Annotated in this window: 48 protein-coding genes, 1 tRNA gene and 8 pseudogenes (2 of these 57 running past the window's edge); 33 read left to right on the top strand and 24 right to left on the bottom strand. The window is 37.6% G+C overall.

The annotated features are described in order from the left end of the window. Positions 1-456: the 3' portion of a HalD/BesD family halogenase gene (locus ACLKL2_RS04170; protein WP_413693485.1), read on the top strand. It extends 330 nt beyond the left edge of the window; the window shows 456 of its 786 coding nt (coding positions 331-786); the start codon falls outside the window, past its left edge; its stop codon occupies positions 454-456. A 20-nt stretch (positions 457-476) separates the two neighbouring features. Here ACLKL2_RS04170 and ACLKL2_RS04165 read toward each other — a convergent pair whose 3' ends face one another. From ACLKL2_RS04165 to ACLKL2_RS04155, 3 genes are all read right to left on the bottom strand, one after another. Then, positions 477-1427, bottom strand: coding sequence for an AEC family transporter (locus tag ACLKL2_RS04165; RefSeq protein WP_413693484.1), 951 nt, complete (start codon positions 1425-1427; stop codon positions 477-479). Positions 1428-1525: 98 nt separating this feature from the next. Further along, positions 1526-1834 carry an HlyU family transcriptional regulator gene (locus tag ACLKL2_RS04160; protein ID WP_413693483.1) on the bottom strand — a complete coding sequence of 103 codons (309 nt, stop codon included), beginning with the start codon at positions 1832-1834 and terminating at the stop codon, positions 1526-1528. A gap of 157 nt (positions 1835-1991) precedes the next feature. Further along, the gene (locus ACLKL2_RS04155; RefSeq protein WP_113818805.1) at positions 1992-3374 is read right to left on the bottom strand and encodes a sodium-dependent transporter; all 1383 of its coding nucleotides are present in this window, start codon (positions 3372-3374) and stop codon (positions 1992-1994) included. Positions 3375-3684: 310 nt separating this feature from the next. Here ACLKL2_RS04155 and ACLKL2_RS04150 point away from each other — a divergent pair, with 310 nt between their 5' ends. The 3 genes from ACLKL2_RS04150 to pncB are packed head-to-tail and all read left to right on the top strand — an operon-like array spanning position 3685 to position 5548. Further along, positions 3685-4023: a hypothetical protein gene (locus tag ACLKL2_RS04150; protein WP_413693482.1), complete on the top strand. Its 339-nt coding sequence runs from the start codon at positions 3685-3687 to the stop codon at positions 4021-4023. Further along, complete coding sequence (locus ACLKL2_RS04145; protein WP_413693481.1) at positions 4017-4328, top strand: isochorismatase family protein; 312 nt, start codon at positions 4017-4019, stop codon at positions 4326-4328. The genes ACLKL2_RS04150 and ACLKL2_RS04145 overlap by 7 nt, the downstream gene beginning before the upstream one ends. Beyond that, positions 4328-5548, top strand: coding sequence for a nicotinate phosphoribosyltransferase (gene pncB, locus ACLKL2_RS04140; RefSeq protein ID WP_413693480.1), 1221 nt, complete (start codon positions 4328-4330; stop codon positions 5546-5548). Before ACLKL2_RS04145 ends, pncB begins: the two co-directional genes overlap by 1 nt. 120 nt (positions 5549-5668) lie before the next feature. Here the strand turns inward: pncB and ACLKL2_RS04135 are convergent, their stop codons facing one another. The 3 genes and pseudogenes from ACLKL2_RS04135 to ACLKL2_RS04125 all read right to left on the bottom strand — a co-directional run bounded on the left by ACLKL2_RS04135 (position 5669) and on the right by ACLKL2_RS04125 (position 7708). After that, positions 5669-6637 (bottom strand): sulfatase-like hydrolase/transferase, encoded by a 969-nt coding sequence (locus ACLKL2_RS04135; RefSeq protein ID WP_413693479.1) that lies wholly within the window; start codon positions 6635-6637, stop codon positions 5669-5671. A gap of 143 nt (positions 6638-6780) precedes the next feature. Next, positions 6781-7479, bottom strand: a complete 699-nt coding sequence (locus ACLKL2_RS04130; RefSeq protein ID WP_413693478.1) for a DUF3413 domain-containing protein — start codon at positions 7477-7479, stop codon at positions 6781-6783. Positions 7480-7484: 5 nt separating this feature from the next. Next, positions 7485-7708 (bottom strand): annotated as a pseudogene (locus tag ACLKL2_RS04125) (DUF1414 domain-containing protein). A gap of 190 nt (positions 7709-7898) precedes the next feature. On the opposite strand from ACLKL2_RS04125, the gene yejK reads away from it, so the two are divergent. From yejK to ACLKL2_RS04095, 6 genes are all read left to right on the top strand, one after another. Then, complete coding sequence (gene yejK / locus ACLKL2_RS04120; protein WP_413693477.1) at positions 7899-8981, top strand: nucleoid-associated protein YejK; 1083 nt, start codon at positions 7899-7901, stop codon at positions 8979-8981. Positions 8982-9040: 59 nt separating this feature from the next. Then, positions 9041-9907 (top strand): 6-carboxytetrahydropterin synthase, encoded by an 867-nt coding sequence (locus ACLKL2_RS04115; RefSeq protein ID WP_413693476.1) that lies wholly within the window; start codon positions 9041-9043, stop codon positions 9905-9907. 62 nt (positions 9908-9969) lie between these two features. After that, a complete protein-coding gene (locus ACLKL2_RS04110) occupies positions 9970-10317 on the top strand; it encodes an HIT domain-containing protein (protein ID WP_113818799.1) in 348 nt (115 codons plus the stop codon). Positions 10318-10381: 64 nt separating this feature from the next. Continuing rightward, on the top strand, positions 10382-10981 hold the full coding sequence (locus ACLKL2_RS04105; RefSeq protein WP_413693475.1) for a penicillin-binding protein activator LpoB: 600 nt from the start codon (positions 10382-10384) through the stop codon (positions 10979-10981). Positions 10982-11040: 59 nt separating this feature from the next. Next, the gene (locus ACLKL2_RS04100; protein ID WP_413693474.1) at positions 11041-12198 is read left to right on the top strand and encodes a COG3014 family protein; all 1158 of its coding nucleotides are present in this window, start codon (positions 11041-11043) and stop codon (positions 12196-12198) included. A 98-nt stretch (positions 12199-12296) separates the two neighbouring features. Then, a complete protein-coding gene (locus tag ACLKL2_RS04095) occupies positions 12297-13301 on the top strand; it encodes an LPP20 family lipoprotein (protein WP_413693473.1) in 1005 nt (334 codons plus the stop codon). On the opposite strand, the gene ACLKL2_RS04090 is transcribed toward ACLKL2_RS04095, so the two are convergent. Beyond that, positions 13279-14205 carry a ketopantoate reductase family protein gene (locus ACLKL2_RS04090; RefSeq protein WP_413693472.1) on the bottom strand — a complete coding sequence of 309 codons (927 nt, stop codon included), beginning with the start codon at positions 14203-14205 and terminating at the stop codon, positions 13279-13281. The two genes, ACLKL2_RS04095 and ACLKL2_RS04090, sit on opposite strands and share 23 nt — an antisense overlap. Positions 14206-14383: 178 nt before the next feature. Between ACLKL2_RS04090 and ACLKL2_RS04085 the strand changes: the two genes are divergently transcribed. Next, positions 14384-14866, top strand: a complete 483-nt coding sequence (locus tag ACLKL2_RS04085; protein WP_113818794.1) for a YajQ family cyclic di-GMP-binding protein — start codon at positions 14384-14386, stop codon at positions 14864-14866. A gap of 66 nt (positions 14867-14932) precedes the next feature. On the opposite strand, the gene ACLKL2_RS04080 is transcribed toward ACLKL2_RS04085, so the two are convergent. The 10 genes and pseudogenes from ACLKL2_RS04080 to ACLKL2_RS04035 form a co-directional block, all read right to left on the bottom strand. Further along, positions 14933-15604 carry a M15 family metallopeptidase gene (locus ACLKL2_RS04080; protein WP_413693471.1) on the bottom strand — a complete coding sequence of 224 codons (672 nt, stop codon included), beginning with the start codon at positions 15602-15604 and terminating at the stop codon, positions 14933-14935. After that, positions 15601-16734, bottom strand: a pseudogene (gene dapE, locus ACLKL2_RS04075) (succinyl-diaminopimelate desuccinylase). The gene ACLKL2_RS04080 and the pseudogene dapE overlap by 4 nt, the downstream one beginning before the upstream one ends. Before the next feature lie 9 nt (positions 16735-16743). After that, positions 16744-17094, bottom strand: a complete 351-nt coding sequence (locus ACLKL2_RS04070) for an ArsC family reductase (protein WP_413693470.1) — start codon at positions 17092-17094, stop codon at positions 16744-16746. Between the two features lie 124 nt (positions 17095-17218). After that, entirely contained in the window at positions 17219-17728 is a 510-nt protein-coding gene (crr, locus tag ACLKL2_RS04065) for a PTS glucose transporter subunit IIA (protein ID WP_113818790.1), read from the bottom strand. A 68-nt stretch (positions 17729-17796) separates the two neighbouring features. After that, positions 17797-19518, bottom strand: a complete 1722-nt coding sequence (ptsI, locus tag ACLKL2_RS04060; RefSeq protein WP_113818789.1) for a phosphoenolpyruvate-protein phosphotransferase PtsI — start codon at positions 19516-19518, stop codon at positions 17797-17799. 50 nt (positions 19519-19568) lie between these two features. Then, on the bottom strand, positions 19569-19826 hold the full coding sequence (locus ACLKL2_RS04055) for an HPr family phosphocarrier protein (RefSeq protein ID WP_113818788.1): 258 nt from the start codon (positions 19824-19826) through the stop codon (positions 19569-19571). A 397-nt stretch (positions 19827-20223) separates the two neighbouring features. Continuing rightward, a complete protein-coding gene (gene cysK / locus ACLKL2_RS04050; RefSeq protein ID WP_113818787.1) occupies positions 20224-21189 on the bottom strand; it encodes a cysteine synthase A in 966 nt (321 codons plus the stop codon). 266 nt (positions 21190-21455) lie between these two features. Then, positions 21456-22883, bottom strand: coding sequence for an exodeoxyribonuclease I (sbcB, locus tag ACLKL2_RS04045; protein WP_413693468.1), 1428 nt, complete (start codon positions 22881-22883; stop codon positions 21456-21458). Between the two features lie 773 nt (positions 22884-23656). Beyond that, entirely contained in the window at positions 23657-24649 is a 993-nt protein-coding gene (gene gap / locus ACLKL2_RS04040; protein WP_413693467.1) for a type I glyceraldehyde-3-phosphate dehydrogenase, read from the bottom strand. 364 nt (positions 24650-25013) lie between these two features. Beyond that, a complete protein-coding gene (locus ACLKL2_RS04035) occupies positions 25014-25907 on the bottom strand; it encodes a D-hexose-6-phosphate mutarotase (RefSeq protein WP_413693466.1) in 894 nt (297 codons plus the stop codon). A 275-nt stretch (positions 25908-26182) separates the two neighbouring features. On the opposite strand from ACLKL2_RS04035, the gene ACLKL2_RS04030 reads away from it, so the two are divergent. From ACLKL2_RS04030 to ACLKL2_RS03980, 10 genes and pseudogenes are all read left to right on the top strand, one after another. Next, on the top strand, positions 26183-26848 hold the full coding sequence (locus ACLKL2_RS04030) for a hypothetical protein (RefSeq protein ID WP_413693465.1): 666 nt from the start codon (positions 26183-26185) through the stop codon (positions 26846-26848). Further along, positions 26800-28365 carry a 4-alpha-glucanotransferase gene (gene malQ, locus ACLKL2_RS04025; protein WP_413694244.1) on the top strand — a complete coding sequence of 522 codons (1566 nt, stop codon included), beginning with the start codon at positions 26800-26802 and terminating at the stop codon, positions 28363-28365. The genes ACLKL2_RS04030 and malQ overlap by 49 nt, the downstream gene beginning before the upstream one ends. Before the next feature lie 127 nt (positions 28366-28492). Further along, entirely contained in the window at positions 28493-30715 is a 2223-nt protein-coding gene (glgB, locus tag ACLKL2_RS04020) for a 1,4-alpha-glucan branching protein GlgB (RefSeq protein WP_413694243.1), read from the top strand. A gap of 15 nt (positions 30716-30730) precedes the next feature. After that, a pseudogene (gene glgX / locus ACLKL2_RS04015) lies at positions 30731-32817 on the top strand (glycogen debranching protein GlgX). A 93-nt stretch (positions 32818-32910) separates the two neighbouring features. After that, positions 32911-33225, top strand: a complete 315-nt coding sequence (locus ACLKL2_RS04005) for a YeaC family protein (RefSeq protein ID WP_413693462.1) — start codon at positions 32911-32913, stop codon at positions 33223-33225. A 211-nt stretch (positions 33226-33436) separates the two neighbouring features. Beyond that, positions 33437-34012, top strand: coding sequence for a D-sedoheptulose 7-phosphate isomerase (lpcA, locus tag ACLKL2_RS04000; protein WP_413693461.1), 576 nt, complete (start codon positions 33437-33439; stop codon positions 34010-34012). Positions 34013-34023: 11 nt separating this feature from the next. After that, complete coding sequence (locus tag ACLKL2_RS03995; RefSeq protein WP_113819505.1) at positions 34024-34791, top strand: class II glutamine amidotransferase; 768 nt, start codon at positions 34024-34026, stop codon at positions 34789-34791. Positions 34792-34898: 107 nt separating this feature from the next. Next, positions 34899-35432 carry a hypothetical protein gene (locus tag ACLKL2_RS03990; RefSeq protein ID WP_413693460.1) on the top strand — a complete coding sequence of 178 codons (534 nt, stop codon included), beginning with the start codon at positions 34899-34901 and terminating at the stop codon, positions 35430-35432. A gap of 29 nt (positions 35433-35461) precedes the next feature. Beyond that, positions 35462-35863 (top strand): hypothetical protein, encoded by a 402-nt coding sequence (locus ACLKL2_RS03985; RefSeq protein ID WP_413693459.1) that lies wholly within the window; start codon positions 35462-35464, stop codon positions 35861-35863. A 319-nt stretch (positions 35864-36182) separates the two neighbouring features. Next, a pseudogene (locus ACLKL2_RS03980) lies at positions 36183-37500 on the top strand (dicarboxylate/amino acid:cation symporter). A gap of 54 nt (positions 37501-37554) precedes the next feature. Here the strand turns inward: ACLKL2_RS03980 and cueR are convergent. Together cueR and ACLKL2_RS03970 are read right to left on the bottom strand one after the other, a co-directional pair. After that, a complete protein-coding gene (gene cueR, locus ACLKL2_RS03975; RefSeq protein ID WP_413693458.1) occupies positions 37555-37941 on the bottom strand; it encodes a Cu(I)-responsive transcriptional regulator in 387 nt (128 codons plus the stop codon). 60 nt (positions 37942-38001) lie between these two features. Next, positions 38002-40383 carry a heavy metal translocating P-type ATPase gene (locus tag ACLKL2_RS03970; protein ID WP_413693457.1) on the bottom strand — a complete coding sequence of 794 codons (2382 nt, stop codon included), beginning with the start codon at positions 40381-40383 and terminating at the stop codon, positions 38002-38004. A 210-nt stretch (positions 40384-40593) separates the two neighbouring features. On the opposite strand from ACLKL2_RS03970, the pseudogene dinB reads away from it, so the two are divergent. Continuing rightward, a pseudogene (gene dinB / locus ACLKL2_RS03965) lies at positions 40594-41678 on the top strand (DNA polymerase IV). Between the two features lie 15 nt (positions 41679-41693). Here the strand turns inward: dinB and ACLKL2_RS03960 are convergent. Together ACLKL2_RS03960 and ACLKL2_RS03955 are read right to left on the bottom strand one after the other, a co-directional pair. Continuing rightward, positions 41694-42293, bottom strand: coding sequence for a MarC family protein (locus ACLKL2_RS03960; RefSeq protein WP_413693456.1), 600 nt, complete (start codon positions 42291-42293; stop codon positions 41694-41696). Between the two features lie 111 nt (positions 42294-42404). Further along, positions 42405-43681 (bottom strand): annotated as a pseudogene (locus ACLKL2_RS03955) (YjiH family protein). Between the two features lie 431 nt (positions 43682-44112). Between ACLKL2_RS03955 and ACLKL2_RS03950 the strand changes: the two are divergent. From ACLKL2_RS03950 to ACLKL2_RS03940, 3 genes are all read left to right on the top strand, one after another. Continuing rightward, positions 44113-44379 carry a hypothetical protein gene (locus tag ACLKL2_RS03950; protein WP_413693455.1) on the top strand — a complete coding sequence of 89 codons (267 nt, stop codon included), beginning with the start codon at positions 44113-44115 and terminating at the stop codon, positions 44377-44379. Next, positions 44348-45133 (top strand): GGDEF domain-containing protein, encoded by a 786-nt coding sequence (locus ACLKL2_RS03945; RefSeq protein ID WP_413693454.1) that lies wholly within the window; start codon positions 44348-44350, stop codon positions 45131-45133. Before ACLKL2_RS03950 ends, ACLKL2_RS03945 begins: the two co-directional genes overlap by 32 nt. A gap of 181 nt (positions 45134-45314) precedes the next feature. Further along, a complete protein-coding gene (locus ACLKL2_RS03940; RefSeq protein ID WP_113819497.1) occupies positions 45315-45875 on the top strand; it encodes a glutathione S-transferase family protein in 561 nt (186 codons plus the stop codon). Positions 45876-45972: 97 nt separating this feature from the next. On the opposite strand, the gene pyk is transcribed toward ACLKL2_RS03940, so the two are convergent. Together pyk and ACLKL2_RS03930 are read right to left on the bottom strand one after the other, a co-directional pair. Continuing rightward, positions 45973-47403: a pyruvate kinase gene (pyk, locus tag ACLKL2_RS03935; protein ID WP_113819496.1), complete on the bottom strand. Its 1431-nt coding sequence runs from the start codon at positions 47401-47403 to the stop codon at positions 45973-45975. 72 nt (positions 47404-47475) lie between these two features. Beyond that, positions 47476-48335 (bottom strand): annotated as a pseudogene (locus ACLKL2_RS03930) (MurR/RpiR family transcriptional regulator). A 243-nt stretch (positions 48336-48578) separates the two neighbouring features. Between ACLKL2_RS03930 and ACLKL2_RS03925 the strand changes: the two are divergent. Continuing rightward, positions 48579-49529 carry a glucokinase gene (locus ACLKL2_RS03925; RefSeq protein WP_413693453.1) on the top strand — a complete coding sequence of 317 codons (951 nt, stop codon included), beginning with the start codon at positions 48579-48581 and terminating at the stop codon, positions 49527-49529. Between the two features lie 109 nt (positions 49530-49638). Beyond that, a tRNA-Ser gene (locus tag ACLKL2_RS03920) sits at positions 49639-49726 on the top strand. A 393-nt stretch (positions 49727-50119) separates the two neighbouring features. On the opposite strand, the gene ACLKL2_RS03915 is transcribed toward ACLKL2_RS03920, so the two are convergent. After that, positions 50120-50407, bottom strand: coding sequence for a hypothetical protein (locus ACLKL2_RS03915; RefSeq protein WP_413693452.1), 288 nt, complete (start codon positions 50405-50407; stop codon positions 50120-50122). Between the two features lie 252 nt (positions 50408-50659). On the opposite strand from ACLKL2_RS03915, the gene ACLKL2_RS03910 reads away from it, so the two are divergent. The 6 genes and pseudogenes from ACLKL2_RS03910 to ACLKL2_RS03870 all read left to right on the top strand — a co-directional run. Beyond that, positions 50660-51592 (top strand): NACHT domain-containing protein, encoded by a 933-nt coding sequence (locus ACLKL2_RS03910; protein WP_413693451.1) that lies wholly within the window; start codon positions 50660-50662, stop codon positions 51590-51592. A 62-nt stretch (positions 51593-51654) separates the two neighbouring features. Then, on the top strand, positions 51655-52641 hold the full coding sequence (locus tag ACLKL2_RS03905; RefSeq protein WP_413693450.1) for a hypothetical protein: 987 nt from the start codon (positions 51655-51657) through the stop codon (positions 52639-52641). Between the two features lie 234 nt (positions 52642-52875). Then, positions 52876-53849, top strand: a pseudogene (locus tag ACLKL2_RS20250) (transposase); the annotation flags it as partial. An 863-nt stretch (positions 53850-54712) separates the two neighbouring features. After that, positions 54713-54982, top strand: coding sequence for a hypothetical protein (locus ACLKL2_RS03880; RefSeq protein WP_413693445.1), 270 nt, complete (start codon positions 54713-54715; stop codon positions 54980-54982). Positions 54983-55233: 251 nt separating this feature from the next. Next, positions 55234-56493 (top strand): TolC family protein, encoded by a 1260-nt coding sequence (locus ACLKL2_RS03875; RefSeq protein WP_413693444.1) that lies wholly within the window; start codon positions 55234-55236, stop codon positions 56491-56493. A gap of 10 nt (positions 56494-56503) precedes the next feature. Then, positions 56504-57671, top strand: the 5' portion of a protein-coding gene (locus ACLKL2_RS03870; RefSeq protein ID WP_413693443.1) for an efflux RND transporter periplasmic adaptor subunit. Its footprint extends 173 nt past the window's final position; 1168 of the gene's 1341 nt are visible here — the first part of the coding sequence; it begins with the start codon at positions 56504-56506; the stop codon falls past the right edge of the window.

Below are 57671 nucleotides of genomic sequence, written 5' to 3'. Positions count from 1 at the left end.
CAAGCACCTAAATTTCGTGACTTTTTATGTGAAGTATTAGGTGAGCAAGCCTTGTATGAATATGCTGATCCACTCTCTTCCATTAATTTACACTATGCAGGTGAAGGGCAGGAGCTAGGTTGGCATTATGATAACTCTTCTTTTGCTATTACCTTAATGGTGCAAAGCCCTCAACAAGGGGGCGTTTTTGAATATGTAAAAGATGTACGTGATGCGGATAATGGTGATATGAACTATGTCATGTCTGGGGACATTTTAGATGGCAATGTGAACACTGAAAACCTGTCAATGGATCCTGGGGCGTTGGTATTGTTTAGAGGTAGGAATTCAATGCATAGAGTAACACCAACTATCGGTGAGCAAACCCGTATGCTGGTGGTACTTGCTTATAATACCCAACCCAACATTAGTTTATCTGAGTCTGCTCGTATGACGTTCTTTGGCCGTTTAGGCTAATATCAAACTGCTTATATTGGCTACATTAATTGTAACCAATATAATAACGAGACACCCAGACTACAGGTTATCAGTGAGCCTATGGTAGTCATGGCAATAATATTAGCTGCCAATTCTGCACTGTGTCCCATTGCTCTTGCCATAACATAACTTGCGGCGGCTGTTGGTGCGGCAGACATAAAGAACACTAAGCCTAATAACTCTCCTTGATAACCTAAGCAATAAGCTCCAGCCGTGATTAAAACAGGGCCAACGACAATTTTTAGCATAGTTGAAAATCGACAATTAAAGCTATTATTTTTTAACGCTTCTACACTTAAACTGGCTCCGGTGCAAAGCAGTGCAACGGGTAATGTCATATCCGCAAAATATTCCCCGGTATCGACAATCAGATTAGGTACTGGGATGTTAGTTAAGAAGAAAACCAAGCCTAACAAGATACTGATGATTAAAGGATTCTTTAGGATCGACTTAATCATGCTAAACACCATTGTGAAGTTAAATCCTTCTTTTTTCGGTGATAATATAATAACCGATAGGATATTATAAAGTATGGTATGAGAGGCTACATATACAGCAGCTAAACCTAATGTTGCTTCGCCATAAACATTGCTAACGTAAGCTAAACCGATGATCGCCGTATTGCTTCGAAAAGCACCTTGAATAATGGCGCCATGGTGTTCTTTTTCAGTTACCCAGTATTTAGTCGCGATAATACACAATAAAAAGAAGATAAAATTAGCCGATATTCCATACGCTACTAGGTTAAAATTAATTTGGGCTTGATGGTCCATTTTAACAATACTAAGAAACAGTAAGGTCGGTAAAGTGACTTTAAACACTAACTTAGAGCCTACTTCAATAAAGCTGTCATTAATGGTGCCTGTATTATTTAAAAACCAGCCTAAAAACAGTAATAAACAAATGGGGCCAACAATAGAAAATGAAAATTGTAAGGATTCGAAGAACATAGTCTAGCACTCACAGAAACAGAAAATGAACGGTTAATGGAGAGCAAGTGTTGTTATGCCTAACATGCAATCCATTGCCTTTAAGGTGTATTAGGTTATTAACTAAAGATACTATCGCCCATTTGATCAATGGCAATTTTGGCTTTTCTAATGGTCATCTCAATACAGTCATCTCTGCTAGCAACAACATCTGAACGAATAAAAGTATGTGTTTGTAACTGGTTATCAAGCTGTTTCGTAATTGCGGCTGACAAACGATATTGTCCACCTTCACTGATTGGCGCTGGGGTAATAGTAAAACCTTTATATTCAGTGCTTTCTTCAACGGGTGCTGCTTCTGGAGTATTATTATTATTATTATTATTATTGCCAGAAAAGAGCGACGTTAAACTTGATAGCAATCCCATTACTTTTATTCCTTAAAAATTAAATTGTTAAAGCATTGTAAATCAAACTGCTTTTAATGTGTGATTTATATTTCAGCAAATATTGTGAAGATAAAAAAAGCAACTCAGTGAGTTGCTTTTTTGTGATCAACCTAATTAGGCTAATTAATATAAAGGTTTAGAATAAGCCGATAGCATTGGCAAATACTAATAGAATACCGATTGGTGCTACAAAACGTAATAACACTAAAATAATGGCAAATGGTGTACCCGTTAGGTTTAACTCTTCTTGTAAGATGTGTGGTTTAATTACCCAACCAGCAAAGATAGAGATAAAGATACCGCCTAATGGTAGTAAGATATTTGCAGTTAAGTAATCTAAGAACTCAAAGATATCTCCACCCATACCAAATGACAATTTAGTCCAATCAGCGCCTGCAAATGAGAATATAGTACATAGGCTTAATAACCAAATACCAATGCCCGCAACAGTCGCTGCTTTAGTACGACTCATGTTTTGACGTTCAACTAGGTAGGCTGTTGGAGACTCTAATAGTGCAATTACCGAGGTAAATGCTGCAAATACAATCATGATAAAGAATAATGTACCAACAAAATCACCAAATGGCATTGAACCAAACGCTAGTGGAATTGATTGGAATAATAAACCAGGACCTGCACTTGGCTCTAAACCATTAGCAAATACGATAGGGTAAATCGCTAAACCAGCAATTAACGCAACAACCGTATCAGCAATAGCGATAGTAATAGATGTTTTAACGATAGACACACCTTTAGGTAGGTATGCACCGTAAGTCATCATAATACCCATTGCTAAGCTCAGAGTGAAAAAGGCGTGACCTAATGCTACTAATGCACCTTCAATGGTAAGTTGTGAGAAATCAACATGGAACATGAAATCAAAGGCCGCTGCAAAATCACCTACAACAGCAGAATAGAACATGATGCCCACCAATAAAATAAGTAACGCTGGCATTAGGTAAGTAATAGCCGTTTCAAGCCCTTTTTTAACTCCTTTAGAGATAACATAGATAGCTGCAATCAGGGTTAATGTAGACCACACCATCAATTGAGACACACTAGTAATTAACTCAGTGAATAAAGCGCCAATCACATCAGCGTTAGTCGCGGGGTTTGCCGCCGCTGCACTGAATTCACCTGAACCAGAGAAGAATACGTAAGCTGCAGCCCAACCAGCAATAACTGCGTAAAAGCTTAGAATAAGGAAACCAGCAATAACGCCGATTGTACCAATTAATGACCAATGCGTTGAGCGACCAGATTCGGCTGCAACATGTGCAATTGCATTAGCTGGCGTAGAGCGACCACGTTTACCAATGATAACTTCTGCCATCATCACTGGAATACCAATTAATAGGATGCATGCTAAGTAAACAAGTACAAAAGCACCGCCACCATTTTCACCCATTATGTATGGGAACTTCCAAATATTACCTAAACCTACGGCTGCACCTGTTGCAGCTAAAACATATGCGTATCGACTAGACCATCGATTAGACACTTGTGTATCAGTACTCATTTAAATCCTTGAATGTAATTAAATAGCTATATTTATGCCTTAAGCGCCATAAAAATATCCATTATGTAAATAATTGCCTAAGAATAATAAAAGTTCGGCAAAGAGGCTACTGAAACCCGCATAAAAATTAATTTAAGTCATAAAAGAGTGGTGTTTTGACAAGTGGTGCTTGTTTTATGACCGTATAGACATAAAAACAGACCTTCTTGCGTTCCTGTAGTTGACAGTACAGGTGTGTATAGGGTTATCTAGAGGTATCTCGTTCCATACCCATATTCGCTGTTAACATCATTTTAAATTGGAGAAGAAAATGGTCAAAGTTGAGAAATCTATTACAGCAAGTTTTGATGTTGATCCACAATGTGGTTTCACACCACTTTGTCCTGATGAGTTGCCTGTAGCAGAAGGGCACTTTATTACTGATCAATTAAATGCACAGGCGAAGTTCGCACAATATCGAGTAGTGAGCAAAGATTGTCATCCCGCAGAGGCTCCTTGGATTGCCACATCCCCAGACCAAATAATGACACCAGTAGAGGGGGATTATCCCAATTTAGATATTAAATGGCCTGCTCACTGTGTTGTAGGAACCAAAGGTAATTCACTGATCCAGGGTTACCCAATGAAGCGGAATATGATTTTGTGGTAGAAAAAGGTATTGAACCAGAGATGCACCCCTATGGCGCTTGTTATCACGACCTAAGTGAGCAACAGGGAACAGGTGTCATTGAATGGTTAAAGGAAAATAAAGTGACTGACGTGATTGTTGGTGGACTAGCAACGGATTACTGCGTGAAAACAACGGTTTTACAATTAGTTAAAGCCGGCTTTAAAGTGATTTTAAATAAAGCGGCTTGCCGTGGAATTGCAGATGATTCTATTCAGTCTGCCTATCAAGAGATGCAAGATATCGGCGTAATATTTATCGCCAGTAGTCAGGAGTTAGCGCGTTAATGCAAAATACAAATATAGATCGTTGGTTGATTGAAAGTTTAACAGATATCGATTTTTATAAGATAAGTATGTTACAAGCTTTTTATCATGCCGCAGAATTCCGTCTGGTCAATGTGCAATGGAAATTTGCATGCCGCAATCAAGAGGGACTCGATTTAACGATTTTAATCCCTGAAATACAAAGACAACTTGAACACCTTTGCACCTTATCTTTTACTGATGAAGAGCTTGATTACTTAAGCAAAATGCATTTCATTAAGCCGGACTTTATTGAATTTCTGCGCATCTTTAAATTGAACATGAAATTTATCCATCTTCATTCCGACGGTAAAAATATTAACCTGCGTTTTGATGGCCCTTTGTTGCATGTTAGCTTACTTGAAATCTATGCACTTTCTATTATTAGTGAATTACATACTTTTATAAATTGTGGCGGGTTTGATCTCTTTGTGGCGAGAGAAAAGCTCGCAGACAAAATCGCTTTATTAAAAGCAGAAAAAGATTTAACGGGCTTAACCTTTATTGATTTTGGGACACGTCGTCGAGCGAGTAAAGCGTGGCAAGAGGAAGTATTAAGCACATTAAAAACAGAGTTCCCTAGTGAGTTCCTTGGAACAAGTTGTGTGCATTTTGCTAGAAAATTAGATTTACCTGCCATGGGCACCATGGCGCATGAATGGTTCCAAAGCTGGCAAGCTGTTACGCGGCTAGCTGACGCACAAAAAGCCGCCTTAGAAGGCTGGGTAAGAGAGTATCGTGGTCGTTTAGGTATTGCCTTAACAGACTGTTACTCTATGGATTCTTTTATGCGTGATTTCGATGACCCTTATTTTGGTAAACTTTACGATGGTTTACGACATGACAGTGGTTGCCCATTTGAGTGGGGCGAAAAGGCAATTAACTTATATCATAAGATGGAAATTGACCCTTTAAGCAAAACCTTGGTATTCAGCGATTCATTGGATTTCCCGAGAATGATAGAGATCTGGAAGCGTTTTAGAGGACGAATTAAAGTGTCTTTTGGAATTGGTACTAACTTGATGAATGATGTTGGTAATAAACCGCTTAGCATTGTCATTAAAATGGTGACGGTTAATGGTAAACCTGTTGCTAAAATTTCCGATGAGCCTGGTAAAAGTATGTGCGAGGATTTAGGTTACTTACAATATCTAGCCAGCCAATACGGAATAGACCCAAGTACAGTAAAAGTGGCTAAATAACCACTCTTTAAAGCACTCATAAAACAGAAAAAGCCGATAAAGTTGAGCGTTAATTCTCCGGCTTTATCGGCTTTTTATTAAGTTATTTTAACAAGTAAAATAGCTCAGTTGTCTAAACACTTATTTTTGATTAAAGCGTCTTGAGCGTGAAAGTACATCAATTAACAGGGTAATGTTCAAAGCATCACTTTCCGCATTTTGTTCAAGGTAATTACCTTGCCAGTCAATACTATCAATGTCGCCATTTCCCGAAAATTTAGTAATTCTACGGTTTTCATAAATAATGTAGTTCTTACTATCGCCTGACAATATAAAGTCACGATCTTGTTTAGTAAACAGGTCATGGCCACTACTAAATTGATTGCTAGGGTTGTCTACAGCAAAGACCTCTTGCATTAAGGTTGGCACTAAATCGACATGACTGGTCATATGGTAAACAGCACGAGGCGGTTTATTTGGCCATACAACCACCATTGGCACACTTGCACCACTGATTAATGTGTCGTTACTATTTTGCTCTTTAAAAGATTGACCATTGGTTCCAGTCAATATAATAATAGTATTCTGATAAGCCTGTTGTGCTTTCAAACTATCTACTATGGTTTGTATCTTTTCATCTATGGCTAATACTTGAGATTGATACAATGTTAATTGCTCTGTTTGCTCAGGTATTGTTTTGATAGAAGGCTGCGTAAACAGATGATCATTCTGCTGCTCTAAATAAACATAAGCGAACCAAGGTGTACTTTGCTGCTGTGTTTTAATCCATTCATCCCACTGTTGCATCACTTGGTTATTATTAGTGGCATCAGAGTAGTAAACGTCAGCTTGCTGTTTAAGGTGGCTAAAGCTACTTTGTAAAAACTCAGGGTGAACAAAACCAATACTAGAGAACAAGCCGATAGAACGGTTACTTTCAACCACTTTGTCCATCAATACAGGGGCAATATGATTATCAGTGATTGGGTCCCAGTAACTGTTAGGTAAACCATAGAACAAACTAAAGACACCTTGAGCACTATTATTAGCGCCACTGAAGTGATTTTTGAAATTAATTGCTTGTTCACTGATCGCCTGTAAATTTGGCATATTATGATCATTAAGCATATCAGCACGTAACGATTCAACATTAACAATCAAAATATTGTAATCGGCGTTAACGCTAGGAGTAGAGGCATAAGTTAGTGGTTTTAAAGGATAGTTAAGTACTTTAGGGTTAGTACCTAAAGCGTTTAGTTCACTTTTTGAATCGCATCTTCATTTAACCAACCTTGTTTAGTTAGGAAGGTGCGAGCGGTCATCGGATAAGAGAGTGGGTATAAAGAACGCTGATGGGTAATCGGACGATACTGTGTCGCATCGGCCCAAATATACACCAAGTGGCTTAATACAAAACTCGCAAACAGGAAGAGAGCGATCGGCTTACCTATCTGTTTCGCGTGTATGATGCGAACTTTTTTCCACAAAATCATCGAGAAAAAAGCTTCTAAAGCAAAAGTAATTGGGATTGAAATATAGTGCAAGTTGATGGAGTAAATCTCTTCAACCTGTTCGGGTTTCTGTAAGAATTGCCAAATTAATGGGTTAAGGTGGAATTCATACAATCTAAATATCTGTGTATCAACAATCAAAAAAGTGATCGCAGTAGTGGCGATCATGATTGAAACGAGGCGATAAATTAAATTATTCGATATTAAAAACGCCAGTGGGAATAATAATATTCCAAACACCACAGCTGCAAGAAAGCTAAAATGCCCCAGTAGACTAATAAACTGATAAGTAATGCCCAAACCAGTATCAGCTAACCCTGAATACGCAATGTAACGTAAGCTGATTAAAGAAATAGCAATAATATTAAAGAACGTAAACCAATGTGCCCAAGTGACATTTTTGGCGACGTTATCGTGAAATTTATGACCTGTTTCAACCATATTTTTTATTTTTCTTTTGAATTAATAGAAGCACTTAATGCTTTAACAAATTTGTCGCTGATTGCTTGGCGTTGTGCTGTAGGCACTTGGCTATTAATGATATGAGTAATACTGTTGCCTAAAATCATTAAGCTAAGATCTACAGAGACGTCGTTGTCATGTAAAACATCCATTACTTGATCCAGAATTGATTCGATTTTTGGCTAGAGTACTTTGATTGAATTGGCATAATAAACTTCTAATATAAGGAATGATAATTGCGTTATGATACCGCACTCGTATTATTATACCAATGACTTAACTCCTCGATTTTGAAAAGTTACACAGATAATTAAGCAAATAATTACTGTTTCAAGATGGATTGCGGTGTGTATAATTTGCCAATTAAGTTTATTCGTTTCTCACAAGGTCATATTTCTATGAACGTTTCCGCTACTAATATTATTTTACACTCTTTAAATTACAACAGTGAGGGTGTCTTATCATGCAAAATGCGTGAAGGCGAGCTACCTATTTCGCCGTCAATTGAGCAGTTGGTCATGGATTTACACCGCAGCTACCAGAGTAAATCAAACAAAGCGTTTGCATTTTTTGCCGATGAAGGGGAAAAATCACAAGTATTCCAACGTGCGTTAACTGAAGAGATGAACGGCGAATTGGATTTTGTTGGCTTTTCTCAACAGGCTGCTGGTCGATTAGTTGCTGAGTTAAAAGATCATGATTTTGCTGAAGAGGGTGTGTTATTGATCAGTAAATACACATGGACAACCAGTGATTACTTATTGGTTGCTTTACTTCAAAATAATCAATCGATTAGTGTTAATGAAAATTTAGAGTTACAAGTTAGTCAGCATATCGAAACCAGTAAAATTCAATTAGTGGCTCGTATTGACCTTACTTTATTAAAACGAGATCCAGAAGCTAATCGTTATATTTCCTTTATTAAAGGGCGTGTTGGTCGTAAAGTCTCTGATTTCTTCTTAGACTTTATGGGCGCAAAAGAAGGGTTTGATGCAAAAGTGCAGAATGAAGGTTTATTAAAAGCAGTGGAAGAGTTTTGTGAAAAGCAAGAGCTGCCAACAGAACAAAAGCAAGAGGTCCGTGAAGTTACTTTTAATTACTGTAAAGAGCAAATCAAAGAGGGGCAAGACATTGACCTATCGAGCCTATCCGAAGAGTTTCAATCAACCTCAAACTTAGAAGGTAGCTTTTATGACTTTGTCAGCGAAGATTATCAGTTAGAGGAAAACTTCCCTGCGGATAAAACCTTAGTTAGAAAGTTAACTAAATATGTAGGAACGGGTGGCGGCATGAATATTAGTTTCGACCAAAAACATTTAGGCTCTTCTATTCTTTATGATGAAGCTTCTGATACGCTAACTATTCAAGGCATTCCGCCTAATTTACGCGAACAATTAAAACGTGATGCATTGATTGATGCAGGCGAAATGGTGATCACTGAAACCGTTACGGATGATGGAAAAGCACCTTTTAAGCATTAATAGATTACACTGCTTGTATTCCCCTTGAGAAGGGGATTAAGCAAAAAAGAGATAAAAGAATGAAATTATTTGTACGAGATTTAACTGTTATTGATTCAACTTACTTAGAGGCTACCCGTGGTTTTGTAGGGGAAAGCTATCAAGTTGATGTGGTGTTAGATGGGCAGTTAAATGAACAATCTATGATTTTAGACTTTGCCTTGGTGAAGAAACAGATCAAAGCGATTATTGATGCTGAAGTTGATCATAAACTATTAGTACCAAGTTTATCTGCTGCTTGTAAAGTACTAGCAGAAGATGAGCGAACTCAAGTTGATTACCATTTAAATGATGCTGAACTTATTCAAGTAAAGGCGCCACATGAAGCATACTGTTTGCTTGATTGTGAGGTTATTAATGAGGCATTTATTGCGCGTTATTTAGAGCAGATTATTCTAGAAAAATTACCAGAGAATATATCTGGACTGCAAATCACTTTACATCCAGAAGTGATCAATACGCCATTTTACCATTACACTCACGGTTTAAAGAAACATAATGGTAATTGCCAACGCATTGCACATGGTCATCGTTCTAAAATTGATATTTTTATTAATGATCAATATAGCGAACAATGGGTTGAGCAATGGGCTGCGCGTTGGACAGATATCTATTTAGCCAGTGAAAGTGATCTGATTAAACGTAGTGACCTGTCGTTTATTACACAGAAACCAACTGCTGAAGTTCATTGTTCTGCTTATCATGCGCCGCAGGGGTATTTTGAGTTATTAATGCCTGCTAGTCGCTGTGAAGTATTAAACAATGATACCACGGTAGAAGAGTTAGCACGCTTCATCTGTGAAACCATTAAAGCTGAAGAAGGTGATAATAAGGTCACTGTGTTTGCCTATGAAGGCATTGGTAAAGGTGCGATTGTCGAGCTATAACGATCAGTGGTTATTGGCCATGAACAAGCACCATTGATAAAAACATTGATTAAGGATTAAAGATGGCTGAAGAAACAATATTTAGAAAAATAATTGATAAAGAGATCCCGTCGGATACGTTATACCAAGATCAGTATGTTACTGCTTTTCGTGATATTTCACCGCAGGCACCGGTGCATATTTTGATTATTCCCAATAAACTGATCGCAACGGCTAATGATATCGAGGTTGAAGATGAAGTGTTAATCGGGAAATTATATACGGTCGCTAAAAAGTTAGCCAAAGAAGAGGGCATTGCGGAGTCAGGTTATCGCTTAATCATGAACTGTAATAATGATGGCGGGCAAGAGGTCTATCACATACATTTACATTTATTAGGTGGAAAAAGATTAGGCAAGTTAGTAAATTAACTTTATCTATTAAGTTATGATAAGTTATTGATACTATTTTATTCTTTACAAAGTGGAGTTTACAATGAAAATACATACTAGTCTTTTATTGGCGGTAATGAGTAGTGTAATGCTTGCTGCTTGTTCAACGTCAGTAGAGCGTTTAGATGCAAGCGAACAGGTTGATTTAAGTGGAGCATGGAACGATACAGACTCTCAGTTAGTGGCTGAAGAGATGATCCAAGATTCATTATCAAGACCGTGGATAACTAAGTTTGTGACCAGTGAAGGTAAAGACCCCGCTGTTATTGTTGGCCGCATTAAAAATTTAAGCCATGAGCATATTAATACCAATACTTTTGTTGCCAATATGGAGAGAGAATTAATTAATTCCGGTGAAGTACAATTTGTTGCAAGTGCCTCAAGTCGTCAAGAAATTCGTGATGAGCGTGCAGATCAAGACTTAAATGCATCAGAAGTAACACGTAAAGAAGCTGGACAAGAGTATGGTGCAGATTTCATGATGCAAGGTCAAATCAATACCATTGTTGATGTAGATGGCACTACGCAGGTGCGTTTTTATCAAGTCAACCTTGAATTAATTAGCTTAAAGGATAACCGTAAAGTGTGGATTGGTGAGAAGAAAATCAAAAAACTTATCTCTAACAGTAAAATCCGTCCGTAACGTTTATATACAATAATAGGCTCAGTAATGAGCCTATTATTGTATCAAATGGAATAACTATGTATAAATTGTTACTTGTCTTTGCCTTTTTACTTTCCGGCTGTGCTCAGCACTCTAACAATCGACTTGCAGATGATTTACAATTTCAAACACCAGAGTCCATCCTCTCAGCATTACAAGAAACTAAACCTGACGATAAAGATATAGCGCAATATTATCTTAATATAGGTTACCTACAGTTATTATCTGGGCACTTTCCTGATTCCATTGATGCACTCTTAATTGCTAAAAAGGAGATGGAATCTCTGGCAGCGACTTCGGTGTCAGAAAATATCGGGGCAGGGACGGTTAATGAGACCTTAAGAAGTTATAGTGGTTATCCCCTTGATCGTGTCATGGTGCATAATATGTTGGCTTTGAGTTATCTATTTAATCAAGATATAGATGGCGCGCGCGTGGAAATGTTACAAGCCGACGTCGCCATGAAAAAACTCTTTGATAAAGACTCTTTGAGTGGTCAACTGGCTAGTACCCACCTTATTTCTGGTATTATTTATGAGTTATTAGATGAACGCTCTAATGCCTTTATTAGCTATCAATTGGCTGAAGAGGTACTTAATAAACGCCATATAGCTTTGCCAGAAGGGTTGAAGTTAGGTTTATTAAGAATGAGCTTAAAAATGGGTAATGACCAAGCTTATGATAAATATAGTAAAGCCTACCCGAGCTTAGCAGAGCATCAAACGGCTAAGGAGCAAGTATTTGTACTGTACTTTAACGGTGTTGTGTCTAATAAAGTTCAAGCGAGTTTAACTGTGCCAAGTTTTAATGGCCAACAACTGATCCGTATTGCCATGCCAACTTACCCAGAACGTGTGCCACGCCCTGTAAGTGCACAAGTCGGTGACGGACAACAAATTAAAAATACGCAAGTTACAGAAAATATTAATGACATTGCTCGAGAGGATTTAGATAAAGAGTATCCTTCTATTCTATTACTCACCACCACCAGAGCGATTGCTAAATATAAAGTGGTGGAGGAAGCCAAAAAGAAAGATCAATTAATTGGTACCTTGCTTAACTTTGCCACTTTGATCAGTGAAGTCGCTGATTTGCGAAGTTGGAATATGTTACCTGCGACAATTCAATTTGCTTATTTAGACACTAACTCAGATAATATTGTTGTTTCTCCCCTAAGACTGCCGACAATTCAGTGAGTCTTCAGCAAGGGCATCAACATGTTATTTTAGCGACTAATTTATCCAATAAAATATTGCACTATCAGCAATGATTAGCCTTTTGTTAAGGAGTTTACATGAAAAAGATCACCTTACTTGCTTCACTATTATCTAGCGTATTTTTACTTAGCGCTTGCTCCACACCATCTTCAACGCAAGGTGACAATCAGCGCCCAACATGGATAGATCATGCACAAACTGAATATCCTGAATCACAATATTTAACGGCGGTAGGACAAGCTTCTAATAGAACTCGCGCAGGCAAAAATGCCGTGGCTAATTTATTAGAGATATTCTCTGTGAACGTCAGAGCTGAAACCCGCACCTTAACCGAAGCAGTTAAACAAGAGAGTGCTTTGGGTGTCACCATGGAAAGTTCAAGTACGTTACAACGTGATATTCAAACCGAAACAGAGCAAGCAATTCAAGGTGTTGAGATTAAACAAACCTGGTTGAGCCCAAGCGGAGAGTATTATGCACTAGCGGTATTACATCGTTTAAGTGCTTCACAAAACTTAACGGAATCGATCGTTGCCCTAGATGAAAAAACAACTGAGTTAATTGATTACAGTATTAATCAAGCACCCAATGCAATTGCATCAATTAATGCGTTACGCTCAGCGCGAGATGTTCAAATAACACGCAAAATGGCAAACTTTCAATTGCAATATATAAGTGGTAGTGGTGTGCCAGTAGATATTTCAAGTGATAAAATTGAGCAATTAATTAAACAAAAACTAGCTGCTTTAGCTATCGCAGCAAAGGCTGATACAGAGTCTCAAGCAAAAGCAATTCAGTCGGGCCTTTCTTCATTAGGCGTTCAAGTCACTGATAATGCAAATATTGAAGTAACAGGTTATGCAGATGTAACTAATCCTGCGTTAATTGAATCTTGGTATTGGCTACGTGGTAGTTATGAGTTAAGTCTTAGCGAAAATGGTCAAGTGATCAGTCGTAAACGTTGGCCTATTAAGGTTTCAGCAAAGCAAAAAGATCTATTAAAATTGCGTTTACAAGACAAATTAAGCACTCGTATGGATGAATACTTACAGCAATTAATTAGTGACTCTCCATCGCTCTAACTTGCGCATATAAATCATTTAAAATTGGCGTTTCAATATTATGTTGTAACGCCTTTTTAATCAGGTAACCATTGATAAACTCTATCTCTGTTTGTCGGCCAAAGTGAATATCTCTATTCATTGAGGAATAATTTTCTGCGGTAGCTTTAATCACATTTGCTACAGTTTCCTGCAATTCATTTAAATCAAAGGTTAATTGTTCAGCTTCTGCAATAGCAAAGACTTCTAATACTAATGGCTGGATTAACGGTGCATATTCAGTGCAACGCAATTGCCCATTTTTGATCTGGTGAATGGCCGTCAGTGGATTGATCACGGCATTAATAATCAGTTTTAACCAGCATTTCTCGATAATTTCATTACTAATATGAGTATCAGGCATAATCTCTAACAGAGGGTGTAAATAGGTGTTTAATCGGTCTTCCATTGGTTGATGATTATTATTTGATTCGTAACCTGGATAAAAACCAAAGTAACTTGGCCCCGCGCCAGTATGTGTAATGGTTAAAGCATCAGTTAATAAACTAGCATTGGCAGTGGTGGCACAAATAATCGGGTTATTAGGGAAGTGTTTAGCTACTTGCTCCGCACAACCATAACCATTATGCATTAAGATAATAGCTTGTTGTGGTTTGATATAAGCTTGCTGTTGTAGCAGTGCTGCAAGCACCTGATGTGCTTTAACACACACTAATAAACTACTTTGTTGTGCTTGCTCCGTTTTGTGCAGTAACTGCATGCCATAAGAGACATTAAATGAGTGACACTTACCTATTAAGTCTGTGAGCGTTAAAGTGTTTGTAGACAATACCGAGCGCGATACAATATGACATGGGTAACCTGCTTGTAATAACTTGCCTAACCATAAGCAACCAATTGCACCCGCACCAATTATTTGTATCATACTGTGTCCTATACCGTTAAATGACTATGATCATTAACATAAACATCTATTATGCTAATTTGCTGATTTAGTTACAAGAGACAAAACACACTATGGCAATGCTTAGTCATAGATGATCACTGCGTTTTCTGGTAAATTCATACCCTAGAATATTTTATAGTTTTAAAAGGGAACAAAGATGCCTTCATTTGATATCGTATCAGAAATTGATTTAGTAGAAGTTAAAAATGCCGTTGATAACACTAGCCGTGAACTCGGTACTCGTTATGATTTTCGTGGTGTAAAAGCATCTATTACACTAAACAAAGAAGTGGTTAAATTAGAAGCAGAAGCGGAAATGCAAATCAATGCATTGCGCGATATGTTACGTGCTAACTTAGTAAAACGTGGTGTTGATACTCGCTCTATGGACCCTGATAAATACGAGCAGTCTGGTAAATTCTGGTCACAAAATGTGAAATTTAAAGTAGGTGTTGATCAGCCAACGGCTAAGAAGTTAGTAAAACACATTAAAGATAGCAAAATGAAAGTACAGGTATCTATTCAAGGTGATCAATTACGTGTAACCGGTAAAAAACGTGATGACCTTCAGCAAACGATGCGCTTAGTAAAAGAGTGTGATTTAGGAATGGGTTTCCAGTTTAATAACTTTAAAGACTAGTTTTTGTTGGATAGTTTCTAAAAAATAAAGCCAAGTACATACATGCACTTGGCTTAAGTTAGATTTTTATCTTGGTGTTAGATTACACACATACTGCTGATAGATATGTGCTAACTCTTGTTGGATCAAGTCTTTACCAAAAACCTCATGAGATTGAATTGTGTCACGGATTAAATCGAGATCTAGTTGTACTAAACAGTTTTCTGCAATGGGAAAATAACTTAAGTGCCATGGCTCTTCAGCAACTCCACCTTGATCTTTTTGATAAGGACGATAAAAACCGAATGCTTGAATATTCTCACCTAACCAAGCCGTTAGCTCACTAAAATAACCACCATTCAAATACTCACTTTTCTGCAACTGCAATGATTGGCCCTGTGGTAATAAGCTCGGGTCGTATACATCGATATCTGTTCCCCAGTGATGGCGACTAGCACTTGGTAGGGCAGACCAATGCAACAGGTGATACAGTTTTTCCCGTTCGCTCACTTTGTTGATATCAATAGGTTTTTCTAGCTTATCTAATATCGCAGTAACACCGGAATATTTGTTATTCCATATCTTTAATTGACGTTCAAAGCTACGAAAAGCACTAGCAACATGTAGGGTAAAGCCTGCACTTTTAGCGCTACTTTGTAACGCTGTAAAGTCTGCGATGACTTGCTTATGCAGTAACCTATTCGGTGCAAACTCAACCAAATGAGTTTGCGCTTGTCCGGTCAATTCTAATGGGTTCATGCCAGTAAGTTTTTAAGTGTTAGCTTAAAGATATCAACTAATTCATCTAATTGGGCAATGTTAGTTGATTCATTTACTTTATGGATGGTGGCATTAATTGGGCCTAGTTCCACCACTTGTGCGCCAGTAGGCGCAATAAAGCGCGCATCGGAGGTACCGCCACTTGTTGATAGCTCAGTAGTAATGCCGTTTGTTGCTAAAATAGCATCAGCAACAGCATCAGTTAGCGAACCTGGTTCCGTAATAAATGGTTGGCCGTTATAAGTCCATTTAATATCGTATTCAAAACCGGATTTATTTAATATCCCTTCCACTTTTTCAGTTAACATGTCCGCTGTCAGTTCAGTTGAATAACGGAAGTTACATTGTACAACCGCATCACCAGGAACAACATTACTCGCACCAGTACCTGAATTAAAGTTAGTAATTTGAAAACTGGTTGCAGGGAAGTACTGGTTACCTTTATCCCATTCTGTTTGTACTAGCTCTGTTAAAGCAGGGGCAGCTAAATGAATAGGGTTATTAACTAGATGCGGAGTAAGCAACGTGTCCTTGTGTACCTTTAAAAGTGATATCAGCGGTTAATGAACCACGACGACCATTTTTAATAATGTCACCTACATGGTTAGTACTTGAAGGTTCACCAACGATACAGTAATCAATTTTCTCATTACGCGCTTCTAATACATCTATCACACGTGTTGTACCGTTGATAAAAGGACCTTCTTCATCACTAGTAATTAATAGCGCAATTGAGCCTTTATGCTCTTGGTGCTCTTCAATGAATGCTTCTAAGCCAAGCATGAAACAAGCAATACCACTTTTCATGTCTGCTGCACCACGTCCATACAACATGCCATCAACAATAGTTGGTTCGAAGGGCGGAGTGCTCCATTTACTTTCTGGACCCGGTGGAACCACATCAGTATGACCTGCAAAACAAAATAGGGGGCTTCCGTACCACGTCTTGCCCAAAGGTTTAAGGTATCTTCAAATTCCATTGTTTCACATACAAAACCCATTTTTTCTAAACGTGAAATAAGAAGGTCTTGGCAACCTGCATCTTCAGGAGTGACTGAACGACGACTGATTAAATCTTGTAATAGTGATACGACTGGTGAATGGCTCATTGTATTTCCTTATACTGCAAAAAAAGATTGGTATTTTTTAACATTAAATCCGACGATTGCAGCGCCGTTATGAATGATTAGCGGGCGTTTTATCAAAGTAGGGGACTCGATGAACAGTGCTTTAACTGTTGTTTCATCTAAGGTCTCTTTTTGTTGCTCCGTTAGTGCACGATAGCTAGTGCTACGTTTATTTAACAGCTCATCCCAAGAAGAAACAGCATAAAACTGAGCTAATAAATTTTCATCTAACCCATCTTTACGGTAGTCATGAAAGGTGAAGGCGATGTCGTTTTCTTTAAGCCATTTTTGCGCTTTTTTAATAGTATCGCAATTTGGGATACCGTACATAGTTGTTGTCATTGAAATGCTTCTATTATTAAATAAAAAGAGGCATGATTGTAACAAGAAAGAGAAGTTAAGAACAAGGAGGGCTAAAATGAAAAAAGCCGCCTAAGCGACTTTTTATATTGGAACTTAGTTATCATTATTTAACGATTTTAAGTACAGGATCTGACGCTACTTCAACAGTACCAGACATTTTCTGTAACTCTTTAATCTCATCCATGTTAGAGATAACAACAGGCGTTAAAATAGATTTAGCTTTTTCAGTTAATAAAGCAAGATCGAACTCGATGATAGTATCACCCGCTTTTACTTTTTGACCTTCTTGAGCAACGCGAGTAAAACCTTCGCCTTTTAGCTCAACTGTATCAATACCAAAGTGAACAAATAATTCAATACCATCTGCTGACTCTAGTGAAAAGGCATGGTTAGTTTCGAAAATCTTACCAATTTCACCATCACATGGTGCAACCATTTTATTTCCGGTAGGGCGAATCGCAATGCCATCACCAACAATTTTTTCAGCAAAAACGACATCTGGCACATCTTCAATAGCAATGATTTCACCTGATAGCGGTGCAATGATATCAATGGTGTTTGCTGTTTGTGTATTGCCGCTTACTGCTTTTTTTAAAGAATCAAAAAAACCCATATAACTAAACTCCAATTTTATAAAATAAAAAGAAAGGTAAGCGATAACCCACCTTTCTTATCAATCAGTTAACTAATACCTTTAGCTTTATTGAAGTCGTTAACTAAGGCTTCTATCTCTCCCGCAGTCGCCATTGATAATGCTTTATCAGCTAGCGCTTTGGCATCTGCAAAGCTAGTGCTACGGATAACTTTCTTAACCGTAGGAATTGAAATTGAACTCATTGAGAATTCATCTAAGCCCATACCTAGTAGTAATAGAGTTGCACGTTCATCACCTGCTAACTCACCACACATACCAGTCCATTTACCCGCTGCATGAGATGCATCGATTACTGTCTTAATGATAGTTAAAACAGAAGGTGTTAATGGGTTGTAAAGATCAGAAATTAATTCATTACCACGGTCCACAGCTAGTGTGTACTGTGTTAAATCGTTAGTACCGATACTGAAGAAATCTACTTCTTTAATTAAGTGGTGCGCAATTGCAGAAGCCGCTGGTGTTTCGATCATTACACCAATTTCAATTTCTTCATCAAAAGCAAGATTCTCATCTCTTAATTCAGCTTTTAATGTTTCTAGGATAGCTTTTAATTTACGAACTTCTTCAACTGAGATGATCATTGGGAACATGATACGGATTTTACCAAAGGCAGAAGCACGTAATAAACCACGTAATTGTGGATTCATGATCTCTGGACGATCAAAACAGATACGGATTGCACGCCATCCTAAAAATGGGTTTAATTCTGTTGGTAAGTCTAAGTAAGGTAGGTCTTTATCACCACCGATATCCATAGTACGGATAATACATGCTTTACCTTCCATTGCTTCTACAACATCTTTGTAAGCAAGGAACTGTTCTTCTTCAGTAGGAAGTTGATCTCTATCCATGAATAGGAATTCTGTGCGGTATAAACCAACACATTCTGCGCCGTTGCGCTTAGCACCGTCAGTGTCTTTTACAGAACCAACGTTTGCCCCAACTTCAACCTGATGACCATCAGTCGTTGTAGCTGGTAAATCTTTTAGTTTAGCTAGCTCAGCTTTTTCGTGTAAGAACTCTTCACGTACAGCTTTAGCTTCTTCCATTTCTGCATCAGTTGGGTTGATGATTACTTTATTGTTTAAAGCATCAAGAATAACTAGGTCGCCATTCTCTACTTTTTGAGTAATATCGTTAGTACCAACAATGGCTGGAATCTCTAGTGAGCGAGCCATGATAGACGTATGTGAAGTACGACCACCAATGTCTGTAATAAAGCCTAATACTTTATCTAGGTTAATTTGTGCCGTTTCAGAAGGTGTTAAATCATTTGCAATTAACACAACCTCTTCTGAAATATCACTTAGATTAACAATGTCAATGCCTAATACGTTCTTTAATAAACGGTTACCGATGTCACGGAAGTCAGCTGCACGTTCACGTAAGTAAGGGTCGTCTAACTCTTGTAACATTTGTGCATTTTCTTCAACGACTGCGTTAACAGCGAAGTCGGCAGTTGCTTTGTTTTTCTTGATATAGGTGATGATATCTTCTTCAAGCTCTTCATCTTCAAGTAGCATTATATGCCCTTCAAAGATAGCTTCTTTCTCTTCACCAAATGTCTCAAGAGCTTTTTGCTTAACTACTTCTAGTTGAGCTGAAGTTTTTGCTCGGCCGTCAAGAAATCGAGTAATTTCATGTTCAATATTGCTTACTTTCTCAGTATTGAGAGAAATTTCGTCTTCTTGTAATAACAATGCTTTTGCAAACGTAATACCAGGGGATGCCAGTATGCCAGATATCATAACCTATCCTTAAAACTACTAAATATTTATCTTATTGAAAGATATATGTATTAAACTAATGTTGCCATTAACTCAACAAGCGTATCAACAGCTTTTTGCTCGTCTGCGCCTTCAGCTTTAATGTTCACTGATGTGCCTTGAGTTAAACCAAGAGTTTGTAGTTTGAAAAGACTTTTTGCACTTGCAGATTTGCTACCTACTTCAACAGAAATGTCAGATGCAAATGATTTTGCTTCTTTAACAAATTGTGCTGCAGGGCGAGTATGAAGACCGTTTGGAGCCGTGATAGTTACTGTTTTTTGATACATGGTAACACCTTAATAAATTTAAATTTGTAATGATAGCAAATTTTAATTGATGTAAAAAAATTGCTATTGAACGACATTGAAATTGTTAAAATGCAGCGTATAAACTTTAAAAATGAGAGGTAGGAATAAAAGAAAAAATTGATAATAGCGATTAACTAAATATTAAGTTTTTCTCTCACCTTACTTATCTTTAAATACCCGTTATTAAAACGTTCAATATCATATTTAATGATCCTAAATATGGCGTACTAGGTCAACGATTTTCTCCTCTTTAAAGGGTAAAACTATGTATTATTGTTGTTTTTGAGTGTTTTTTAAGCAAAGCTCAGTTTTTCCAATATTTAGATATAAAAAAAGGTGCTAAAAAGCACCTTTTTTAAGCTATTTATGAGGTAGATTAAGCGAAGTTTTCACCTTCAAAAACACCTGCAAAAAGAGCTGTTGATAAGTAACGTTCACCAGAGCTTGGTAAAATAACAACGATGTTCTTATCTTTGTATTCCGGCTCAGCTGCTAAACGTGCTGCTGCAACGACTGCCGCACCAGAAGAAATACCGGCTAGAATACCTTCTTCTTCCATTAAACGACGAGCCATTGCAATAGCATCTTCGTTGCTTACTTGCTCTGCACGGTCTATTAATGACATATCTAAGTTTTTAGGAATGAAGCCAGCACCAATACCTTGAATTTTGTGTGGTCCAGGTTTAACTTCTTCACCCGCTAACGTTTGTGAGATAACTGGTGAATCTGTAGGTTCAACGGCAACACTTGTAATTGCTTTACCTTGGATTTCTTTAATGTAACGACTTACACCTGAAATAGTACCGCCTGTACCAACACCTGCAACAAATACATCGATTTCACCGTCTGTATCATTCCAGATTTCTGGGCCAGTTGTTTCAACGTGAACCTCAGGGTTTGCTGGATTTTCGAATTGACGCATTACAAGGTATTTTTTAGTTTCAGACTGAGCTAATTCTTCAGCTTTGTTGATTGCACCTTTCATACCTAGTGCACCATCAGTTAATACAAGATTTGCACCTAATGCTTTTAATAATTTACGACGCTCAACACTCATTGTGTTAGGCATTGTTAGAGTGATCTTGTAACCTCGAGCTGCAGCAACAAAAGCAAGCGCGATACCAGTATTACCACTAGTTGCTTCAACTAGCTCAACATCTTTAGTTAACGTGCCGTCTTTTTCAGCAGCTAAGATCATGTTTGCACCAATACGACATTTTACGCTGAAGCTTGGGTTACGACTTTCAACTTTTGCAAATACATTGCCTGTAGTTACATTGTTTAAACGTACTAGTGGAGTGTTACCAATTGCTTGTGAATTATCGCTAAAAATCTTACTCATCATATTGTTCCTATTGGTTGGGTGTTTTTTATAGATAGGCTAATAGCATATCCAATGTTTTAAAATGCGGAAGTGAAATTTTGTTATACCATATAGGTTTTTACCATATGTTGGAATATCACACTTTTTTAAAGTAATTGTTTACTAAATTAATTTACATTTTTGTTTTATTGATTGTTGATTTTAAATGACTTGTTTATAAGTGAAAGGTGGTATTGCTAGAGAAAATAGATCACCTCTCTAGCAATTTGTATGCTGTTTTTTAATCAGTTATTGGTTACAAACTCTAAGTAGTGTCCAAGTTTTTGTAAAATCGCAATCTTCTCTTCATTATGTTGATGTTCAATAGCAAGCATCTCTAAACGAGCGATGTAGTTATCAACATTTTCAATGAAATACGCTTCACGATGACGATTCCATTTTTGTGACTCTTCGCTAGTTAAGGTTTGTGGGTAATTTCTCGCTTTATAGCGGTGCCATAACATTTCAAGGTTAGGATCATCAAAGTGTACTTGGTAAGATTCTATCTGTTGTGGTGATAATTGGGTGATCTCTTTGGCTTGTTTTTTATCGTTTGCCGAAGGAAAACCACCAGAATACAGTTTTTGTTCTGGTTGTTGCTGCCCAGTGCTTTTTGCTTCAGTGTCAAAAACTGCGGTTAGTTTTTCTACTAGTTGTTTATTAGCGAGGAATAAATTCATTGATTCGCGACATTGTTTCGCATCAACCCCTAACTCTTTTGCGCGTTCAGCGGTTAAGGTTTTTGCACTGGCAACAATCGGGCATTTATTTATATGAATAAGTTTAATCGGTGGACGATTGATTCCTTCTGGTAAATTGTCCGTTGCGGTATACAAATAGGATTGAATTTGATCGATATCTAATGATAATAATTGCGATAAATCTTTATTTAAATCAACTACGATCACTGCATTGCTGTTAGTAGGGTGTTGTGCAATAGGTAAAATATAAGAGCAACAACCTTGTAAGGCTGGGAACATGCCTGATATATGTACCAAAGGGGAAAAACTTCCTATTTTTAATACGTCTTTTACTTTATTCTTTTGTCTTAAGTTAAAGCAGTATTCATAAAGTTTAGGGTGAGTTTCTTTGATCAATTTAGCCATGGCGATAGTCGCGTAAACATCGGACATTGCATCATGTGCCTGTTGATGCACTATGTCATTGGCTTTAGTTAATAACTCTAACTTAAAAGAGGGAACATCATTTTCATCAAATACCCATTCAATACCTTCAGGTCTTAAGGCATAGCACGCTCTTACCATATCGATAATATCCCAACGCGAACAACCATTTTGCCATTCTCTTTGGTAAGCATCATGAAAGTTTCGATACAAGGTAAAGCGAGTGACTTCATCGTCAAAACGAATATTGTTGTACCCCACAACACAGGTATTAGCCTGTTGAAATTGTTGTAATATATTAAAAATAAATTGGTTTTCAAATTCACCGTGCTGAAGTGCGTATTGCGGTGTAATGCCGGTGACTAAACAAGCTTCAGGTGCAGGTAAATAATCATTGGGTGGTCGGCAGTACCATTGATAAGGTTCTGAAATAATATTTAAATCAAGATCGGTGCGAATACCGGCAAACTGTGAAGGGCGATCTGTGCCTGGATTTAAGCCAAAGGTTTCATAGTCATGCCATAAAAGGCTTGGTGATACTTGATTCATATTATTTACCCGTAATTAATGTCGTTATATTGTGTCGAATTTACCTTTAAAAAGCGAATCAATTGCATTGAATGTGATTGAAAAATAAGTTTAATTGATTAATTTACTGACACTTTAGTTTGTATCTAAAAAGGATGGTGAGAATTTAAACAGTCATAGGAAACTTGATCAGGGTAGAACAGATCAAAGAATAAATCGATTTTGTTGTTTTATAAATGCGTTATTACAATTTTAGTTGTTTAAACAACAAACATATTTATGAAAAATAAGGTTATTGTCTTTTCAGAAGGGATTGTACGCGTAAGCGAAAATATGCTTATTTAATAGGCTTCTGGAGAAGTTATGTGAAGTTATATTTACTGGGAAATTAAACAGTGAAAGATTGTTATTCAGGAAAATGTTGCTGTAATTACAATAAGGCAACAAAATTAACAAAAATAATTACAGTTTATTTACATAAAAATATAGGCTGAGTTATTGTCTATAGAAAAGGGAGTAACTGAATACAAGAATTCATTTTTCTAGTGAGTTTTATAACTGTGTTTAGTTATATTTCTAATTAAGGGACAAAGCCCATTTCACAATCTAGCATCTAGCATCTAGCATCTAGCATCTAGCATCTAGCATCTAGCATCTAGTATCTAGCATCTAGTATCTAGCATCTAGTATCTAGTATCTAGCATCTCGTAATCTAGCCTTTATTATCTCAAACACCAGATACAAAAAAGCCCATACCGAAGTATAGGCTTGATAACAAAGTTTAGAAGTTTGTCTTATTTAGAGATAAGAGCAACTAGGTCTAGAACTTTGTTTGAGTAACCGATTTCGTTGTCGTACCAAGATACAACTTTAGCGAATTTGTCAGTTAGAGAAAGACCAGCAGCAGCATCAAATACTGAAGTTTGGATTTCACCGATGAAGTCTTGAGAAACAACAGCTTCGTCTGTGTAACCTAGAACGCCAGCCATTTCGTTTTCAGAAGCACGTTTCATTTCTGCACAGATTTCTTCGTATGTAGCAGCAGTTTTTAGGTTAACAGTTAAGTCAACAACTGAAACGTCAGCAGTTGGTACACGGAAAGCCATACCAGTAAGAAGACCGTTTAGCTCAGGAATTACTTTACCTACCGCTTTAGCCGCACCAGTTGAAGATGGGATGATGTTTTGAGAAGCACCACGACCACCGCGCCAATCTTTAGCAGATGGACCGTCAACAGTTTTTTGAGTTGCAGTAGTTGCATGAACAGTAGTCATTAGACCTGATTCAATACCCCATTTATCGTTAAGTACTTTAGCGATAGGTGCAAGACAGTTAGTAGTACAAGAAGCGTTAGATACGATATCTTGACCAGCGTAGTCAGCGAAGTTTACGCCGTTAACGAACATTGGAACGTCGCCAGAAGGACCAGTTAGAACAACTTTTTTAGCGCCAGCAGCGATGTGCTTACGAGCTGTTTCGTCAGTAAGGAAAAGACCAGTTGCTTCAGCAACTACGTCTACGTCAACTGCGTCCCATTTTAGATCTTCAGGGTTACGCTCAGCAGTTACACGTACTGTGTTACCGTTTACGATTAGGTTACCGTCTTTAACTTCAACAGTACCGTTGAAACGACCGTGAGTTGAGTCATATTTAAGCATGTAAGCCATGTATTCAACGTCGATTAAGTCATTGATTGCAACAACTTCAACATCAGCACGTTCACATGCTGCACGGAATACGAAACGGCCGATACGACCGAAGCCGTTAATACCTACTTTAATTGTCATTTTATTTTTCCTTATGGATGTTTGATTTTTTTAACTTGTCATCATTATAAGTGCGTTTGACACCTAGTTTTTGATGTTAGTCAAGTTATAAGCTCTAAAAAATACTTTTGTTGCTCACTATTTTGTAAATCAACGCTTAGTATTTTTTTGAACTAATATCACAGTAATTAAATTACCAGAGCATATTAAGGGCAATTCTCGATAAAATAAAGAAAAACCATCATTAAACTATTATTTCTCGCTCTATTTTAGGTTTTTATTTAAGTCAAGGGCTAACTGTAACCCGTTCCATAACCATATTTCATAAAATAGAATTTTTTGTTGTTACTTTGTAAATTAAGTGGTTATTTTTGAAAGTAATGGGTTATTTGATAACAGTTTTTAGGCGGTGAGACTCACCTGGTGCAACTAAATGGCCAGGATCGGCTGTGATTGCAGACTCAATACATAGCATGGTTTGGTAACCATCATCGGGCATATCTGCAAATGCTTTTGCTCCTTCGACCCATGGATTCCATACCACTACCGAATCGTTACCTTCATTACTAACTGAAATGGTACGTTGGTATGCATCATCTTTTACTACAATAGCACCATCGTTGACTGCGTAAATCGAATCGATTGGGTGATCAATATGTAAAGGCTGAGCACTTTGTTTTGCTTGGTTACTTTGTAATGAGTCCGTGTAGTCGTTTGCTAAACCTTGTACTGAACATTGACGTTGATCTGCAATATGTAAATAAGTATGTAGTGCACCACTATAATGGAATGGAGTTTCACCGGTGTTCTCGGTAATCAGTGTTAATTCAACATGGTCAGTTAAAGAAGCTTTTAAGGTAAGGTTAAAATCATGTGGCCAAATCGCTTTTGTGGATTGACTGGTTTCTAATGAAAACTCAATATCAATACCTAAGTCAGTGCTATTAAATGATGATAATGTCCATTCACTGTTTCTAGCAAAACCATGAGAAGCTAAGCCTTTTTGTTTACTTTCAGTATTACTACCAAACCAAGGCCAACAAATAGGCACTCCACCACGAATCGCTTTTTTAGGAGCATATACAGCTGTTTTACTGAGGTAAATAAGTGGTGCGGCTTGTTTAGCTTGAAAGTGTATTAGGTGAGCGCCGTGTAAGCTAAAGGCAGCATCAAATTTTTTATGCTTGAGAATAATAAACTCAAAACCATTTTGATCAACTTCGATACTTATATGTTCATTTAATGTTCTGATTGTCTTAAGTTTTAAATGTGAAATCATATCTGTTCCTATGTAATGAATTATATCCAACCTCAGAATTATATTTTATTTTCAACTGTTTAAAATTGATTAAAAATAATAAATTGTCGCTTTATAAATGAAATGAAAAGAGATGTTTTTGTATATTTTTAAATTTTAAAAGCGCATCTTATGAGTAATATTTTATGCAATGAGGATGTTTGCGTGATTAAATCATTGCAAATTACTGTTATTAGTTAAATACTCATTTTAATAAATTAACATGACAGTAAGTTAACTATATAGATAGGTGTTTTATGAATAATCCTGCATTGGCGTCGTTTATGCAACTAAAAGGAATAGACCAGCATTTTGTAGATGCATGGGGGAACCCCGCGACAGTTAGCGAAGAGAAAATCAAGAATTTAATTTCACATATGGGCGTTGATGCTTCCGATGAACATGCATTGATGGATTATTATAATCAACAAGAGCTACAACATTGGTTGTCTGTATTAGCACCCGTCACCGTATTACAACAGGCTCAAAGCTACCTCATTGAAGTACACCTCCCAATCGACTTTGTGACAGATCCTTTGCTTTATCGAATCACCACAGAAGATGGTTTAGAGATAGATAAACAGATTACTGCGACCGACTTTCCGTTGTTAGGTTGTAAAGATATTAATGATATCGAGTTTCAACTGTATGAAGTTGAGATAGACGTTCCACTTGATATTGGTTATCACAAGTTAACATTATTAGAAGAAGGTAATGATCAACCCTTAGCTGAGATGTCCTTAATTATTACCCCTGAAAGTTGCTTTACACCGGCTCCTATAAAAGAAGGTAAAAAATTATGGGGGGCTAGCGTTCAGTTATATTGTTTAAAAAGTGAGAATAACTGGGGAGTTGGCGATTTTTCTGACCTAAAATTTTTACTGCAAAAACCGCTGAAAATGGTGGTGATTTTATTGGTTTAAATCCGATCCACGCTTTAAATCCATCACAACCAAAGCAAGCCAGTCCGTATAGCCCTTCATCACGTGAATGGTTAAATATCATTTACACAGATATTACGGCAGTGCCTGAATTTGAAGAATGTGGATCATTACAAAAACAATATAAAAGTGAAGCATTTCAAGCTGAATTGTCTGCATTACGAGGCACTGACTGGGTTGATTATGAAGCAGTGACCAAGTTAAAACTCTGTGCATTACGCGACATGTTTGACACATTAGTGAATGCTAAAAGTAATCGCCTTAAAGAGCTTGATGCATATGTAACAGAAAAAGGGGCAGCTTTGCAGCAACAAGCTGCTTATGATGCTTTACGTTTTAAGTTCTTAGAAGAAGATCAAAATGCTTGGGGATGGCCTGCTTGGCCACAGGAGTTTCAGTCTTTTAACAGTGAAGGCACACAACAATGGTGTGAGAAAAATAAACAGGAAATTCTATTTTGGTGTTATTGCCAATGGGTGACTGAGGCGCAACTAGCCGAAGCAGATAAACTTGCGCAATCCTTAGGTATGTCATTGGGTTTATATCGAGACCTTGCCGTTGGTGTTGGCAAGGGGGCGAGTGATGTCTGGGCAAATCATGACCTGTACTGCGAACAGATCAGTATTGGTGCCCCACCTGATGTTTTGGGACCATTAGGACAAAGCTGGGGGTTACCACCTTGGTCGCCGGATCAGTTGTTTAAAGCAGGTTACCAGCCATTCATTGATCTATTGCAGGCGAATATGAGCTATTGCGGCGCGTTACGTATTGACCACGTGATGGCGTTGCTTCGTTTGTGGTGGGTACCTGAAGGTGAAACCGCGGATAGCGGCGCTTATATCTATTATAACGTTTACGATATGCTGAATATATTAGCACTGGAAAGTACGCGGAATCAGTGTTTAGTTATTGGTGAAGATTTAGGCACTGTACCTGAAGGAATGGACACCTTATTGCAAGAAGCAGGTGTTTACTCATATAAAGTGTTCTTTTTTGAGCAGGCACCTGACGGTGGATTTATTTCGCCTGATCATTATATACAACAAGCCATGGCGACTTTATCAACCCATGATATCGCCACTATCAAAGGCTATTGGCATTGTGATGACCTGTATTTAGGTAAAGAGTTAGGTTTATATCCAGATCAAGCTGTATTTGAACGATTACTGAGTGATCGAGTAAGGGCAAAGCAGCAAATTTTAAATAGTTTACATGGTCATCAATCGATTCCCGATGATCAATATCATGATGCCAATACTACTGGCATGGATAAGCAATTAAACTTCCAATTACAACAACATCTTGCTTCAGGAAGTGCGTCACTCCTCAGTTTACAACTCGAAGACTTTTTAGAGATGGACCAACCCGTTAATGTACCAGGTACGAGTGATGAATATCGTAATTGGCAACGTAAACTCTCTCACAACTTAGAAGCACTTTTTGCCGATGAGGATATTTTATCTCTACTCAATAAAGTTACAGAAGCACGCTCTCGTTAACAGCAATATTATGAATAATTTCTGATTAGGTAATGAAGATGACAAGAAAAAATGCGAAAAAAACAGTAACCAGTAAAAAAAGCAAACTATTGAATACTCGGTTAAAAATGCTGAAGAAAGCACTAAAATAGTCGCTGCACCATTAAAGTCAACATTATTAGCACAATTAGAAAAAGCCAGGTTAGCAAACCCATTCGACACATTAGGGTTAATAAAAAATGTTGAGTCGACAGGTTATTTGTTAAGAGTGTGGTTGCCCGATGCAAAAGCCGTAGAGTTTGTTGCATTAGATGGCTCAAAGCTCGCTGGTAAATTAATTCAAGTTTATGAAGCAGGATTATTTGAAATCAATTTACCAGACCTGACTGAAGTCTTTGTTTATAAGTTAACGGTGACTTATGCGAATGCAACACATCAAGTCATTGACCCTTATCAGTTTCATGATATTGCCTTTGAGGGATTATCCACTCTACATGAAGCGCCACAGAATGTTTATCATACTTTAGGTGCTCAGCTTAAAGAAACTGTGGTTAATGATGTCGCTGTGAGTGGCGTTCGTTTTATCGTTTATGCACCTAATGCCAGCAGCGTAAGTTTAATTTCAGAGCATAATTTTTGGAATGGTCAACATCATCCTATGCAAAAAAGCTGGTGTGGTCATTGGGTCTTATTTGTACCTGGTTTAAGTGCTGGTTGTGCTTATAAATATGAGTTAAAAGATGCTGGAGGGCATCGTTTGCCGCATAAAGCTGATCCAGTTGGATTTCAAGCTGAGCAATATCCTTCTCATGCGTCGATTGTGGTTGACCATGACAAATATCAGTGGAATGACCAAGCTTGGCAAGCCTCACAGGTGGGAGATAAACGCTTTGCTCCCATGAGTATCTATGAAGTGCACCTTGGCTCATGGAAGCGTAAACATGAGGATGGTGTTGAGCGTATGCTCACTTATCGCGAGTTAGCGGAAGAGTTACTGCCATATTTATTAGGTATGGGTTATACCCACCTTGAAGTGATGCCTATCTCTGAATTTCCTTTTGATGGTTCATGGGGTTATCAGCCAGTAGGGTTATTTGCTGCGACCAGTCGATTTGGTGATGCAGACGATCTTAAATACTTTATCGACCAGTGTCATCAGGTAGGGTTAGGGATTATTATCGATTGGGTGCCTGCTCATTTCCCTGCCGATCCACATGGTTTAGCGCGCTTCGATGGCACTCCTTTGTATGAATATGAAGATCCGCGTCGAGGCTGGCACCCTGATTGGAACTCTTATATTTATGATTTTGGGCGTGACAATGTACGTCAATTCCTAGTGGCAAGTGCATTGATTTGGTTAGATAAATTTCACGTAGATGGATTACGTGTGGATGCCGTCGCCTCTATGTTGTATTGGGATTACTCTCGTGAAGAGGGGGAATGGGTACCAAATGTTGATGGTGGTAACCATAACTATGAAGCAATCAGTCTACTAAAATGGTTTAACGAAGAAGTATATAGTCAATACCCACATGCTATGACCATTGCTGAAGAGTCTACCGCTTTTGCTGGCGTATCTAAACCAACCTTTGAAGGTGGATTAGGGTTTGGCTTTAAATGGAATATGGGCTGGATGCATGACTCATTAAATTACATGTCTCAGGATCCTATGTACCGAAAATATCACCATCACGAAATGACCTTTGCGATGGTTTATCATTATAACGAGCATTTCATCTTACCTTTGTCTCATGATGAAGTGGTACACGGTAAAAAAAGTTTACTGGATAAAATGCCCGGTGATGAGTGGCAAAATGCCGCCAATTTACGTGCTTACATGGGCTATATGTTTGGTCACCCAGGTAAAAAGCTTAATTTTATGGGCGGTGAGTTTGCTCAAAGCCACGAGTGGAATCACGACCATAGTTTAGATTGGGATCTATTAGATTATGAAAAACACAAAGGCCAACAAAAACTTATCTCTGATCTTAATCACTTCTATAAAACCAACCCAGCAATGTATGAATCTGATTATCAGCCTGAAGGTTTTGAATGGTTAGATCATAGTGATGATCACAACAGCATTATCTCATTTGTTCGCTATAATCTAGATAAAAGCCAATATGTGATTTGTGTCTCGAATTTCACCCCTGTACCTCGTCAAATGTACCGTATTGCAGTAGATGAGGTTGGTCATTATGAAGTAGTGATCAATACCGATAGTGAATATTATTGGGGCAGTAATTACCAGATGGGTGAACAGATGGGCGTATTTATAAGTGAAGCACATCCATGGCAAGGAAAGGAACATTCAATAGTCGTAAATTTACCCCCACTATCAACGGTTTATTTAAAACGAAAGGGTGCTTAAGTGGCAAAACATAATATTGAAATAGAGATAGCTAATCCACATAGTCAACAATCTTTGTTTTCTGCGAGTAAAGGCCAATGCTTTCCTTTAGGCGCAACATTTGATGAGCAGGGTTGTAACTTTGCGGTACATAGCCAAGGAGGCACTTCCGTTGAACTGTGCCTATTTGATAAACATGAAAAACAAATTGCTAGTTACCCATTAACTTCATCACATTCGCATTTATGGCATGTGTATTTAACGGGAATTAAAGCAGGTCAAGCTTACGGTTACCGTGTTGATGGTGAGTTTAAACCGGCTAATGGGCTATTCTTTAACAAAAATAACTTGCTCATTGATCCTTATGCTAAAGCCTTAAGCAAGGTACAACATAGTTTTGTACAGGCACAAAGTGACCTTGATGATAACTTTGTTGCTAAGTCGCTGGTGGTAGATGATAGTTTCGATTGGCAGGGCACTGAAAAGCCTAATATCAATGCTCAAGAGCGTATCTTATACGAGCTGCATGCTAAAGGTTTTACCCAAAGTAACACTAAGATCCCATTAGCAATGCGTGGCAAGTATCTTGGTTTGTCACACCCTGAAAGTATCAAACATTACCAATCTTTAGGGGTCACTAGCTTACAAATTATGCCTGTATTTAGCTTTATGAGTGAGCCTCGTTTAAGTGGTCTCAGTCTGACCAATTATTGGGGATATAACCCAATTAACTTCTTCTCGCCTGAACGCCGTTATAGCCAATATGATGCGGTGAATGAATTCAAAACCATGGTTAAAGAGTTACACGCAGCTAATATTGAAGTGATATTGGATGTGGTCTTTAATCACACCGCTGAATCAGGTAAAGATGGGCTAATACTGAGCTTTAAAGGGTTAGATAACAGACATTATTATTGTTTTGAAAGCACTAAACAGGGTGTAGATTTTCAACGTTATAGTAATCATTCTGGTTGTGGTAACACAGTTAATTTAGATTTTGCTTGGTCATTAAAAATTACCTTAGACTCATTACGTTACTGGGTGACTGAGATGCAAGTTGATGGCTTTAGGTTTGATTTAGCCGTCACACTAGCTCGTGAAGCAAAAGGCTTTACAGAGCACAGCGCTTTTTTCAAAGCATTGATGCAAGACCCTGTTCTGAGTCAGGTTGTATTAATCGCTGAGCCTTGGGATATTGGCCCTGGCGGTTATCGTTTAGGTGCTTTCCCTGAACAATGGAAAGAGTGTAATGACAGGTATCGCGATACCATGCGCTCTTTCTGGCGTGGTGATACAGGTAAAGTCTCTGAAGTGGCGACACGGCTATTAGGTTCACATGATTTTTTCCCGGCTAAATACCGTAGCAACAGTACCAGCGTTAACTATATTTGTTATCACGATGGTTTTACGTTAGATGATTTGGTGTCATTTCAAGAGCGTCATAATCAAGCTAATGGTGAAAATAATCGAGATGGTCACGGTCATAATTTATCTGCTAATTATGGTTTTGAAGGGCCAACGGAAGATGAGCGTATCAATCGTTTACGCCAACAACAAAAGCGTAATATGATTGCCACGCTTTTTTTATCTCAGGGCACGCCGCACTTTTTATCCGGTGATGAAATGGGTAATCATCAATCGGGCAATAACAATGCCTATTGTCAAGATAATCAAATTAGTTGGATTAATTGGGATACGTCTGAGGATGACCAGGCATTACTCGCTTTTACTAGCAAGATGATTGCATTACGCGCAGAGTCACGTTTATTTGGTGACCTCATCTTAGATGATCATAATCCTGAGAGTGATATTGTGGCTTGGTATCACCCTGATGGTTACTTGATGGAAGAGGTAGATTGGCATGCCACTAATTCGCAGGCCATTGCGCTATCATTAAAAGAAGCCAGTGAAGAGGGGAACATTGGTACTTGATTCTTAACGCATCTACATACCAAATCGCCTGTGAGCTACCTAAGTTAGCAACAACTAAAACATGGTGTAAGGTCTTAGACACAAGTTGTGCAACGGGTGAGTTGGTTGATCAAAACGCCGAAGAAGCATCAGTACACGCAAAAGCACACTCAACGCTCTTATTTAAGGTGGTAAACAGTAATAAAAAGTAAATAAAGTCTATTTAAATAGGGTTTAGCCTCAAAATTAAGCCCTGTTTTAAAACAACACTAGATAATTTTAAACAAATAAATATACTCATCGCATTGAACCCCAAAGTAGTACAAGGTAAATATCAGAGTAATATTAATGAATACGCAAAAAACATCTCACCTGAACTCTATCAAAAACTCAGTACAGCAGTTGAAACCGGAAAATGGTTAGACGGTGCGCCACTGAGTGAAGAGCAAAAAGCTCATTCGTTACAGTTAGTCATGGCTTATCAAAAGCAGTTTAATATTGATCCAGACCATTTTACCATTGCACAAAATGGTGAAATCTATATGCAACCTAAATCAGAACTTAAAAAACAGTTTGCGAGTGCCGATGATAAAGATGATCTGCATCTACTTAAGCTGTAAAGCTTAAGGTTATTGTTCTATTTCAATGAACACTGGTGTTAGGATAAATAATTAGTGTGATTGATAAAATATGAATTAATCGCTTATTAAACTGTATTTCAATAAGATCGTTTAATAAGTTTTCACCCTGATACAGAGCATACCTTAACTCTGTACAACAAATAAGCTAACAGCGATGACTGTTAGCTATTCATTGAATTAAGTGAGTATTATGAATTTATCATTGATTAAAGATGAACTCGAAGAAGCACAAACCGTGCTATCTGCTTTCCTATCGGACCAAAACAACTTACAAGATATTGAAAATGCAGCGACGCTGTTAGCGGATTCCTTTAAAAATGAAGGAAAAGTATTAGCCTGTGGTAACGGTGGTTCACATTGTGATGCCATGCATTTTGCGGAAGAGCTTACAGGTCGTTATCGCGAACACAGACCATCTTACCCTGCGATTGCGATCTCAGACCCAAGTCATCTATCTTGTGTTGGTAACGATTACGGTTATGACTATGTTTTTGCTCGTTACTTAGAAGGCGTTGGTCGCCGTGGTGATGTCTTATTTTGCTTATCAACAAGTGGAAATTCAGAAAATATTCTGAAAGCTATTGAAGTCGCTCAGCAAAAGGGCATTAAAGTGATTGCCTTAACGGGTAAAGATGGTGGGAAAATGGCTGGATTAGCGGATGTCGAAATCCGTGTTCCTCACTTTGGTTTTGCTGATCGTATTCAAGAAGTACATATCAAGGTCATTCATATTTTGATCTCATTTAATCGAAAAAAGATGGCTTAGGTTTTTAAATAATGTGTGAATTATTAGGCATGAGTGCCAATGTCCCAACGGATATCTGTTTTAGTTTTAGTGGTTTAGTTAGACGTGGTGGGGCAACGGGGCCACATAAAGATGGATGGGGTATCACTTTTTACGAAGGTAAAGGGTGCCGTAGCTTTAAAGATCCACAACCTAGTTGTGACTCCAAGATTGCAGAGCTGGTTAAACAGTATCCGATTAAAAGCAAATCGGTAATCAGCCATATCAGACAAGCTAATCGAGGTGGAGTGAGCCTTGAGAATACGCACCCATTCATTCGTGAAATGTGGGGCCGTAATTGGACTTATGCGCATAATGGTCAATTAACCGGATACGAATCCTTACAGATGGGGTACGCTAACCCAATTGGTCAAACAGATAGTGAACGAGCTTTTTGTTGGATCATTGATAAGTTACATAAAGAGTACCAACAACAACCTGAAGATATGCTTGGCATGTTTAAAAAAGTCGCTGAATACGCTGATCAATTAAAAGCCTTAGGTGTATTTAATATGCTATTAAGCGATGGCGAATACGTAATGTGTTATTGCACCAATAATTTACATTGGATCACACGTCGTGCTCCCTTTGGTAAAGCGCAGTTAATTGATGAAGATATGACGGTGGATTTCCAAGAGGAAACCTCTGATAGTGATGTTGTTACTGTGATTGCAACTCGCCCATTAACCAAAGATGAAGCCTGGACGCAAATGCAAGAAGGTGAGTTTTGTGTGTTTCATTTTGGTGAGCGGGTATTGTAAATATTAACACTTAGAATATTAAGCATTAGTGTTCTCAAGTTCATTAATGCTTACGCTTTCCTCCAGCCTGTTAGTCCGTTAAATTGAATAACAAGAGATTTACCTAAATGGCTGACTTATTAAAAGATGCTTATAACCAAACCTACCTTGAGCGATTAGCACAGCAAGTAAAATTGGCTTACCCTGATTTTGCCAATGATGCTTTTATAGATGCAGTATTTGATAGTGAATGGGAGAGCAAAGAGCTAAAAGCACGTAATCATCATATAGCACAACAATTAAGAATCTTTATTAATTTAGATTATTCTGCATCATTGACGGTTATAGAGAGCATTGCACCACATTTTACCAGCTATCAAGGCATGTTTGTTCCGGCTTTTGTAGAGTTATTTGGTTTAGATAGCCTGATTAACTCTACTAAATCACTCGCTTATATCACCGAATTCACTAGTGCAGAGTTTGCTATTAGGCCTTTTATCGTGCGTTATCCTGAACAGATGCACACTATTTTATTAGATTGGACAAATAGTCCCAATGAGCACCTAAGACGTTTAGCATCGGAAGGTGCTAGACCACGACTTCCATGGGCAATGGCTTTACCTGACTTCAAAAAAATCCAAGTTATTTATGGCCAATATTAGACAACCTAAAACACGATAGCAGTGAATACGTGAGACGTAGCGTCGCGAATAACCTGAATGATATTGCTAAAGATCATCCTCATGCAGTGATAACTAAATGTAAAAGTTGGTTAGCCGAAGATTCTTCAATCAATACTGCTCGATTAGTCAAACATGCTTGTCGTAGTTTATTAAAGCAAGCCATGCCTGACGCACTAGCTTTATTTGGTTTTTTGCCACCGAAACAGATCACCGTTGTAGACCTGCAAGCTGACCAAAAAGTGAAGTTGGGTGAGACATTTCATTTCTCTTGTTGTGTTAAGCATAAAAATTCACTTCCACTGCATAAATTACGTATCGAGTTCGCTATTGACTTCATGAAAAGGAATGGTCAAAAAACGCGCAAGATATTTCAGTTGTCGGAGTCTTTGATAAAAAAGACAATAAAATGATTATTAAATCATTTAGCTTCAAAAACATCTCTACAAGGCAGTATTACTGCGGTTCGCACACTTTAGCGATATTAATTAATGGTGTGGAAATGAATAAAATCGACTTCATACTGCATAATTAACATTTCCTTATCGCTATCTATTTATGGTATAGATAGCGCCGTTTTTAGCTTCACCTCTTTTTTCGCGATGAAAATTTTGCATATTTCTAGGTGTTTATGAAGGATTAATCGGTTCTGCCGAATGGCCAAGATGGCTGAATTACCTGCGTAAAATATTACGATTAAGAGATCATATTTATGGAATACAAGGAATTATTATGACAGCAATTAAGCAAAAAATGTCATTAACCAAGAAAGTTTTAATCGGCATGGGAATTGGTATCCTAACAGGGTTCTTAATTCGCTCTTTGCTCGCAGATGTTGCATTTGTGCAAGATTATATCGTTAACGGATTATTTTATGTTGGTGGTAAAATCTTTATCGCCACCTTAAAAATGTTAGTGGTACCGCTTATCTTCATCTCGTTAGTGTGTGGAACAAGTAGTTTAAGAGACCTCTCTACATTAGGTCGCTTAGGTGGCAAGACTTTAGCCTTTTATATGGCAACCACTGCGATTGCAATTACTCTTGCTATCTTTATGGCAAATATTTTTGAACCAGGTGTGGGCGTTGATCTTGCTCAAGCAACAACCTATGCGGCTAAAGATGCGCCTTCTTTAGGGGATGTTATCATTAACATGTTCCCAACTAACCCAATTAATGCAATGGCTGCCGGTAATACGCTACAAATTATCGTATTCGCTATTTTATTTGGTATTGCGATTAGTGCATCAGGTAGTGCTGGGCAACGTATTTCTGCGATCTTCTTTGACCTGAATACGGTAATAATGAAGCTTGTTGTTATGTTAATGAAAATTGCGCCGTACGGTGTATTCTTCTTGATGGCTAAGCTATTTAGTGAAATTGGTTTAGATGCGATCTTTAATTTAATTAACTATTTCTTAGTGATCAGTGCTGCGCTTGTTTTACATGCTCTAGTTACCTACAGTGCTTTCTTTAAAGCATTCACAGGTTTGAGCCCAGGTTATTTTCTTCAAGAAAATGGAAACAGCAATCAGCTTTGCATTCTCTACTTCATCATCTAATGCCACTATCCCTGCTACGTTAGAAACCACGACTAAACGTCTTGGTGTGAATAACAAGGTTGCTTCATTCACTGTACCATTAGGTGCGACAATCAACATGGATGGTACTGCTATTATGCAAGGTGTTGCGACAGTATTTATCGCACAAGCATTCAATATTGACCTTACTTTATCTGATTACATTGCCGTTATCTTAACGGCTACGTTAGCGTCTATTGGTACTGCTGGTGTGCCTGGTGTAGGTATCATCATGTTAGCTATGGTATTAAATCAAGTTGGCCTTCCAGTTGAAGGTATTGCGATGCTACTGGGTGTTGATAGATTGGTTGATATGATTCGTACTGCCGTTAATATTACTGGTGACAGTGTTGTTACTTGTATTGTGGCTAAGTCTGAAGGTGAGATGGATGTTAATGTCTTCAATGACCCAAATGCGGGTAATATTGAAGAGACTGAAGCAAGTGTTTCAGATAAAAATATTAACGCTTAATCTTGTTTAAGCTAGCTTAAAAGCCCAGTTTATAACTGGGCTTTTTGTTATCTGTTAACTGAAAGCATCAATAATACTGCACTTGGCTTGTAAATCACCGGGACATTGTTGAGTGATTTTCTTTAATTGATCAACAATCGCTTGTTGCTGTTGGATACGGTTTTCAATCTCTTGTATTTTTTGCAATGCAATGGATTTTACATCGGCACTGTTTCTATGTTCATCCTCTGAGAGTAATAACAAGGCTTTACATTCTTTGAGGTTAAATCCTGCTTGTTTACTTTTAAAGATAAAATGTAGTTGTTGGATGATGTCATCTGGATAAAATCGGTAATCATTTTCCTCTCTTGGAGGAGCGGAAATTAAGCCGATAGATTCATAATGACGAATAGACTTAATAGATAGCCCTGTTTCTTTGGCGGCCTGACTAATCGATAGCATGTTGTTCTCCTGTCCCAAATGGTTAACCCACTATTCAGTGGGTCATTTGCTTATTTAGGTCTACTGTAGACGAGTACGTTTTAATAATAATGAATTACTTAACACAATCAAGCTAGAAGCACTCATGGCGATTGCTGCGACGGAGGAGCTCAAGTAGCCTAACGCGGCAGCTGGGATAGCTAATGTATTAAAGATGAATGCCCAAAACAGGTTTTGACGAATAGTTGTCCACGTTGCACGAGATAACTTGATCGCCATCGCTATTAAACGTGGGTCATCATGCATCAAGGTCATGGATGCTGTTTGTTTAGCGACGTCACTGCCTCCGCCCATGGCAATACTCACATCAGCTTGTGCTAGTGCAGGGGCATCATTTACGCCATCTCCAACCATCGCCACTAAGCCATCTTGTTGCAGCGTTGATAGTTGTTGAAGTTTTTGTTCTGGTGTTTGCTCTGCATAAAAGTGAGCGATACCTAAGTCGTTGCTCATAGATTTTACGACACTGTGTTTGTCTCCACTGATCAAGGTGGTCGATAGCCCCAATTTATTTAGCTCGGTAATAGTTTCTTTACTCTCAGGACGAACCTGATCCGCAATCACAAAGTAACCCAGTAACGATTGACCATGGCTAAGGTAAATGACATTGAGATTTGGATCTATATTCACTTCATTACTGGCCAGCTGTTGTTCAATATTAATATCAAAGTGTTGTAATAATTTACTATTTCCTACTAATACATCTTGCTCTTGAAAGCGACTATGTAGACCTTCACCGTGAATATTTTGTGGTTGGCTAATAGTTTCGGCATCAATATTTAATGTCTCACAATAGGCGACAACAGCTTTTGCGATAGGGTGTTTACTCGATTGTTGTATCCCCATTAATAAAGGTAAAAAAGCGGGGTCAAAAGAGGTCACATCGTTGATCGATACTTGTCCCTTCGTTAACGTACCGGTTTTATCAAAGGCAATATGATTTAATTTATGTGCTAACTGTAATGTATTGATATCTTTGATTAATATTCCTTTTTGAGCTGCGAGTCCAGTGCCCACTACCATGGCTGTTGGTGTGGCTAACCCTAATGCACAAGGGCAGGCGATGACTAACACTGCAACACTATGCATTAAAGCTTGTTCTAAGTTACCTGTGGTAAACATCCAACTTGCAAAGGTAATAGCCGCAATCGCTAGAACAATGGGCACAAAAATAGCACTTACTTTATCTACTAGTTGTAGAATAGGTGCTTTGCTCATTTGTGCTGATTCAACGAGTTGAATGATATTATGTAATTTAGTTTGCTCATTAACTGCGGTCGTTTTGATCAGTAATACGCCATCGCCATTCAACGTCCCTGCATAAACTTGATCGTCTTGTTGCTTATTAATGGCAGCACTTTCACCAGTTAATAGTGATTCATCTATATCGCTAGACCCCTCAACGACAATACCATCTACAGGGACTTTATCACCCACCGCCACTTGGACAAGGTCATTAACTTGGACTTGTTCAATTAATACCCGTTTGAAGCCTTGACCTTTTTTGACTAATGCCTCTAATACTTGTAATTGACTTAATGCATTAATCGCTTTACTGCTGGCTTGTTTCGCTCGAAATTCTAAGTATTTACCTAAACGGATCAGTACGATCACTAGACTACTGGTTTCAAAATAAAGGTGGGCTTGGCTACCTGTTAGCAATATATATAGGCTGAAAAAATATGCGGCAGACGTACCCAATACAACTAGTACATCCATATTAGCCGAGCCGCCCTTGATACTATTCCATGCCCCTTTATAAAACCGAGCACCTACAATGAATTGTAAAGGGGTTGCTAAAGCAAACTCTAGCCAAGAAGGTAGCAAAGCGGTATCACTAAATAGCATATTAATCATTGCAACTACAAATGGGATGCTCAGCCCCAATGCAATGACTAGACTTAGCTTTTCTCGTTGTTGTTTTTTATCTTCTAACTTTTGTTTATTCAACCGTTGTTGTTGAGAAGTAATGGCTACTTTATGCGTTAAAGGATATGGACTTAGCGCAATTAACGCATTAATGAACTCACTATTAGCAATCCCTTCAATGGTTTCAACATGCAATGTTTTAGTCGCGAAATTAGCTTTAGCATCGATCACCAACGGGTGTGACTTAATCGCTTTTAAGGTACTTTCAACACAACTTGAGCATGACCATTCTGCTTCAAAAGGGATCGTTTGGTAATCAGTGTGGTAACCTTTGCTTTTTAAAACATGCGCAATTTCAGGGACTAAAGGTTTGTTGAGTTGCGCTTGGTCAAAAGATAAAGTCGCTTTTTCAAGACTAATATTGACGTTCGCTTCAATGCCGTCAATATCGTTAAATGCGCTTGTTAGTTTACTCGCACACGATGCACAGGTCATTCCATAGACAGGGAAAGTTATTTGATTAGGTGTTGCCATCTCTTTTACCCTCTAATTTATTAATAGATGAATAAAGCTTAACCTTTCCCTAAGGGTAATGTCAAACGTAAACAATATAAAAATATTGCGACAGCCACTTATTATGCTTTATAATTAAAACTGTATATAAAGACAGTTGTTTAAAGGGTGGCTGAAAATAGTTATTCTGAATAGTGCTCGTCGTTTCTAATTCTGTGGAGTTATCACAACATGTTGATTGAAGAGACTCAATCTGAACGCAAAATAATTCATATTGATATGGATTGTTTTTATGCGGCTGTGGAGATGCGAGATAACCCTACTTATCAGAACATTCCACTTGCGATTGGCGGGAGAAGTCAGCGTAGAGGAGTTTTATCAACCTGTAATTATCTTGCCAGAGAATTTGGTATTCACTCTGCGATGCCTGTTTTTAAAGCGAAACAACTTTGTCCTGAATTACTTATTGTACCTGGAGAATGGCTGTCTATGTGGATATATCACAAAAAATAAGAGCTATTTTTCATCGTTATACACACCTTGTTGAGCCTTTGTCTTTAGATGAAGCTTATTTAGACGTCACCGATTGTACTTTGTTTAAAGGGTCGGCGACCTATATTGCACAGGACATCAGACGTGCGATTCAGCAAGAGCTCAACTTAACGGCATCTGCAGGTATCTCCTATTGTAAATTTTTGGCTAAAATAGCCTCAGACGAAAATAAACCTAACGGGCAATTTGTGATCAGTCCAAAGCATGCCACGGATTTCATCGCGCAATTACCTCTGAAGAAAATCCCTGGTGTTGGCAAGGTCGCGCAAGGGCATTTAGCAGAGAAAGGCTTGATCACCTGTGCTGATGTGGCGCAATACCCAGAGTCCGCTTTGTTGGCTAGTTTTGGCAAATTAGGTCAATCATTATTAGCCTATAGTAAAGGTATTGATAATAGACAGGTTCAACCTAATAGAGAGCGTAAGTCAGTAGCAGTAGAGCATACCTTTGAACACAATTTGTTAACGGAAGCGCAATGTGTGTTAAAGCTGGCTGACTTTTATCAACAATTAACATCACGTGTCGAAAAACATTTATCGAAAAAGGTAATCACCAAATTAGGTGTGAAGTTGAAGTTTAGTGACTTTACTACCAAGAGTAGTGAACGAAAATATTCACATTTAAATCAAGCTATTTTTGAGCAGCTGTTACATCAATTGATGTTAGCTAATCCAGACAAACCGATTCGTTTATTAGGGATCAGTGTTGGCTTAAGTGAAAAGTCTAGCGAACAATCAATACAATTAAGTCTAATTGATGATTGAACGCTAATGATTGATTTAAATAGAGATGTTTCGAACACCTTCATAAACAAACTGAATAGCCAGTGCTGCTAAGATAACACCTAAAAAACGACGTAGGATCTCATCGCCGGTTTTACCAATTATTTTCTTCAAGTATTTAGAAGCGATCATACCAACAAAGGTAATAATTAATACACTGATAATAGCTGCAGTCACTGAAATCCAAGTACTGCCTGTTATTGGAGGTTGAGAGTACAATAAAATGGCTAAGGTCAGTGTACCAGGACCTGCTAATAAAGGAATGGACATCGGAAATACTGAAATATCTGCATTTTTCTCAGTGCTTGTAAATTTCAATTCCTGAGTGATCATAATAAAAGCAGTATAAAACAGCAGTAAACCACCTGATATACGCAGTGAGTTAATATTAATGCCTAATTGCGAAAATAAAGCTTCCCCGTAATTACCAAATAACACTAAGGTTAAGCCACTGATGATAATTGACTTGATTGCCATTAGATTACGGTGCCTTTGATCACTCCCAGAGGTCAGTGAGTTGAAGATTAATGCTGATCCAATGGGATCGATGATCACTAATAAACCAGTGATGGCATGAAGGTATAACGCAAAATCCATTTTAAACTCTCTTCTTTTTATATAATAGATGGATCTAACGACCTAATGGTCAGATAGAAAAATGGCAGGGTATTAGCCTGCCATGATTAACATTTACTTATGATCACACGGTTAGAAAATAAAGTGTGCCACACCTGCAATCACTGGTAACGTTACTAGTGTTCGTAGAATAAAGATAATGAATAATTCTGCAATATTAACAGGAATTTTACTACCTAATAATAATGCGCCCACTTCACTCATGTATATCAACTGCGTTACCGACATCGCCGCAATAATAAAGCGTGTCATATCTGACTCAATGGAAGCGGCTAATATAGACGGAATAAACATATCCGCAAAGCCAACTACAATAGTGGTTGAAGCTTGTTCTGCTTGAGGAATTTGTAATAACTCAAGTAGTGGAATAAACGGCATACCTAAGTAATTAAAGATAGGTGTATATTCAGCAATCATTAACGCAATGGTACCAATCGCCATAACAACAGGTAGTACACCAAATACCATATCAATCACATTTTTAATACCATCTTGAATAGTACTTTTAATACCTTTAGCTTGCTCAGCGCGTGTTAAAGCTTGATGAAAACCCCAAGATAATAGGTGATGACCTTCAGGTGTTTTTTCATCACCTTCTTGACGTGAAGAACCATCTATATAGAGATCTTTCTTATTACGCAGTGGTGGCAGTTTAGGCACGATGATCGCTGCCACAATACCCGCTAAACAAACAGATAAGTAAAAAGGTAAGAATAAGTACTCAAGTTTTACCTGTGAGATAACCACTAATGAAAAGGTAATTGATACCGCGAGAAAGTTGTACCTATAACCGCAGCTTCACGTTGAGTATAAAAACGTGACTCATATTGTTTACTGGTCATTAAGATACCCACACTGCCATCACCTAACCATGACGCCATACAATCAATTGCACTTCGACCTGGTAAGTTAAAAACAGGGCGCATAATTTTAGTTAATAGGGTGCCAAATAACTCTAATAAGCCAAAGTTAAGTAATAATGGTAATAACAGACCTGCAAAGATGAATACACACAGTAACACTGGCATTAATTCATTCAATACTAATGCACCTGTGTTGCCTGAATTAATCATCTCCGGGCCAATACCCCAGTAAGTCGCGACAATAAATACCATACCTAATACACGAATAATTAACCAAATTGGGCTAACATTAAGTAGACCGTGGAAAAACGGCGAGCGCTGAACAAAAGCAGGGTTAACCACTTTAGTTAATAAACTTAGTACAGCGGTGATCAGCACAACTAGGGTGACAATCAGTGTAATTGAGTCACCTAAAAATGCCTGTAATGCTTTAGAGATGATAGCAATGGGAATCGTCAATGCATCATTGTATTGAATCGGTGCCATAAACAATATTAACCCAATTAACGATGGGATAATGAACGTTAATATTGTACTTAGCGTAAATGATTTTCTTTGTGTCACTCTGTTACCTTCAAAATAATTGAGTCGTTGTTACGACTAAAAATAGGGTGCAATGTTGCACAGCGGCGCAAGAGTACTTGCTTTGTATAGTCTTGTAAATCGGCAATTACCTACAAATATTATGCAAAATCAATAAACAGTTGGTTTGGTTTTTTAATCACCAACCAGATGGTTTAATAAGTCAACAATTGTAATGATAAGGTATTGAATAATGGTTGTTTGGTTACAAATTAGTAGATTGTTAACAGAATCTGAGAGACAGATAGAATAATAATATATTTTACTGCATAGATACCTCATTAGGGTTTATAATTTGAGCAATTATAGTCAACAATACAATAAGAATAAATATTATGAGTAAAGCGTTAATCGTAGAGTCTGCGAACAATTTAAAAAAAGCCCTACCATTAATGATGAAATATTCGGTACCCACCACGCCGAATAATTATGCGCTTTGGTATCATTATGTGGCTGAGAAAAATCTCGCCTTAAAAGAGTCCATGGACAAATTACTTTCATCAAGTGATACTTGCTCTCCCATTCAATCGGAATCTTTATACCGTGAACATGTTAGCTTTCCTGTCGAAAATGAAACACTGGGAATTTCGCTCAACCCTTGAAACCATGATGACTCAGCTAGACCAGTTAATTGTTGATACCCATTCAGATACTACTGAATTTCAAGATTCCTTCGATAAAAATGTCTCAAACATAAGTAAGGTTGAGAAAGAGGGCTGGTCAATAGAGGAAGTGGTTGGTTTATTAAAGAGTTTAGAGAAAGACGCAAAACAGATGCGTAATGCCACCCAATTTTTTGGTAATAGTCTTGCCTTGGCTAAAAATGAGATTGGCACACTCAAATTACAACTTGAAGAAACACGAAAGGCGGCCTTGTATGATTCTTTAACTGGGCTGCTTAATCGCCATGCTTTTGATACGGAACTCACCAGTTATCTACAATCCAGTTCAGCTACCTTTGCCATTATTCTCTGCGATATTGACCACTTTAAAAAGTTTAATGATACCTGGGGCCATCTATTAGGCGACCAAGTATTAAAAGCTGTGGGGCGAAAAATCAATGAAAGTATGCGAGACCAAAGCACTGCTTATCGTTTTGGGGGAGAGGAGTTTGTTATGTTGCTACCTAATACCAATATACGTATTGCACGCCACTTTGCAGAATCAATGCGTAAAAAACTGGAAAAACTCTCCTTAAAAGATAAACGTTCAGGACAACTTATCAATAACATCACTGCTTCATTTGGGGTGGTGGAGAGTCAAGCCAATGAAAGTATTACAGAGGTGATTGCGCGTGCTGATGAATATCTTTATAAAGCCAAAAACCTAGGCCGCAATCGAGTATTACCGATTTAATTAATTGATTTATAAAGAAACCATTAACAGTCGCTTTCGGGGATTGTTATATTGACTAATAATAGAGAGTTTCATAAAGTGGCTAATAAGCTTTAAGCTTATACCTAATCATACACTTTACGATACCATTAATAAGTTTCATTCGAGTGGTATTATTTACGCTTACTTTTAAGGTTTACTCATGGAATTATACGGTAGCTATACCTCACCTTTTGTACGTCATTGTCGCATTGCACTATTACAAACTGAACTTGAATGTGAGTTTATTGAAACAGATGCAACACAAAGTGCAGCATTGTCCCCTACTAAAAAAGTCCCACTGCTTGTTGATTGTGAATTGACACTAACAGACTCTACTTCAATTCTAACCCACCTTTATGAATTAGTGGGAGAAGGGTTCCTAACCGACTTAGAAGAAGTTGAGTTATACCATATGACCAATACGGTACTAGATGCCTGTGTTAACCTAGTGTTATTAGAAAAATTCGACGGTATCACTGCTGAAAAAAGTGTTTATCTAACGCGCCAAGTTGGACGAATTGAAACCGGATTAGCGGCAATTAATGATAAAACACTAAGCCAGGCATTACCTTTAAGCCAAGCTGAAATGCGTTTAGCAATATTTTTAGAGTGGGGGTTATTTAGAAGTAAAATTGCCTTAGATAACTTCCCGGCTTTGCAACAACTTTTAGATCTAGCGCAAACAGATCCTCATTTTGCACAAACGGCACCTAAAGAATGACGTTAACTTATCCTCATCAATGAGGATGTTGTTATTACAAGCAATAAAAAAGGCCTGTTATTCAATAAATAACAGGCCTTTGTAGATGTAACTCTTTTTACACTTTAATAATTTTACAAGTATTAGTGAAACCTTGTTTAACGTTGTCACCGTGTGTAAGTAGAATCAAATCACCTTCAGCAATTAACTTAGATGCTTTTAGGGTGGTTAACGCATTTTCAATAAACTCAATGCTGTTAGTTGTTGTTGATTCAAACTTAACCGGTGTTACACCACGGTATAATGCACAGTAATTTAACGTTTGTTGATTACTTGATAGGGCATAAATAGGTAAACCAGAGCTTAAACGAGACATTAATAATGGCGTTGAGCCTGACGCAGTTAATGCGACAATTGCTTTAACACCATTAGTATGGTTAGCCGCGAACATCGTGGTCATTGCTAATGCTTCACCTGGATCGTCAAAGGTATGGTTAATACGGTGATTAGACACATTAATGCTTGGGTGTTTTTCAGCACCAATACAAACATCACTCATCGCTTTCACGGTTTCAACTGGGTAATCACCGGCAGCTGTTTCACCTGATAACATAACCGCATCTGTACCATCTAATACCGCATTCGCCACGTCCATTACTTCTGCACGTGTTGGCATTGGCGCACTGATCATCGATTCCATCATTTGTGTTGCTGTAATTACGACACGGTTTAAACGACGTGCCGTACGGATCATCTCTTTTTGTACACCAACTAAACGAGCGTCGCCAATCTCAACTCCTAGATCACCACGAGCAACCATCACTACATCAGAGGCTAGTATGATATCTTCTAAAGCTTCTTTCGTTTCAACGGCTTCAGCGCGTTCAACTTTAGCAACGATTTTAGCAAAGCTGCCTGCCTCTTGCGCTAATTTACGTGCATAGTGTAAATCTGCACCATTACGAGGAAAAGAAACCGCTAGGTAATCACAACCGATCTCAGCCGCAGTGAAGATATCTCTTTTATCTTTTTCTGTTAATGCCGCAGCAGATAAACCACCGCCTTGTTTATTGATGCCTTTATTGTTTGAGAGGGGACCACCAATAGTAACAACAGTATGTACTTTATTGCCTTCAACAGATTCTACTTTAAGCTGAACACGGCCATCATCTAATAGTAAGACATCGCCAGCATCAACTTCTTGCGGTAATGTTTTGTAATCTAGACCTACGTGTTGTTGAGTACCTTGACCCTTTGCCACATCACTGTCTAAGGTAAACTTATCACCTACAGCTAGTTGAATTTTATTGTTTTCAAAGGTTGATACACGAATTTTAGGACCTTGAAGGTCGCCCATAATCGCGACTTCTTTACCTAGTTTAACGGCAATGTCTCTCACTTGTTGGGCTCGTTTGATGTGGTCGGCAGCTTCACCGTGAGAGAAATTCATACGTACCATATTGGCACCAGCTGCAATGATATTTTCTAAGTTATTACCGCGGTCCGTCGCTGGGCCTAAAGTAGTAACTATTTTCGTACGTCTTGCCATGTTAACTCCTGTTACATAAAAGAATATAAGACTAAATGGGGTTAATAAATGCACTGCTATACTGTAATACTTTTATAGCGCTTCATCATTAGTTTTTTCAAAACGAGAGTCTTTAATACCCGCTTTTACCCTTTTTAAATTATCTCTAAATTTTGCACCACGGCGTAAGGTAAAGCCGGTGGTTAGAACATCGATTAAAACAAGTTGAGCGATACGTGAAGACATTGGCATGTAGATATCAGTATCTTCAGGTACGCCTAAGGAAAGGACTAAATTACTCTGCTCAGCAAGGGGAGAGTCTTCTGCGGTTAAGGCTATCACAAAGGCATCATTCTCACGAGCTAACTGAGCAATTTCTACTAATGGTTTAGTGCGTCCAGTATGTGAAATTAAGACAATCACATCACCTTCGCTACCATTAATACAACTCATTCGTTGCATTACAATGTCATCGAAGCAGGATACTGGAATATTAAAGCGGAAAAATTTATTTAACGCATCATGCGCTACAGAAGAGGATGCACCTAACCCAAAGAAAGAAATTTTATTTGCTTGGGTTAATACATCAACGGCGCGATTAATCAGGTTAGTATCTAAACCATTCTTAGCTGCATTTAAGCAAGCCATGGTCGATTCGAAAATTTTCGACGTATAAGCTTCTGGGCCATCATCTTCATTTACATTTCTGTTCACATAAGGCGTACCATTGGCTAAACTTTGTGCTAAATGTAGTTTAAAGTCAGGGAAACCTTTGGTATCCAAACGGCGACAAAAACGGTTAACCGTTGGCTCACTAACCTCAGCTATTTTTGCTAGGTTAGCTATACTAGAATGGATGGCGGTTTGCGGTGACGCTAAAATGGCTTCTGCAACTTTTCGTTCTGATTTGCTAAAAGTATCTAAATTTTTTTAATTAACTCTAACGTATTCATTATTTTGTTCACTCAGCAATGTGTTGGCGTCTAGTAAAGGAAAATTTGTAACTAAAAATGAAATAAAACTACAAAAACAAGCGATTAAATTTGTAAATCATTATAGATCAGTGGCGTTTTTATGTCATTTTATTACATTCGAATAATGTTTCAGATCAAATAAATTACAATTAATTTAAAAAACTGAGAGGCTGATCAGCCTCTTGACCCTATAAAACTCTGAAAAAAGGCAGGAGTTAAATCATGTTATCAGTTGTTGCAGATGTTGGTGGTACTAATATACGTTTGGGAGTATTGGATATTGTTTCCGGCGAAATATCCAAAGTACGTGAATATCCTTGTGTTCAATTTATCACCTTAGACGCCGCGTTAGCACAATATTTTGTCACCTTGTCAGACCCCGTTAGCCATTTATGCATTGGTATTGCCTGCCAAGTTGAACATGACTTGGTACAAATGACCAACTTAAACTGGAAGTTTTCTAAACAAGCCTTACAGCAAAAATTGTCGCTTAAAACCCTGCATGTGATTAATGATTACACAGCTATTTCATTGGCAGTCCCTTTTGTGGATGACAAGCAGAAAATTAAAATCGGTAGTGGTACTGAAGTGGAAGAGGGAGTGAAAGCGGTATTTGGTCCGGGCACTGGTTTAGGGGTGTCACATCTATTAAAGCATTCTGGCAAGTGGATCAGTTTAGATGGGGAGGGCGGCCATACTAGTTTTGCACCAAATACGTCGCAACAAGCTGATGTTTTATTATTATTGCAAGGTCAGTTTGGACATGTATCCAATGAGCGATTAATGTCAGGGCAGGGGTTGGTGAATATTTACCATGCATTGTGTCGTTTAGCGGGTAAACAACCTGAGTATTTTGAAGCTTCACAAATATCCGAAGCAGCCTTAAATAAAGAGTGTGCACTGGCAACACAAACCTTAAATATGTTCTGTGAAGTATTGGGGAGTTTTGCTGGTAACCTAGCCATGAGTTTGGATTGTAAAGGGGGAGTCTATATTGCTGGTGGTATTATTCCGCGTTTCATTGATTTTTTCCAAAATAGTGATTTTAGAACATTTTTTGAAGCCAAAGGGCGAATGAGCAGTTATTTAACAGGGATCCCAACGTTTCTTATTGTGCACCCTAATCCGGGTTTATTAGGTGCATCCGTCTATTTACAACAAGAATTAGCATAAATCCCTGAATTATTAGCGTTAATGGTTGATTTAACGAGCCGAGTTAACTATCATGCGCATCGCTTTGTTAATACAACTATCACTTTAGTTTAATAAATAAGCAATTTACGGAGAATTGGCCGAGTGGCTGAAGGCGCACGCCTGGAAAGTGTGTAAGGGGCAACCCTTCGAGAGTTCGAATCTCTTGTTCTCCGCCACATTAAGTACCGTTAGGTACGGGAAAACCCGCAAACCTTATTTAAGGTTTACGGGTTTTTTTATGTCTAATTTTTAATACGCATATTTTCAGTAACAGCCATTAAAAATAGTGATTTCATAAAATACCTTTACAAATAAAATCAATGTTTATTTATACAGTGTAGTGTATTTGCCATCTTTCCGCCGTAAATATTGTATTTTGTCGTCTTTCTACATGACTTATATTTCATCTTTTATTTTAAATTGTTGATTAAAATGATAATTGCATTAGTCTAAGTCTATTATTAATCATTAGATATTTGCCATCTTTCCGCGGGAAAGGTGACCTTTTGTTATCTAATAAGATGTTAAATGTTGTTGTAAATTGGTAGAGGTTACCCCTACCAAATTGTTTAAGGTTTTGCTTTTTCTGAAGAAGTTGGCTCTTCGAATATAGCACTTGGTATTATGGTATCACCAGCGACTAGATCTGATGATACTTCAATGAAACCTTCTATTTTGTCGTCAGTGTATTTACGTAAATCTGGAAACATTGCGCGCATTTGGCTTGGTGTTACGCCTGCATCGGCACCATTTTTTAAAGTGCTAAAGCCTGAAACTAGACGTGCTGTACCATTAGGTGATTTTAGGACTTCTCCTGCTGCATTAAGATAAGTTTTAACGTATTCTTTCTTTGACATTGTGGCTCTCCCATTTAGTTAGCGCGGTTGATCCGCATACAATATATGGGGGTAAAACGAACAATTTAAAGGTGTGGTATTAATTATTTTTCTGCATATTTGATATCGCATTTAACAAGGCGTTTAAACGGAACAAAAACAGTGGGTTACGTTTCGCTTCGCTGCACATTATAACCCACAATTTTTGTCCGCTTAACGCGGCGTTATGATTTAATCTAAACTAGGGGCTATGCGTAGCCAAAAAGGGAATTAATGTTAGAAACTATTACTTTAGATAGTGCTGTTAAACTTAGTACTCCATTAGCTAAAAAGCTATTCAACGCAAAGCTTAAGCCTATAATCACAGATAAAATTTCAGAGTATTTCAAAAGCAAAGCAGACAATAAAACTTTTGAAAAAGAATCTGTTAAGTATATTGCACGAGTATCTGGACTGTGTTCAACAATGAACACCATTGCTTTTCCGAATACCCCGAAAAAATTAGAAGATTTATATATACCATTAAAAATTATCGGTGAAAACGATAATGAGATAGTAATTAATAATCAAGCAGATATTTTCAAAAGTAACAATAAAGTATTAGTAAACGATACTGCAGGTATGGGAAAGTCTACATTATCAAAAAGAGTGTTTCTAAATATAATAGAGAAAGAAGAGTATATTCCAGTATTTATTGAGTTAAGACAGTTGGCTAGAAAACCTTTAGCTAGGCAAATAACTTCAAAATTTGGTGTAGACACTAAAAACCCTATTAATTTTTTAAAAGAATTACCCTTAGTATATTTATTCGATGGTTTAGATGAGGTTGACGTTGAAAATAAAGACTACATAATTAAAGAAATAAGAAAATTCATTGACGACTTGGTAGAGCCTAAAATACTAATTACATCTAGATTAGAGTCATATCTTTCAGAATTTTATGATTTTACTAGGTTTACAATAAATCCTTTAAAAGTAAAAGAAGCTTTTAGCCTTATTTCGAAATACGATCCGAAAGGAGATGTGTCTAAAAAGTTAATATCTGGTATTAACCGAAGTAGAGATCGGGGGCTAAAAGATTTCTTATCTACACCTTTGTATGTATCACTGTTATTTTGTGCTTATAGGCACAAAACTGTTATCCCGCAAAAGAAACATCTTTTTATTCTCAAGTATACGAAGCACTTTTTGAATCGCATGATTTAAGTAAAGAAATTAGCTTTGTTAGACCTAAAAACTCTAATTTAGATTCTTCAGAATTTCACCTTTTGTTGAGAAGGCTGGGGTTTTGGTGCCTTAAAAATGGAGGTAAAATTGAATTTCAGAAGGATGAATTAGAAATTATTGTTCAGGGAATTATTTCAACTACAAGCGGTATAAATGCTAGTGCAGTAAATTTTGTTAAAGATCTCACTACAACCGTACCACTATTTGTAAAAGAAGGCTGTAGCCTCCGTTGGTCGCATAAATCTTTAATGGAATATTTTTCTTCTATGTTTATTTGTAACGATGTAAAGGAGAAGCAACAAAGCCTACTACTTCATTTGTATAAATCAAATGAGTGGACTGCATACAAGAATATATTTGAATTATGTGCTGATATTGATTTCAGTTCATTACGAGCATCTGTTGTGAAAGAAGTACTTGAGGAATATATAAAGTATCATGATTCTACTTACCAAAACATTACTAACAAAAGAATAAAGCGTGACGATATTGAAAAAAGAGTTAGCTTATCATTTGGGAAAAATTTTGGGTTTAAACTTATTGGTAAAGAGTCATTTAATTTTACTCCTGAGTTTTTTACGAATGAGAATAGTCCTGATATCCTAGCTGTAAAGAATGCTTGTCAAACTAAGAGCAACGAAGTATCCCAAGAGATTTCGGGGTTGGGTAGGGAATTTATAATATATGGGATCAACATTCTAAGTCGTGAGAATATGATCCTTCGTATCTTGAAATATAAACTTCCAAGTTTAATTTTAGGTGCAGTAAAAGATAAAGATAAAGATAAAGATATAGAAGACTTAATCAATGAGCTGGATAATTCGAGTATTAAAAAGAATAAGTTATATATTGTTTCAGATTCACCTACAGAGCTTATTAATAACTCCAAAAACTTTCATTTAATTAACTTCTTGTTATCTACCAATATAGGAATGTCGTTAGATTATGTAAAAGTAAAATATGAGTTAGATTCAATAATAGAAGACTCTAGTAATGGTATAGATCAGCTAATTGGAGAGTTCGGCTGATAAAAATCATAACAAGGCAATTAAATTGAACTAAAACAGTGGGTTACGTTTCGCTTCGCTCCACATTATAACCCACTGCTTTAGTCCACTTATTGCGGCGTTGAGGCTGTAGAATTTCTCCGAAAAGAACGTTTTTACGTTCTTTTTTTATAATCTCTCATTGTACAAAAAACAACCTTGATTGAGCTGGTCGACTGTGATCTAATAGCTATTATTCGCTCAGAGTTAAATGTAATGGCTAACTATAAACCTGACTTATCCTGCCAAAGTAAATTCATTCCGATTGATTTTTCACAGCAAATTATCCCCAGTACTTTTGAATACGCACTTTCCCATATTGTGGACAAACACCTTAATTTAAGTTCTTTTGATAAATGGTATGACAACGACAAAGGTGGCGCTGCAGCTTACCCGCCATCAGTGATGTTGAAGATAGTTCTGTTTGGTTATTCGCGAGGGTTAGTCAGTAGCCGACGTATTGCGAATGCGTGTGAAACGAATATTACTTTCATGAGGTGTTGTTGAAAAAAGAGGGGGTGATGAGCAACCTCATTACACTTCTATTGCAAGTTTTGTCGCTAAAATGAAAGACCAAATTGAACCGTTATTTACACAAGTATTAATGATATGCGACCGTGAAGGGTTGATTGGTCGAAACATGTTTGCGATTGATGGCTGTAAAATAAGATCGAATGCCAGTAAAGAATGGAGCGGTACATTCGATGAACTTGAGCAAGTCAGCGAATACTTGAGCGTCATTAAGCACAAGATAGTTTAGGCGAAGATGGAATGGCACATGATTTAAAACAGAAAGCGAAACTTGATAAAAGTGCAGAGAAAATCACGGAGTATCTAGCCACACATCAAGAAAAAACAGGCAGTAAAGGTAAGAAAGTTAAAAGCAATATAACAACCCAGACAGTGCAAAAATGACAACAAGTAAAGGCACAATACAAGGCTACAATGGGATTGCTATTAATGACGACAAACACCAAATAATATTGCAAGCACAAACATGGGGCTCAGTGGGCGAACAACAAACTTTAGAGCCGGCCGTTACTCAATTAAAACAACAACTCTATAAGCTCACTACAGAAAAACAATTAAACGAACGCACAATAAAATTCACAGCTGACAGTGGCTTTAACAGTGAAGCTAATTTGGAATTTATGGCACAAAGTGGATTGGATAGTTATATCGCGGACAATCACACTAAGTAACTGATCTATTTTACTTGTTATAATAACTTACTGCTTCGTTGTAATTTTCGAAAAGAGAACAACTATTAAATAATTAACATTTTTTAGTTAATTCTTAGTCAGACTATTTACGAAGTTAATCGTCGAGAGGCTTAAATGACGCCTTGAATTAAGCCATTTTTCCTGCCCCAAATTGAGATCATTTATTTAATGCAATTGGTATCACTTATTGCTTCGCTGTAAATTTCGTAAACGGCGCGACTATTAAAGCATTAATATGCTTTGGCTAATTCTGCGACAGACGATTAATGAAGTGAATCTTCACAAAGCTCAATTTACGCCTCAAACTAAGTCATTTTTTCTGCGTGAAACTCAGAGTCCTTATTCAATATAGATGAACTGGAATGGTTTGTCAGAAGGAAATTTTTGAGGACCTTGCCTCTGATTTAATTGCTATATTGTAAAATATTGTAAATAAGTTGCTTAAAAAGCATTTTAATGTTTATTTAACAACTTGATTTAAAGCATAGACCAACCCTTATTAACTATTACTGCAGTATTAGCTATGCTAATTATTAACATTATCGTGTGCAGTGAAACAGTTTAACTCAATGTAAAATGTTGTTATCCAATTCCTATTTACACCAAAACATATCTTCAATAAGTAGCAAACGTGATTAACGTTAACGCTGATGTGACATTTATAATTATCTTAATTTTTTATTTGACCCTTACCTAGGGGGATAGTTTATTTTTCGGTTATTATCTTGCTGTGTAAATTATTAAGAACCAAAATAATTAATGAAACTGCTTATCACTTTTTTCTAATAGTTACTATTCAAATTACTTTCATGCAGAAAGTGATTGCCTCTGTGTCACCGTTAGAAAATGACAGTGTGTCTACGCAGCATTGCGGGATGGCTATGCATGACATGGATTTAGCTCATTGTGTGACTGAATCCATGGACATGAAAAACTGTGAATCAGACTGTGATATGATGACGGTTGTTTCTGTTGTGCATTTCATTGAAGACGAGCGACTTGTTCCATTAGTATATTCTCAACTTCGTTATCCTTCTTTTATTATTCCTCACACTGATTATTCACCTTCAAGTCTCTATCGACCTCCTTTATTCAGTTAATCAATTAGTACCGATTCTATCTACTGTATCTGATACCAATCATAGTAAGTAACTGATCTATTTTACTTGTTAAAACAACTTATTTTTTCGTTGTAAGTTTCGTATAGGGAACAACCATTTACATCAACTTACGCCTCAAACTAAGTCATTTTTCCGGCGCAAAATTTAGATCAGTTATTTAATACAATTGGTATGAGATAGAAATTACAGATTAACTATTTATCCATTTGATGGGTAAAAGGAAAAAAGAGATGAAACTTCATTACTTACCCCTGTTGTTATTAACAACAGTTGGGCTTCATGTGTCTGCATTATCTTTACAAAATGCAGAGCAAATAGCATTACAGGACGATCCTGGACAAAAAATATATCAAGCAAAGCAAGCCTCATTAATTGCACAAGGCAAAAGTAGTGCAACGCTTGCAGACCCTATGATTAAGTTTGGTTTGGCGAATATGCCGACAAATAATTTCTCACTAGACAGTGACCCGATGACCCAGATGACGTTTGGGGTATCACAACAATTTAGTCGTGGTAATACGCTAGACATCACTAAAGAAGGCTTTACTCTACAGTCAGAAGTCGCTGTTTATCAAGGTTTGAATCGCCGTCTATTAGTTAAAAAAACAGTGCGAGATCTTTGGTTTGATATCTTGTTTATTGAAAAGTCGGTACAACTCGTCACTGAAAATAGGCGGCTTTTTAATAGTTTTTATCAGGATTTAGCCTCACAATTTACTTTAGGGCTTGTTGAAAATGAAGATTTGATAAGTGCTGAAATTGAGCTGGGGTTACTCGATGAAAAATTAGACAAATTAAATCAGCAGTCCCTGACTTATCGTCATTTATTAAGTGAATGGATTGGTGAGCTAGCTTATCAATCATTTCAGACATCTCCACCCACCTGGCCCGATACCCTAGCGTATATTAATCGAAATAAATTACTTGATACTCAACATTATGAGGAGCTTAGAGAGCACCCGAAAGTAAAAGCATTAGCACAAAGTATCTTGGTTGCGAGTAGCCAAATAAAGCTTGTGCAACAAGATTATAAACCAAGTTTTAAAGTTGAATTAGGTTATGGGAAACGATTATCTGAAGATGATAACGGTGATCTTCGATCTGATCTTGTCAGTGGGTTTGTCACAATGGATATCCCTTTATTTACTGAACAGCGCCAAGATCAAAAAGTCATATCTGCACAACAAAATAAGGGACAAAAACAAGCTGAGCATCGCTTATTAGTGAGGCAGCTTAATGCTCAACTTAATGCTGAAATTGTTCGTTATCAGCAACTTATTGCTCGTCAGCATCGTTATCGAGATAGTTTATTGAAGCAAGCAAACGAACATGCTGAAGTATTAGAGCAAAGTTATCAATCAAATACTCGTCCATTTCAGGACGTTATCCAAGCTTATATTCATAAATTGAATCTCTCAATCGAGTACCAAAAGCTCTATTTTGATGGCTGGAAAAGTCTTTCTAAAATCCGTTACTTTCAGGCCCTTTAAGGAAAAAATTATGCGTTATTTATTAACTTTATTGGTCGGTTTATTGACCGGATTCTTGCTGAATCAAAGTGGCATTTTTCAGTTTTCAACCACGCATCAAACAGCAATGACAGAGACCGAAACGTCGACTCTCAAGGTGAAATATTGGGTTGCTCCAATGGATGCTAATTATCGCCGAGATAAGCCTGGTAAATCCCCAATGGGAATGGATTTGATTCCTGTTTATGAAGAAGATAAAGCAGATACAGAAAAAGGCACGGTGAAAATATCACCTGCTGTTGAAAACAATCTAGGAGTACGCACTGCTGTAGTAGATGAGGCTGAATTTAAGCTCAAAATTGATAGCTTCGGTCAGATACAGGAAAATGAAGATGCTGTTTGGCAAATCAATAGCAGGGTATCAGGTTGGATTGAAAAGCTGTATGTGAAATCGGTGGGGGGAGAGGTTAAAGCGGGTGAAAAATTGTATGAGCTTTATTCACCAGAATTAGTGAAAGCCCAAACCTCTCTGTTTAATGCCATTAAGTTAAATCGACGCGCTTTGGTGGAATCATCTAAAGCAAGACTCAATGCGCTTGGCGTAAGTCAACATCAAATAAGGCAGATTATAAAAAGTAAAAAGGTTTCTCAGAGGGTGACGGTTTATGCGCCAGAGGATGGCACAATTTCTGAACTTAACGTCAATGAAGGGGCGTATATTTCACCTTCAGTATTAGTAGTTAAAGCGGTTAACTTAGATTCTGTTTGGGTAGAGATAGAAGTGTTTTCTGAACAAGCTTCACTGGTTAAATTAGGTGACCTTGCTGCAATGACTTTAGATTATTTTCCAGGACAAAAATGGGTGGGGAAAGTTGATTTCATTTATCCTGAAATGAGTGAACAAAACCGAGCTCTTCGTGTTCGTTTACAGTTTGAAAATCCAACTAATCAGTTAAAGCCTAATATGTTTTCTTCAGTGGTATTAACGCCAACTATTTCAGGTAAGCGACTGCTAGTACCTCGTGAAGCTGTGATTTATAGCGGTAATATGAACCGTGTGGTGCTAGCCATGGGCGAAGGTAAATTTCGCTCTGTTCTGGTGAAAACTGGGCTAGAAAATAAAGACCTTGTTGAAGTGTTATCTGGCCTTGAAGTAGGGCAAAAAGTCGTCACTTCCGCTCAGTTTTTATTAGATAGTG

This window comes from Psychromonas sp. KJ10-2 (assembly GCF_047323255.1).
GTDB lineage: Bacteria > Pseudomonadota > Gammaproteobacteria > Enterobacterales > Psychromonadaceae > Psychromonas.
Note: the sequence above shows the minus strand (reverse complement) of the source record. Positions and strands in the feature narration are given on the sequence as shown.

Bases quoted from the DNA above. Each gene is read 5' to 3' on its own strand.
- ACLKL2_RS04165 (WP_413693484.1), bottom strand. From the start codon at position 1,427: ATGTTCTTCGAATCCTTACAATTTTCATTTTCTATTGTTGGCCCCATT.
- ACLKL2_RS04160 (WP_413693483.1), bottom strand. From the start codon at position 1,834: ATGGGATTGCTATCAAGTTTAACGTCGCTCTTTTCTGGCAATAATAAT.
- ACLKL2_RS04155 (WP_113818805.1), bottom strand. From the start codon at position 3,374: ATGAGTACTGATACACAAGTGTCTAATCGATGGTCTAGTCGATACGCA.
- ACLKL2_RS04150 (WP_413693482.1), top strand. From the start codon at position 3,685: ATGGTCAAAGTTGAGAAATCTATTACAGCAAGTTTTGATGTTGATCCA.
- pncB (WP_413693480.1), top strand. From the start codon at position 4,328: ATGCAAAATACAAATATAGATCGTTGGTTGATTGAAAGTTTAACAGAT.
- ACLKL2_RS04135 (WP_413693479.1), bottom strand. From the start codon at position 6,637: ATGCCAAATTTACAGGCGATCAGTGAACAAGCAATTAATTTCAAAAAT.
- ACLKL2_RS04130 (WP_413693478.1), bottom strand. From the start codon at position 7,479: ATGGTTGAAACAGGTCATAAATTTCACGATAACGTCGCCAAAAATGTC.
- yejK (WP_413693477.1), top strand. From the start codon at position 7,899: ATGAACGTTTCCGCTACTAATATTATTTTACACTCTTTAAATTACAAC.
- ACLKL2_RS04115 (WP_413693476.1), top strand. From the start codon at position 9,041: ATGAAATTATTTGTACGAGATTTAACTGTTATTGATTCAACTTACTTA.
- ACLKL2_RS04110 (WP_113818799.1), top strand. From the start codon at position 9,970: ATGGCTGAAGAAACAATATTTAGAAAAATAATTGATAAAGAGATCCCG.
- ACLKL2_RS04105 (WP_413693475.1), top strand. From the start codon at position 10,382: ATGAAAATACATACTAGTCTTTTATTGGCGGTAATGAGTAGTGTAATG.
- ACLKL2_RS04100 (WP_413693474.1), top strand. From the start codon at position 11,041: ATGTATAAATTGTTACTTGTCTTTGCCTTTTTACTTTCCGGCTGTGCT.
- ACLKL2_RS04095 (WP_413693473.1), top strand. From the start codon at position 12,297: ATGAAAAAGATCACCTTACTTGCTTCACTATTATCTAGCGTATTTTTA.
- ACLKL2_RS04090 (WP_413693472.1), bottom strand. From the start codon at position 14,205: ATGATACAAATAATTGGTGCGGGTGCAATTGGTTGCTTATGGTTAGGC.
- ACLKL2_RS04085 (WP_113818794.1), top strand. From the start codon at position 14,384: ATGCCTTCATTTGATATCGTATCAGAAATTGATTTAGTAGAAGTTAAA.
- ACLKL2_RS04080 (WP_413693471.1), bottom strand. From the start codon at position 15,604: ATGAACCCATTAGAATTGACCGGACAAGCGCAAACTCATTTGGTTGAG.
- ACLKL2_RS04070 (WP_413693470.1), bottom strand. From the start codon at position 17,094: ATGACAACAACTATGTACGGTATCCCAAATTGCGATACTATTAAAAAA.
- crr (WP_113818790.1), bottom strand. From the start codon at position 17,728: ATGGGTTTTTTTGATTCTTTAAAAAAAGCAGTAAGCGGCAATACACAA.
- ptsI (WP_113818789.1), bottom strand. From the start codon at position 19,518: ATGATATCTGGCATACTGGCATCCCCTGGTATTACGTTTGCAAAAGCA.
- ACLKL2_RS04055 (WP_113818788.1), bottom strand. From the start codon at position 19,826: ATGTATCAAAAAACAGTAACTATCACGGCTCCAAACGGTCTTCATACT.
- cysK (WP_113818787.1), bottom strand. From the start codon at position 21,189: ATGAGTAAGATTTTTAGCGATAATTCACAAGCAATTGGTAACACTCCA.
- sbcB (WP_413693468.1), bottom strand. From the start codon at position 22,883: ATGAATCAAGTATCACCAAGCCTTTTATGGCATGACTATGAAACCTTT.
- gap (WP_413693467.1), bottom strand. From the start codon at position 24,649: ATGACAATTAAAGTAGGTATTAACGGCTTCGGTCGTATCGGCCGTTTC.
- ACLKL2_RS04035 (WP_413693466.1), bottom strand. From the start codon at position 25,907: ATGATTTCACATTTAAAACTTAAGACAATCAGAACATTAAATGAACAT.
- ACLKL2_RS04030 (WP_413693465.1), top strand. From the start codon at position 26,183: ATGAATAATCCTGCATTGGCGTCGTTTATGCAACTAAAAGGAATAGAC.
- lpcA (WP_413693461.1), top strand. From the start codon at position 33,437: ATGAATTTATCATTGATTAAAGATGAACTCGAAGAAGCACAAACCGTG.
- ACLKL2_RS03995 (WP_113819505.1), top strand. From the start codon at position 34,024: ATGTGTGAATTATTAGGCATGAGTGCCAATGTCCCAACGGATATCTGT.
- ACLKL2_RS03990 (WP_413693460.1), top strand. From the start codon at position 34,899: ATGGCTGACTTATTAAAAGATGCTTATAACCAAACCTACCTTGAGCGA.
- cueR (WP_413693458.1), bottom strand. From the start codon at position 37,941: ATGCTATCGATTAGTCAGGCCGCCAAAGAAACAGGGCTATCTATTAAG.
- ACLKL2_RS03970 (WP_413693457.1), bottom strand. From the start codon at position 40,383: ATGGCAACACCTAATCAAATAACTTTCCCTGTCTATGGAATGACCTGT.
- ACLKL2_RS03960 (WP_413693456.1), bottom strand. From the start codon at position 42,293: ATGGATTTTGCGTTATACCTTCATGCCATCACTGGTTTATTAGTGATC.
- ACLKL2_RS03950 (WP_413693455.1), top strand. From the start codon at position 44,113: ATGAGTAAAGCGTTAATCGTAGAGTCTGCGAACAATTTAAAAAAAGCC.
- ACLKL2_RS03945 (WP_413693454.1), top strand. From the start codon at position 44,348: ATGAAACACTGGGAATTTCGCTCAACCCTTGAAACCATGATGACTCAG.
- ACLKL2_RS03940 (WP_113819497.1), top strand. From the start codon at position 45,315: ATGGAATTATACGGTAGCTATACCTCACCTTTTGTACGTCATTGTCGC.
- pyk (WP_113819496.1), bottom strand. From the start codon at position 47,403: ATGGCAAGACGTACGAAAATAGTTACTACTTTAGGCCCAGCGACGGAC.
- ACLKL2_RS03925 (WP_413693453.1), top strand. From the start codon at position 48,579: ATGTTATCAGTTGTTGCAGATGTTGGTGGTACTAATATACGTTTGGGA.
- ACLKL2_RS03915 (WP_413693452.1), bottom strand. From the start codon at position 50,407: ATGTCAAAGAAAGAATACGTTAAAACTTATCTTAATGCAGCAGGAGAA.
- ACLKL2_RS03910 (WP_413693451.1), top strand. From the start codon at position 50,660: ATGTTAGAAACTATTACTTTAGATAGTGCTGTTAAACTTAGTACTCCA.
- ACLKL2_RS03875 (WP_413693444.1), top strand. From the start codon at position 55,234: ATGAAACTTCATTACTTACCCCTGTTGTTATTAACAACAGTTGGGCTT.